Consider the following 45,436-nt stretch of genomic DNA (forward strand, 5'->3'; position numbering starts at 1 on the left):
GACGCCATCGCCGCACAGGTGCAGGCGCTGTACGCACAGCGCGATGCGCTGCCGGAACATGGCCGGGCAGCACGCCGCCATGCACAGCGGGAGTTCGGCCTGCAGACATTCGCCGACGCCACGCTGGCCAGCTACCACGCCGCCCTGGCCAGCCCCTGAGCCAGGTTGCCCGAACGCTCAATCAGTGATGCCGGGCCCCTGCAGGCGGCGCTCGTGCTCGAGTTCCGCCGCCGACGGCCGGCAGGTGCCGGCGACCGCGTCGGCAGGCACCAGCCACCAGCGGCGACGATTGGAAATGCCCGCCATTTCGGCCTGCGCACGATCAATGCAGGCCTGCATCGCATCCTCGTTCACCAGCAGCCAGCGGTGCTGCGGAACCAGCCGCTGCCAGCGCACGGCTGCCTGCAGCTGTTGATGCCAACGCGCTTCGAATCCAAAGGTGGCCGCAGGACGATCGGCCATCAGCAGGTTCTGCTCTTTCCATGCCACCAGTCCCAGCTCGGCCTGCGGGCCGATGCGTGCGCTGACCTCGCGCATCAGGCCACGGGCCGAGCTGGAATCGTTCAACACCGGATAACCGACCAGGCTGTACAGCACCCAGACCCCGGCAAGGGTAGCGACCAGGGCAACGTGCCGACGCCGGCGCCCGCACACCCACAGGCTCAAGGCCGACCAGACCGCCATCGCCAGCGCCGTCCAGGCCAGCGCATCGGTGGCACCGGGAAGCAACCCGCGGCCATGGGTAAGGCGCACTTCGAAATCCGGATCACCCAGCAGCGCCAGCGCACCGACCAGGCCCAGCGCCAGTGCCAGCAACGCGGTGAATGCGCCCAGCACACGCTGCACATCGCGCCGCCTCAGCAGCCCCGGCAGCAACGGCGCCAACGCCAGGCAGAACATCGGCAATGCCGGCAGGATGTAGACGTCGCGCTTGCCGTGCGGGATGGAGAAGAACAGCACGACCAGCAGCCACCAGGCCAACGGCAGCAGGTAGCGCGCATCGCGCCGGCGCAGCCGCCGGAACCAGGCCGGAAGCGCCCACGGCAGCAGCAGGAACGCGGGGATCCACATCGACGGCATGATCGCCAGGAAGTACCACCACGGCTGGTGATGGTCCCAGGACTGCGTATAGCGCCGTGCGGTCTGCCGGAACAGGATGTCGTCCATGTAGGCGCGGTACGGCTCCGAGCCGGTGGCCAGGCCGGCCAGCAGCATCGGCGCCAGCCACAACGACACCGCCAGCAGGAAGGCCAGCGGTGCCAGCCAGAAGCGCAGGTCACGCACGTGCAGGCTCACCTGCGGCCAATGCAGCATGGATGCGACTGCGGCCGGCACGATCATCATCAGCGCCAGCACGCCTACGCCCTTGGTGATCACCCCGATGCCGGCGAAGAACCAGCCCATCCACCACCATCGCCAGGCCGGGCCCAGCAGCAGATGGCGCAGCAGGCCGTAGTTGGCCAGGGTGATGAACAGCACCACCAGCGGATCGATCTGCGCCTTCTTCGCCTGGAAGGTGAAGTGCAGCGCGAACAGCAGTGCCCAACCCGCGTACAGCCCCACCTGCCGCGTCCACAGGCGGCGGCCGAGATCGACCACGCACCACAGCGTGCCCAGCGCGGCCAGCAGCGAGGGCAGCAGGAACGCCATCCGCCAGTGGCCGACCAGGCTGTACAGCGCGGCCTGCCACCACATCAGCATCGGCGGCTTGTCCGAATAGAGTTCGGGGCCGCGATGCGGGAACAACCAGTAACCACTGTCGACCATCTGCTTGGCCACCAGCGCGAAACGTGGCTCATCCGATGGCCACGGATCACGGAGGCCCAGGCCGGCCCCCAGCACCAGCAGGGCCATCACCACCAACAACCACGTCTGGCGCGACGCGTGGGTTTTCAGCATGGGACTCGAAACGGCAGCGGGGGTCAGGCTGCTTTTAACAGACGCGCGTAGAAGAAACCGTCAGCATCGTTTTCACCCGGCAGCCGCTGGCGTGCCACCCCTTCGCAATCGACGCCGAACGCGTCGCCCAGTGGCTGCGCCACGGCATCCGGATGCCACTTCAGGAACGCGCGCACCTGATCGATGTTCTCGGCGCGCAGGATCGAACAGGTGGCATACAGCAGCACGCCACCCGGGCGCAGCATCGACCAGCAGGCTTCCAGCAGGCGCGCCTGCACGCCAACCAGTGCATCGATATCTTCAGCGCGACGGTGGAACATCACATCCGGCTGGCGGCGGATCACGCCAGTCGCCGAGCACGGCGCATCCAGCAGGATCGCGTCGAACGGCACGCCATCCCACCAGGCACCGGGATCACTGGCATCGGCAGCCAGGGTCTGCGCATGTTCGCCCACGCCGGTGCGGGTGTAGGTATCGCGTGCGCGGGCCAGACGGCGCGCGTCGATATCCAGCGCCAGCAGGCGCAGGCTGGGGTCGCGCTCCAGCAGGTGCGCCGACTTGCCGCCGGGTGCCGCGCAGGCGTCCAGCACGCGGGCACCGGCCACCGGGGCCAGCGCATCGGCCGCACACTGCGCCGACAGGTCCTGCACCGAGATCGCGCCCTCGGCGAAGCCGGGCAGCTGATTCACGGCAACCGGAGAGGCCAGCCGCAACGCGTCGGCGCTGAGCGGACTGGCTTCCGCGGCGATGCCGGCTTCGGCCAGCGCTGCCAGTGCCTTGTCACGGCCGCCCTGCTGGCGGTTGGCGCGCAACCACAGTGGCGCCGGTTGCAGGCTGGCGCTGAAGATCGCGTCGGCCTGCGCCGGCCAATCGCGTTCCACCGCATCGGCCAGCCATTCCGGGAAGGCATCGCGCGCGGGCTGTTCCGGGAAACCTTCGCGCTGCGCGCGGCGCAGGATCGCATTGACCAGGCCTGCCTGGCGCTCACGGCCCAGTGCACGCGCGGCATCGACCGTGGCCGACAGCGCCGCGTGCGCCGGCAGCTCGAGCACGTCCAGCTGGGCGAACCCGACCATCAGCAGCGTGCGCAGGTCGGCATCACGCGCCGACAGCGGCTTCTGCATCCACGACTGCAGCGCCGCGTCATAGGTGCTGCGACGACGCAGGACGGCAAAACACAGGGCTTCCAGCAGCGCGCGGTCGCGGCTGTCGGCCAGCTTCGGCAGCGCCCAGGCCAGCTCGGCCTTCAGCGAACGGCCACGGGTGAACACCTGTGCCAGCACACGTGCGGCCAGCATGCGCGTGGCCGCGCCCGGCGCCGCCTTGGCGACGGAGAAATCGTTCTGCTTCGACACCGCTTATGCCCCCACGCGCAGATCGCGGCGGGCGTTGAGGTAGTCGGCCGCAGTAATCGCCTTGCCACCTTCCCGCTGCAGCACTCGCAGGCGCAGCGCGCCCTGGCCACAGGCGATGTCGATGCCATCGCGGCTGGCGGCCAGTACGGTGCCCGGTGCCTGGCCGTGGTCCGCCTCCAGCGCCACCGCACCATGGATGCGCACGCGTTCACCGGCCAGCGTCGCCTCGGCGATCGGCCACGGATTGAACGCGCGCACGGTACGCGCCAGCGCGCCGGCGTCCTGCGCCCAATCCAGCTTCGCTTCGGCCTTGTCCAGCTTGTGCGCGTAGGTCACGCCCTGCTCCGGCTGCGGCCGCGCGATCGGCTTGATGCCGGCACGCAGCAGGCCCAGGCCATCGGACAGCACCTGTGCGCCCAGCTCGGCCAGCTTGTCATGCAGCTGGCCACCGGTATCGGTGGCCGCGATCGGCAGTTCCTGGTGCAGCAGCACCGGGCCGGTGTCCAGGCCGGCCTCCATCTGCATCAGGCAGACGCCGGTCTTGGCGTCGCCGGCCTGGATCGCGCGCTGGATCGGCGCGGCACCGCGCCAGCGCGGCAGCAGCGAGGCATGCACGTTCCAGCAGCCGTGGGTCGGAATGGCCAGCACCGCCTTGGGCAGGATCAGGCCGTAGGCCACTACCACCATCAGATCCGGCTGCAGGTCGCGCAGCTGCTGCTGGGCGGCCGCGTCCTTCAGCGACTCCGGCTGGTAGACCGGAATGCCACGGGCCACGGCTTCCAGCTTGACCGGCGACGGCGCCAGGCCACGGCCACGGCCGGCCGGACGATCAGGCTGGGTGTAGACGGCCACGACCTCATGATGGCGCGCAGCCGCGCGCAGCGATGACACCGCGAATTCCGGCGTACCGGCAAAGACAATCCTCATGGCTACCCCACTTGCAGGATGGATTCGTGCAGGAAAGAAAACGGCGCCGTCGGCCGGCGCCGTACAGCCCGCGCGTGCCGCGCAGGCGCGGGCCACCCGAAGGGTGGCCCGGATTGGCGATCACGCCACGTGCTTGCGCTGCTTGGCCAGCTTCTTGCGCACCATCTCGCGCTTGAGCGGCGACAGATAGTCGATGAACAGCTTGCCGTCCAGGTGATCCATCTCATGCTGGATGCAGGTGGCCAGCACTTCGCCGGCTTCCATCTGCTGTTCCTGGCCGTTGCGGTCCAGGTACTTCACGGTGATGGTATCGGCACGGGTGACGTCAGCGAAGATGCCCGGAACCGACAGGCAGCCTTCCTGGTACACCCGGCCCCCGTCCTTGGCGACGATTTCCGGGTTGATGAACACATGCGGTTCATTCTTTTCTTCGCTGACGTCGATGACCATGAAGCGCTTGTGCACGTCCACCTGGGTGGCGGCCAGGCCGATGCCCGGGGCGTCGTACATGGTCAGGAACATGTTGTCGATCAGTTCCTGGAAGGCCGGCGTGGTGACTTCGGCGGCTTCGATCAACGCAGCCTTGGTACGCAGGCGCGGATCGGGGAACTCGAGAATGGGGAGAAGGGCCATGGCTGTTTCCGGATAGGGGGCCGGCACGCCGGCATACGTCGCAGATTCTAGCTCCAACGCTTGCCTTGCGCCCCGGTTTCTGGACTATAGTGCGCGAACCTGTTGGGGAATCAGGGCTTCACACCTATGTTGCTTCGTTTTCGTACGGTCGTCGCCGCGGCGATGCTGACCGTGGCTGCCTATGCTACCGCCGTGGAAGTGAATGGCGGGCACCCGGACACCTATGTGGTCCGAAAAGGGGATACGTTGTGGGATATCGCCGCACGTTTCCTGCAGAAGCCGTGGCTGTGGCCGGAGATCTGGCAGGCCAATCCGCAGATCGCCAATCCGCACCTGATCTATCCCGGTGACGTGCTCAGCCTGGCCTATCTGGACCGGGTGACCGTCGCTGCCAAGCCCGGCCCGCGCCAGGAAGCCCCGATCGATGCCATTCCGCTGGCCCAGGTCGAGCCGTTCCTGAAGCAGCTGAGCGTGGTCGACAGCATCGAGCAGCTGCCCTACGTGGCCGGCCTGGAGGAAGAACGCCTGCGCGTCACCAGCGGCAGCGCGGTGTACGTGCGCCTGGCCGACGCCCAGCTGGGGCAGCGCTGGGCCGTGGTCCGCCCGACCGTGCGCTACGCCCAGCCCAAGCCGACCGAGGACCTGACCGCCAACGGCGACGTCACCCCGGGCAGCGGCAACCTGTGGCGGGCCTACAACGCCCCCAACCACCGCCGCGGCGTGCTCGGCTATGAGCTGGCCCAGGTCGCCACCGGCACCATCACCCATGTCGCCGGCGGCAAGGTCGAGGCGTCCACCCTGGTGCTGGACAAGAACGAGGGCGGCCGCGAGGTGCGTGCCGGCGACCGCCTGGTCCCGGTCGAGGCCAAGCCGTACGACCTGCAGTTCATTCCCCATGTCCCGGCCGCCGGTGTGGAGGGCGTCGACGTGCGCGTGCTGGCCGTCACCGACATGTTCACCGCCGCCGGCCCGCGCGATGTGATCGCGATCTCGGCAGGCCGCGCGCAGGGCGTGGACAACGGCACCGTGTTCTCGTTGTGGCGCCCAGGCCGCCACGTGGCGCACCGCATGAAGTACCCGACCTCGTCGCGCATGGACGATTCGCTCAGCACCGGCGCAGGCCGGGTCTCGCTGCCGGACGAATACGCCGCGCACGCCATGGTGTTCCGGACCTTCGACAACGTCAGCTACGCGCTGGTGATGCAGGGCGTGAAGCCGGTGCGCGTGGGGTTCAACGCACTGCACCCGGATGCGCGGTAGAGTCGACTGTTAGTCGACTGCTCTTCACCGCCCCCCGAAAGCGCCCGCGCTGCGCGCGGTAGTCGACTGACAGTCGACTCTACAGGGGCGGTCTCCGGCAAAGTCTGACAGCCACATGCGAAGGCGCCCTAGGGCGCCTTTGTTGTATGCGCTCGATAGTGGGGGGATGACCAACCCAACTGACGAGGCGCTGCTGCGCCTGTTGATGGCAGGCGGCGCGCTGGCACCACGTCGGGCCCTGCTGGAGGCCGCAGGCAATGCGGAAATCGCGATCGCGCAGGGCACCGCGAACTGGCGCGCCCACGGCTGCACGCCAGAGCAGTGCGCCGCACTGGAACGCCCGGACGCCCGTGCCTCGGCCGTGGCACGGCGCTGGCTGGAAGACGACAACCAGCACCTGCTGGCCTTCACCGATCCGGCATTCCCCCCGGCCCTGCTGGATGTTCCCAACCCACCCCTTGCGCTGTTCATCGCCGGTGACCCCAGCCTGGCCTGGCGCCCGTCGGTGGCGCTGGTCGGCAGCCGCTCGCCAACGCCGGGCGGACGCGCGCTGGCAGCCCGCTTTGCCGGCTGTTTCGTCGAAGCCGGACTGACGGTGACCAGCGGCCTGGCGGCGGGCATCGACGCCGCCGCCCACCAGGCGACACTCGACGCCGGTGGTTGCACCGTGGCGGTCATCGGCACCGGCCCGGACCGGGCCTACCCGGACAGCCACGCCCGCCTGCAGGCCCGGATCGCTACCGAAGGCGCGGTGCTCAGCGAGTACCTGCCAGGCACGCCGGCACGCCCCGGCCACTTTCCCGCCCGCAACCGGCTGGTGGCCGGGCTGGCACTGGCGACGGTGGTGGTCGAGGCCGCCCAGCGCTCCGGCGCCCTGATCACCGCACGCCTGGCCGCCGAGGCCGGCCGCGAGGTCTGCGCCCTGCCCGGCTCGGTGCTCAATCCACGCGCGGCGGGCTGCCATCGGCTGATCCGTGAGGGTGCTGCATTGGTCGAGCGCCCGGAGGAGGTCCTGGAACTGCTGGCCCCCGCCCTCCGCCAGCAGCTGCCGGGCTTGCAATCACGGTTGGCCACCCCCACTGAACAGGCACCGCCGGTACTCCTGCCGGCGCGCTGGGCCGACGACCCTGACTACCAGTGCTTGTGGCGGGCCCTGGACCACAACCCAAGCGGTATGGATTCACTGATCACGCGCTGTGGATTGACGGCGCCCCAGGTGTCCTCCATGCTGCTGGCCATGGAACTGGCGGGAATCGTGGTGTGCGTACACGGCCGCTACTGTCGAACTCCCTAGTTTCTTCACCTCCACAGCGTCGCGCGACGCAGGCCGAGGGGCAATGAAAGAGAGCATCCTGGACGTACTGCTGTACCTGTTTGAACACTATTTCAGCGAAGATGCGGACCTGATCCGTGACCGCGATTCGCTCCAGAACGGCCTGATCCAGGCCGGTTTCAGCCCAACCGAGATCAACAAGGCATTCGACTGGCTCGATGCCCTGGCCGCGCAGCGGCCGAGCGTGGCCCAGGCGCGGGTCGATGGCCCCGTGCGCGTCTACCACGGCCCCGAGCTGGACAAGCTGGACGTGGAATGCCGTGGTTTCCTGCTGTACCTGGAACAGCACGGCATCCTCGACGCCGACCAGCGCGAGCTGGTGCTGGACCGGGCGATGGCCCTGGACCAGGACGAACTGGACCTGGACGACCTGAAATGGGTCGTACTGATGGTGCTGTTCAACCAGCCCGGCTCCGAGGCGGCGTATGCCTGGATGGAGACGCAGATGTTCATGGACGAGCCAGAACCCCTGCACTGACCGTACACTTGGGGGCATAGCGCATTCAGGAGCGTCCCCGTGAGCGAGTGGTTCCATGCAGAAGGCAACCGGCAGCAGGGTCCGCTGCCGGCGGAACAGTTGGTCGAGTTGTTCCGCAACAACCAGATCTCCCTGGACACCCTGGTCTGGCGCGACGGCCTGCCGCAATGGCAGCCGTTGCGCACCGTGGTCGACGAACTCGGCCTGATCGTGCCGGCGCTGGACGCTGCCACGCCACCCGTGGAACCCGAGCCCGAACCGGAACCGGTGGCACCGCCTCCGCCGCAGCCGCCGGTACTGCCGCCGTCCACCCCCTACACCACCAGTGCATCGGCCACCGCCCTGCCGGCGCCGAAGAAGAAGCTGTCCGGCTGTGCCCTGACCGCCATCATCGGCGGCGGCCTGCTGTTGGTGCTGGTACCGATCGTGGCCATCCTGGCCGCCATCGCGCTGCCTGCCTACAACGACTACACCGTGCGCGCCAAGGTCGCCGGCGCAGTGACCGCATTGCAGCCGTTGAAGGACCAGGTGCAGCATTTCGCCGATGACGAAGGCCGTTGCCCCGGTGCCAACGACGCCGGCTTCCCGGCCCCGGGTGACTTCGCCCATGCAGGGCTGTCGGCGGTGAACATCGGTCGCTTCAACAATGGCCACTGTGGCATCGAAGCCACCCTGGCGCTGCCCGGCAAGAGCCTCGATGGCGACCTGCTGTGGCTGGAATACGATCGCGACAGCGGCCGCTGGGAATGCAGTGGCGAAAGCAACGACAAGTACCTGCCGCCGTCGTGCCGCGGCTGAGCCACGCGCACGCCAGCACCTCCAAGGATGATTCAACAGGGAACATGCAATGACTGAGTGGTACTACGCCGAAGGACAGCAACGCCAGGGCCCGCTGCCGGTCCAGGAGATCCGCCAGCGCTTCCAGCGTGGCCAGCTCAACCTGGACACCCTGGTCTGGCGCGAGGGCATGGCCCAGTGGGCTGCACTGCGCCAGGTGGTCGACGAGCTCGGCCTGCAGACGCTGGCCGATGCCAGCACGGCCACCAGCAGCGGCGGCTTCGACCTGCGTGGCGACTATGCCGCCATCGACAACGGCAGCGCCCCCCTGCCCGGCACCGGCGCACTCAGCAGCTCGCCCTACAGCGCTCCAGCCGCCGCCGGCGGCGGTGGCCACGCACAGCCGGTGGTTGGCGGTGAAGTGGTCTACGCGGGCTTCTGGAAGCGCGTGGCGGCCTACATGATCGACTACTTCGTGCTGGTCATCCCCGGCAGCATCATCGGTGCGATCCTCGGTGCGATCCTCGGCGCCAGCATGGGCGCGGTGGGCAGTGGCGAATCGGCCATCGAGATCGTGGCGCAGCTGGCCAGTGCCCTGATCAACCTCTGCATCGGCATGGCCTACTACACCTGGTTCCACGCCTCGCAGGGCGGCGCCACGCTGGGCAAGATGGCGGTCGGCATCAAGGTCGTGCGCGGCAACGGCGAGCGCCTGACCAAGGCGCGCGCATTTGGCCGCTACTGGGCCATGCTGCTGAGCAGCTTCACCCTCGGCATCGGTTTCCTGATGGCGGCCTTCACCGAGCGCAAGCAGGGCCTGCACGACATGATCTGCGACACCCTGGTGGTCGACCGCTGGGCCTACACCGACCAGCCGCAGCTGCAGCGCCGCGAGCTGGGCACGGTGACCGTGCTGGTGCTCGTGCTGACCGGCCTGCTGTCGCTGGCGGGCCTGGTCCTGCTGGTGTTCGCGGTCGGCTTCATCGCCAAGATGGCCTCATGAACGGCCATCCTCACGCCTGGCTGCTTGACATGGGCTGGCCGGGCGTGATTCCTCTAATAAGGTGAAACCTGAACGCCCGGCACATTACCGGGCGTTCAGTTTATGGATTTGCCCGTGGCCGCTTCACTAATGCGGCCGTTTGCTCCACCCTAGCGGCCCCTCTCCCCCGGTCCGCCCACAGACCTTTCCTGACATGCCCAAGCACCTGCTCATCGTCGAATCGCCGGCCAAGGCCAAGACGATCAACAAATACCTCGGCAAGGACTACACGGTCCTGGCCTCGTATGGGCACGTGCGCGACCTGATCCCGAAGGAAGGCGCGGTCGACCCGGACAACGGGTTCGCCATGCACTACGACGTGATCGACAAGAACGAAAAGCATGTCGATGCGATTGCCAAGGCCGCCAAGAGCGCCGACGACATCCTGCTGGCGACCGACCCGGATCGCGAGGGTGAGGCGATCAGCTGGCACATCGCCGAGATCCTGAAGGAACGCGGGCTGGTCAAGGACAAGCCGATGCAGCGCGTGGTGTTCACCGAGATCACCCCGCGCGCCATCAAGGAAGCGATCAGCCAGCCGCGCGCGATCGCCAGCGACCTGGTCGATGCCCAGCAGGCGCGCCGCGCGCTGGACTACCTGGTCGGCTTCAACCTGTCGCCGGTGCTGTGGCGCAAGGTCCAGCGCGGCCTGTCCGCCGGCCGCGTGCAGAGCCCGGCGCTGCGCATGATCGTCGAGCGCGAGGAAGAGATCGAAGCCTTCATCGCCCGCGAATACTGGTCGATCGCCGCCGAGTGCGCGCACCCGTCGCAGCACTTCAATGCCAAGCTGATCAAGCTGGACGGGCAGAAGTTCGAGCAGTTCACCGTCACCGACGGTGACACCGCCGAAGCCGCACGCCTGCGCATCCAGCAGGCCGCGCAGGGCTCGCTGCATGTCACCGATGTGGCCAGCAAGGAGCGCAAGCGCCGCCCGGCGCCGCCGTTCACCACCTCCACCCTGCAGCAGGAAGCCTCACGCAAGCTCGGCTTCACCACCCGCAAGACCATGCAGGTGGCGCAGAAGCTGTATGAAGGCGTGGCGATTGGCGACGAAGGCACCGTCGGCCTGATCTCGTACATGCGTACCGACTCGGTGAACCTGTCGCAGGACGCGCTGGCCGAGATCCGCGATGTGATCGCCCGCGACTACGGCATCGCCTCGCTGCCGGACCAGCCGAACACCTACCAGACCAAGTCCAAGAACGCCCAGGAAGCGCACGAAGCGGTGCGCCCGACCTCGGCGCTGCGCACGCCGGCCCAGGTCGCACGCTTCCTCACCGACGACGAGCGCCGCCTGTACGAACTGATCTGGAAGCGCGCCGTCGCCTGCCAGATGATCCCGGCCACGCTCAATACCGCCAGCGTCGACCTGTCGGCCGGCAGCGAGCACGTGTTCCGTGCCAGCGGTACCACCGTGGTGGTGCCCGGCTTCCTGGCCGTGTACGAAGAAGGCAAGGACAACAAGAGCGCCGAGGACGAGGACGAAGGCCGCAAGCTGCCGGCGATGAAGCCTGGCGACCGCGTGCCGCTGGAACGCATCCAGGCCGAACAGCATTTCACCCAGCCGCCGCCGCGCTACACCGAAGCGGCGCTGGTGAAGGCGCTGGAAGAGTACGGCATCGGCCGTCCCTCGACCTACGCTTCGATCATCCAGACCCTGCTGTTCCGCAAGTACGTGGAAATGGAAGGCCGCAGCTTCCGCCCGTCCGACGTCGGCCGCGCAGTGTCCAAGTTCCTGTCCAGCCACTTCACCCGGTACGTGGACTACGACTTCACCGCCAAGCTCGAAGACGAGCTCGACGCCGTCTCGCGTGGCGAAGAAGAGTGGATCCCGCTGATGGCCCGCTTCTGGGAGCCGTTCAAGGAGCTGGTGGAAGACAAGAAGGAATCGGTCGACCGTGCCGAGGCCAGTGGCGCGCGCGAGCTCGGCACCGACCCGAAGACCGGCAAGCCGGTCAGTGTGCGCCTGGGCCGCTTCGGGCCGTACGCCGCCATCGGCAGCACCGCCGAAGATGCCGAAGAAAAGCCCAAGTTCGCCTCGCTGCGCCCCGGCCAGTCGATGCACACCATCTCCCTGGAAGACGCGCTGGAGCTGTTCCTGATGCCGCGCGCGCTGGGTGAGGACAAGGGCGAGCCGGTCAGCGTCGGCATCGGCCGCTTCGGCCCGTTTGCCAAGCGCGGCAGCACCTATGCCTCGCTGAAGAAGGAAGACGACCCGTACACCATCGACCTGGCCCGCGCCGTGTTCCTGATCGAAGAGAAGGAAGAGATCGCGCGCAACCGGATCATCAAGGAATTCGAGGGCAGCGACATCCAGGTGCTGAACGGCCGTTTCGGCCCGTACATCAGCGACGGCAAGATGAACGGCAAGATCCCCAAGGATCGCGAGCCGGCATCGCTGACCCTGGCCGAAGTGCAGCAGCTGATGGAAGAAACCGGCAAGCCGGTGCGCAAGGGCTTTGGCGCCAAGAAGGCCGCCGCGAAGAAGGCCCCGGCCAAGAAAGCAGCGGTGAAGAAGGAAGCGGCACCAAAGAAGGCCGCTGCAAAGAAAGCGCCTGCCAAGAAGGCCCCGGCCAAGAAAGCAGTAAAGAAGGCCGCCGCCAAGAAGGCCCCGGCGAAGAAGGCCGCTGCAAAGAAGTAGATCCATGCCATGCGTGGATGAGGGGCAAGGTGTGCGGACCAGCGGTCCGCACCTACCGTCCGCGCCGACCACCCCTTCTGCACGCAGCCGGGGGATAATGAAGGCCCACGCCGGGCCGGTCGCCGCCATGAAAGAACTCACCCTGGACTCTGCTGTCGCCACGCTCCGCGCGGGCGGCGTGATCGCCTACCCGACCGAAGCGGTCTGGGGCCTGGGCTGTGATCCCTCGCACGAAGCTGCGGTGCACATGGTGCTGCGGCTGAAGCAGCGCCCGATCGAAAAAGGCATGATCCTGGTCGCGGCCGAGCTGGCGCAGCTGGAAGGCTGGGTGCGCCTGCAGGCGCTGCCCGACGCCCGCCAGCGCGCAGTACTGGCCAGCTGGCCCGGCGCCAACACCTGGATCCTGCCCGCCGGCCCGCGCGCGCAGCCCTGGGTCACCGGCGAACACAGCGGGATTGCGGTGCGCATCAGCGCACACCCGCTGGTGGCCGAACTCTGCCGCGCCTGGGGTGGCCCGCTGGTCTCCACCAGCGCCAATCTGGCCGGCGAACCACCGGCGCGCAGCCGCGAAGAGCTGGATCCCCGCCTGCTGCGCCTGCTTGACGGCATCCTTGACGGACAGACCGGTGGCCTGGCCCAACCCACCCCCATACGCGACGCGCTCAGCGGCAACGTGCTGCGCTCCTGAGCTGCCGATTGCACTGCCGCGGACAATCACGCACGCTGCCGCCATGAGCCTGCTCCGCGCCACCTTCAGCCTGTGCCTGCTGCTGCCGTGGACGTCGTCCGCCGCCGGGGCCGAGGACGTGCGGGTGTACCGCTGCGTTGCCAGCAACGGCGCCGTTGCCCTGCAGGACACGCCCTGCAACAGCGGCCGCCAGCAGGTACGCGACCTGCAGCGCCCGCGCGATCCCGCTCCACGGGTGGTACGCAGTGATGCCACGCCTCCGCCGCCCAGCGAACCCCCGGTCATCCGCGAGCGCGAAGTCCGCCACGTCTACATCCAGCCGCCGCAACCGATGTACGAATGCGTGAGCGAGGATGGACGCCGCTATACCAGCGACAACAACGAAGGCAATCCGCGCTGGGTGCCGCTGTGGACCAGTGTCTGGCTGCCACACGGCCATCGGGGCCCGGCCTACCCGGGTCCGCGCCCGGCCATCGGCACGCCGATCGGCGAAGGCGCGGGTTATCGCCCTCCCTCGATCGGCATGGGCGTGCAGGTCCCGGCCGGCAGCGTGCTGGTTCGCGACAGCTGCCATGCGTTGCCGCCGCAGGAAGTCTGCGCGCGACTGAGTGACCGCCGCTGGGAGCTGGATCGCCGTTACAACAGCGCACTGCAGAGTGAACGCACCGCCATCAGCAACGAACAGCGCGGCATCGATGCGCGCCTGTCGCGCGATTGCGAACGCTGAGCGCAGCAGGCCGTCGCAGCCTGTACGCTGTGCGCATGAACCGAGTGATCTGGCTGCTTCTGGTGCTGCTGCCTGGAAGCGCGTTGGCCGAAGAGGGCGTGATCTACCGCTGTACCTCCAGCAGCAGTGACGTCCCTACCCTGCAGCGCACGCCGTGCCCCACCGGCAGCAAGCAGCAGGTGCTGCGCATGCCCCACCCGGCCAACTCGCAGCCGGCCGCCGCTGCACCTGTGGCGGCCGAACCTGCACCCGCCCCTGTCGAAACACCCGCGCGGGTGCCGGCCGGAGCGGCCGTTGCCCCTGCGGCCCCAGCGAAACCACGACGCGCGGATGAAGGACGCACGATCATGGAAGCAGGCATGGTCGAACACGAAGGAGACGACCAGATCCTCGACAGCGCGACGCTGCGTCGCGATGCCGAGGCCCGCGCCGCCGCAGGTGATGGTCCACCGAAGCCGCCACTTCCTCCGATCTTCCAGTGCACCGACAGCCAGGGCCGCGGCTACCTGTACGAGTACGAGGCCGCGCCCGGCCGCTGCGAGCTGATGACGGTACAGGGCCTTGGCGGAGTGACGCCGGTGAACGCCGCCAGCTGTGAAGTGGTGCGCGACCACTGCGAAGCGCTTCCCGAAGCGCAGCGCTGCGGTGGTTGGCAGCAGCGCTTCCGCGATGCCCGCGGCCGTGAGCGCTTCGCCGCGCCGGAGAACCGCGATACCGCGCGCGGTGAACGCAAGCGGCTGCAGGACGTGCTCGAAGCCAGCAACTGCCCGGTACCGGGGTGACAGCGGCGGCATGGCCGCACCTGCCCATGGGGTGGATCTGTTGTAGAGCCGAGCCAGGCTCGGCTGCCGTTGGCGGAGTGCAGCCGAGCAAGGGCTCGGCTCTACAGCAGAGCGATCAGAACCCGTAGCGCAGGAATCCACCATCCACCGCGATGCACTCGCCGGTGACATAGCTGGCCGCCGGCAGGCACAGGAAGCCCACGGCTGCAGCCACTTCCTCCGGCTCGCCGATGCGGCGCATGGGCGTGCGATTGATGACTTCCTCGTAGTAGTCCGGGTCCGCCAACGGCCCGGACGTGCGCCGCGTGCGGATGTACCACGGCGCCACCGCGTTGACCCGGATGCCATCCTCGGCCCACTCGACGGCCAGGTTGCGGGTCATCTGGTGCATCGCCGCCTTGGTCATGCCGTAGACCACGCCGCTGCGCACATGGGTCAGGCCGGACACGCTGCCGACGTTGACGATGGACGACGACGCGTGGCGGGCCAGCAACGGATGCGCGTAGCGCGACAGCTCGAATGCCGAGAACAGGTTGGTCTCGAAGATCTTCCGCCATTCATCCTCGGAATACTCGGTGGCCGCCTTGGTGACGTTGCCGCCGGCGTTGTTGACCAGGATGTGCAGGCCATCGCTGTGGTCCTCCACCCAGTCCAGGATCTGGCGGCGGTCCTCGTCGTCGGAGACATCGGCAGCCAGTGCATGCACCTGCATCTGCGGATACACGTCCAGCAGTTCGTCACGCGCCGTCTCCAGCATGTCGATATCACGGCCGACGATCATCAGATCGGCGCCGAAGCCGGCCAGTTCATGCGCGATGGCAAGGCCGATGCCGGCGCTGGCGCCGGTGATCAGGGCGGTCTGGCCGTCCAGGCGCCACCGTTGCTGGGTCATGTGCTCTCCGGGGCCGCGCCCGCTGTGTTTCGATGCGGCAAGGATACGCGCTCACGGCCGCCCCCTGCCGAGGATGCGACACTGCCCGCACGCCCATCACGGAGTGCCGCCATGCGCATCCTGATCCTGTCCACGTCCCTGCTGGCCACCGTGCTGCTGTCCGCTTGCCAGCGCCCGCCCACGCCGAATCCGGAGAAGCCGCCGGAACCGCAGGCCATGGCCCGTGCGATCCAGCAGCCACTGGACCGCGCCAAGCGCGTGCAGAAAACCGTCGATGACGCCGCTGCGAGCGAGCGCAAGGCCGAGGCTGACGCCACGCAGTAACCCCGCGAACGAAAACGCCCGGCCAAGGCCGGGCGTTTCCAGTAGATCCACGCCATGCGTGGATGGCTTCCGGTCAGAACCCGCAGAAGCAGTACGCCAGCGCCTTCACCGGCGTGCCGTTGCCCTTCTCGCGGGCCGCGTTCTCGACAAAGCGCAGCTGCGTATCCACTTCCGGCATCGTGCGCGCCAGCACCATCCGTGCCATGCCCGAGTCGGACAGCATCCAGGCACCGGCACGGCTGCCGGCGAAACCGCTGACGAACTGCGCGAACGGCGTTGCCGCCTTCTCGATGTAGCGCACGCGATAGGCATCGGCCTTGCCCAGCTTGGCGCGGCTGGCGGCATCGGCCACGGCATCCTTCAAGCCACCGAAGGCATCGACCAGGCCTCGTTCCTTTGCCTGCGCACCGCTCCACACGCGGCCACGGGCCACTTCGTCGACGGCCTCGACCGGCTTCTTGCGGGCGTCGGCGACGCGACCGGTGAAGTCGGCGTAACCCTTGTTGATCACCGACTGGATGACCTGGCCCACAGCCGGCTCCATCGGGCGGGTGACATCGAACGCACCGGCGAAACGGGTGGTGCCGACACCATCGGTGTGCACGCCGATCTTGTCCAGCGCGCGGCTGAAGTTCGGCACCATGCCGAAGATGCCGATCGAACCGGTGATGGTCGACGGATCGGCATAGATGCGATCGGCGTTCATGCTGATCCAGTAGCCACCGGAGGCGGCCAGGTCGCCCATCGACACCACCACCGGCTTGCCGGCGGCCTGCAGGGCCACCACTTCACGGCGGATCTGCTCGGAGGCGAACACTTCACCACCCGGCGAATTGACACGCAGCACCACGGACTTCACGTTCTCATCGTCACGCGCGGCACGCAGCAGCGCCGAGGTCGATTCGCCACCGATTCGGCCGGCCGGGAGATCGCCGCCGCTGATTTCGCCGGCGGCCACCACCACCGCCACCTGCGGACGGTTGTCGACCGGGTTGCGGCGCGCATCGAGCTGGCCCAGGTAGGTGCCGAAGTCGACGTTGCGGAAACCACCGTCGGCATCGTCGTCGGCCACGCCGCGCTCGATCATCAGATCCTCGAATTCCTCGCGGGTCTTCAGTGAAGTCACCAGCTTCTGCTGCAGGGCGAACTTGGCCAGGTCACCACCGGCAGCGGCGATGCCTTCCGGCAGCGTGTCGATGCCGGCGGCCAGCTGTGCCGGGTCCAGGCGACGGGCCTTGGCGATGTCGCCCAGGTAGCGCTGCCACACGTCGTTCATCCAGAACAGGTCGGCTTCCTTGGAGGCCGGCGACGCAGCATCGAGCACGTACGGCTCGGCCGCGGACTTGTACTCGCCCACCTTGAACAGGTGCACGTCCACGCCGAGCTTGTCCTGCAGGCCGGAGCGGAAATACTGCCGGTAGCGGCCCAGGCCCTCGAGCACCACCGACCCCATCGGATCCAGGTAGACCTCGTCGGCCTGCGCGGCCAGCAGGTACTGCGACTGGCCCATGCTCTCGCTGTAAGCCACCAGCTGCTTGCCGGAGGCGCGCAGGTCCTGCAGTGCGGCGGCGACTTCACGCAGCGAGGCGAAGCCCGACGGCTGCAGCTTGTCCAGCTCCAGCACCACGCGTTCGATCTTCTTGTCTTCCTTGGCCGACTCGATCACCCGCAGCAGGTCGCGCAGCTGGATCTCTTCGGCACCGTTGTCGCCCACCGCCTTGGCCAGCGCACGGCTGACCGGATCAGCGCTGAACTGCTCGACCAGGCGGCCTTCCGGCGCGATCACCAGGGTGGTGCGGTCCTGCAGCGATTTGCTGGCACCGGCGCCCATGCCGGCAGCGATGACGAACATCACCAGCAGCAGGAACAGCAGGCCGAAGAACACCAGGTTGAGGATCAACCGGCGGGTGAAGTTCATGACGTCCCACAGCCCGATGAAGAAACTGGCGACGGGGTTGCGACGCGCCGGGGGCAGCGGGGGCACGGGTTGATTCATGGAACGCTCCGGATGGCTTCTTGCCGTGGTGCCAGCATAGCCGGTGCCGCGTGATGCGGCATCGGACACAAGTCAGGGGATCGCCCGCCACGGGTCATCGCGGCGGGCGGGGCGGATCAGGACAGTACGGACTGGCCGATGCGCAGGCTGCTGCGCCGCAGGCGCCAGCCCATCAGGATGGCGGCGGCGGTCAGTCCGACGATCAGGCCGATCCACATGCCCTGCGGGCCCATGCCCAGCCCCAGGCCGAGCCCGGCGCCGAGCGGCATGCCCAGGCCCCAGTACGCGAACATGGCGATGAACATCGGCACGCGGGTGTCCTTCAGGCCGCGCAGTGCGCCGGCGGACAGTACCTGGATGCCATCCGGGAACTGGAAGGTGGCCGCGTACAGCAGCAGGGTGGAGGCCAGGCCGGCCACCGCCAGGTCGTTGGTGTAGACACCGACGATGGCATCGTGGCCGAACAGCAGCACCGCCGCCGACAACGTCTGCGTGCCCATGATGATCGCGTAGCCAGCCCACGCCGCACGGCGCACGCCGAAGCCATCGCCACGGCCGACTGCATGGCCGACCCGCACGGTGGTGGCTTCGGCCACGCCCATCGGGATCATGAAGCACAGCTGCGCCACGTTGATCGCGATCTGGTGCGCGGCCGCTTCATTGGCACCAAGGCGGCCGATCAGCAGCGCGGTGACGATGAACAGGCCGCCCTCCATCAGCACGGTGATGCCGATCGGCAGGCCGGTGCGCAGCAGATCCCAGATCGCCTTCCAGCGCGGCCCTTCGAAGTGCGAGAACAGCTGCAGGTGGGCGAAGCGCTTGGTGAACCACAGGTAGGTGGCGAAGGCGATCGCCTGCAGCCACATCATCACCGCCGAGGCGATGCCCAGGCCCTCGGCACCCATTTCCGGGAAGCCCAGCTTGCCGTTGGCCAGCACGTAGCCCATCGGTGCCAGCACCAGCAGGCCGCCGAAGCCGAGCAGCATGGTCGGCAACGTCCAGTGCATGCCCTCGCTCAGATAGCGCATGCAGAAATACAGGGTCAGCGCCGGGCCGCCCCAACGCACCGCATGCAGGAACGCGGTGGCGCCCGGCACGATGTCCGGCGCGATGCCGAAGGCCGGCAGCAGCGGCGGCACCACGGTGAGGAAGGTGAACATGATCAGGCCCAGGCCCAACGCCAGCCACAGTGCCTGGCGGAACAGCGGGCCGATCTCGCGCTCGCGGCCGGCGCCATGCAGCTGCGACACCGAGGCCGTGAGCGAGATCAGGGTGCCGATCGGGATCAGCATCGGCAGCCACAACAGCGCCGTGCCGATGGTCACCGCGGCCAGGGTCGCGGTGGCGTGGTGGCCGGCAATGACGTTGTCGACGAAGGAGATCAGACCGGTGGATACATGCCCGAGCACAAGCGGCAGGGCGAGCAGACCGGTGGCGCCGACTTCCTTGCTGAAGCGCGGCGTGGAGGTTGCAGTAGACATAAGGTGCTTGACGCGAACTGCGGTTGCGCGCGAAGGGCACAGGCACCGGGTTGCGGCCGGTCATCTTACGCGTGCAGCGCGCGCATTCCCATGACATGGCGTGAATGCTGGGTTCCGGCAGGCCCCAGCATCACGCGTTGCGATCGCGTTACGAACAGGAAAGGGGACGGAGGGGATTAAGTCGTTTCCAGCCCGACTGTGCCGAATACGACTTAATCCCCTCCGTCCCCTTTGTTTACTGACCCGCCTGGCGCTTGAGCCAGGTGTCGCGCTCGGCGGCCGGCACCGCGAGGAACGCGCTGCGAACCGTGTCGCGCTCCTGCGGCGGCGTGCGCTGCGCGACCAGGGTGAGCTGGGCCAGCTGCGCCGGGCTGAGCTGGCGCAGCACGGCCAGCGCGGCCTCGCGCTGTTGCGGCGGCACGAACCCGAACAGGCCGTGCAGCTTGGGGAACTCCAGGCCCAGCTGCGGGCCCAACCGCCAGCCATCGCGGAACGCCTGGTCCTGCGCCTGGAACTGCTGGCGCAGGCGCTGCTGCTGGTCGGCTGGCAGTGCATTGAATCGCGCAGCGGCCTGACGGATCCGCTCGCGCTCGCCCTCCGGCAGGGCGCGCCAGGCCGCGTAATCGGCCCGACGCTGGCGCTGCTGCGGGGCGTCAAGCTGGGCGAACGCGGCGGGTGTCGTGCTTGTGGTGGCCGGGGCCGTAGCCGCCGGTGAACTGCCCGGCACTGGCGGCGGCAGCGGCACGTTCAAGGTCTGCGGCGCGGCGGACAGCGACAACGGCAGGGTCAGCAGCAGGCTGGCGAGCAGGGTCTTATTCATCGGCGGCAGCGGTTTCCAGCGTGGCACTGGCCGGCTCGGGCCGGCTCGGCCTGGATTGTGATTCGTCCACCGGCAGCGGGCCGCCAGCAGCGGTCCACGCATACAGATCAGCATCGGCCACCAGCGGATAGTCGCGGTCGGCCAGCATGGTGGCGTCGTCCGTAGCCTGCACAGGGGTCGCGTCCGGCGTGGCGTTGACCTTGCTTGGCGGCAGTGCTTCCACCGTGACGGGGCCCGCCTCACCGACCACGCCTTCCGGCAGCGGTGCGTCGCTGCCAGACGAATGGCCCTGCCAATAGCGCCAGCCCAGCGCGGCTGCCAACAGCACAACCACGGTCACCAGCAGGATCAATGGACCGCGCCAGCGCGGCTTTGCGTTCGAACGGCGGCGCCTGCCATTGGCAGCCGTGCGATCTTCACGCTGCGGCGCACGCCAGCCGGAGGTCGGGGCTTCATTGTTGGCCGCCGGCGCGGCCGGCTGCTGCAGCTGCTGCAGGCGTTTGGCGGGCAGGTCGCGGATGCGCAACTGCACCTGTTCGGCCAGCTGGCGCCAGGCCGAGGCATCGGGTTGGCCGTGCGCATCACGCGGGCAGGCCTCGGCCAGCAGGTGCTGGTAGCCGGCTTCATCCTGGTCAAGCACGCGCATGGCGATACCTTCATCCAGGCTGCCGCCCACCCGCAGCAACAGCGCCAGGCGCGGCAACGGTCCCATCTCGCCCAGCGCGGCCAGCGGCGGTTCCCACTGGCCGCCCACCGGCTCGCGCAGCGCCTGGCGCTGGCCCAGCAGGGTCCAGAAGCGGGTCGGCCACTGCGCCATCGGCAGGTCACTGGCGACCGCGGCAAAGGCACGCATCACCGCCACCAGGGTCTGCTCGGCACGCGCGGCATCGCCGCACTGCAGCTCAGCCACCACCAGGGCGCGGCGCTCGACGCCACGCAGGAACGCCGACAGCGCGCCGGCCGCGGTCGAGGAAACAGGGGCGGGCACAGCCGTCATCGGTCACTCCAAAGGTCTGGGGGAATGATAGCGGCAGGCAATCGACGCCCGTAGGACTTGCGCCCACGGATACTTCGTGCTGCAGGTTGTGCACAGCACCACGCTCCCGGCGCGGGAAACTGCGGCATGCAGCTGAATTCACTCTGTTTCAGCAATGTTTCACACTTAAGTCCTTGATTTTGAATTCTTTTTGAGTATGGCGATTTTTTGACCAACCCAAGCGTGAGCTCGTCGCCATCGGCCTCCTGCGTTCCCGTCGACCGGTAACGCACAACGTTATCCACAGAACATGTGGATAAGCCTGAATCTCCAATGGACACCGATATTTAGGTGACATTTATGATTCAACGGGCGCCGCTCCGCCGTCTCCCACCCCGCCATCCGCGCGCGCATGGCCCGGTACACTCGCCCGATGCTTTCACCGATTCCGACCCTGCAGGTCGCCCTGCCCGTCCCCCTGCCCCGCCTGTTCGACTACCTGTCGCCGGAGGGCGATGGCCCCACGGTTGCGGTCGGCTGCCGCCTGAAGGTGCCGTTCGGCAACCGCGAGCTGGTCGGGGTGGTGGTGGGGCACGGCCAGACCGACGACGGCCAGGGACTGCGCCAGGCGTTGGCCTGGTGCGACCCGCAGCCGCTGCTGCAGGGGGAGCTGTGGCAGAGCCTGCAATGGCTGGCGCGTTACACCCACGCACCGCTGGGCGAAGTCCTCAGCACCGCCCTGCCCGGCCCACTGCGCCATGGCGACACCCTGCCTGACACCCATCACTGGGGCTGGCAGCTGACCCCCGAAGGCCATGCCCAGCGCGGGAAGCTGCGCGCCGGCAGCCGCCCGCGACAGTTGGCAGAACTGCTGGCCGAAGCCGTCGTGGACGAGGACGTGCTGGGCGAACGCATGGAGGACTGGCGGACCGCCGCGCGCAGCCTGGCCAAGCGTGCGCTGGCCGAGCGCGTGGCGATGACGGTGGCACCGCAGCATGCGCAGCCACTGCCCGGCCCCACGCTCAACCCGGACCAGGCCGAGGCCGTGGCCGCGATCAACGCTGCCGAAGGCTTCCAACCCTTCCTGCTGGATGGCGTGACCGGCAGCGGCAAGACCGAGGTCTACCTGCAGGCCATCATCCACTGCCTGGCACAGGGCAGGCAGGCGCTGGTGCTGGTGCCGGAAATCGGCCTGACCCCGCAGACCCTGGCACGCTTCCGCGGCCGCCTCGGCATCGCCGTGCATGCACTGCATTCGGGGTTGAACGACAACGAGCGCGCGCGCGTCTGGGCTGCGGCTTCGCGTGGCGAGGCACGGGTCATCGTCGGCACCCGCTCGGCGGTGTTCACGCCATTGCCGCAGGCCGGGCTGCTGATCATCGACGAGGAACACGACGGCAGCTACAAGCAGCAGGACGGCATCCGCTATCACGCGCGCGATTTCGCTCTGGTGCGCGCCAAGGCGCTGGGCATTCCGGTGCTGCTCGGCAGTGCCACCCCTTCGCTGGAAACGCTGCACAACGCCTATGCCGGGCGCTACACCCACCTGCGCCTGAAGCAGCGTGCCGGTGATGCGCGGCCACCGCGCGTGCGCATCCTCGATGTGCGCAAGCGGCCGCTCCACGATGGCCTCTCGGCTGATGTGCTGGCCGGCATCGGCGAGCATCTGCAGCGCGGCCAGCAGGTGCTGGTGTTCAAGAACCGCCGTGGCTACGCGCCGGTACTGCTGTGCCACGACTGCGGCTGGACCGCGCCGTGCAACCGCTGCGATGCACCGATGACCGTGCATGGCGGCGGCCGTCGCCTGCAGTGCCATCACTGCGGCGCGCGGCAACCGGCGCCGCTGGCATGCCCGGCCTGCGGCAGCCTGGCGCTGCAGCCGCAGGGCATCGGTACCGAACGCCTGGAAGAGCATCTCACCGCGGCCTTCGCCGACGTCCCTGTGGTGCGCATCGACCGCGGTACCACGTCGCGACGTGACGCGCTGGAACAGCAGCTGGCGAAGCTGGGCGACCAGCCCGGCATCCTGGTCGGCACGCAGATCCTGGCCAAGGGCCACGACCTGCCGAAGCTGACCCTGGTAGTGGTGGTCGGCATCGACGAGGGCCTGTTCTCGGCCGATTTCCGCGCCAGCGAGAAGCTGGCGCAGCAGCTGATCCAGGTGGCGGGCCGTGCGGGCCGTGCACGTGATCCCGGCGAAGTCTGGCTGCAGACCCATCACCCCGGGCACCCGTTGCTGGAAACCCTGGTGAGTGGTGGCTACCACCCGTTCGCGCAGGCCGAGTTGAACCAGCGACAGGCCGCCGGATTCCCGCCGTTCGCGCATCTGGCGCTGATGCGCGCCGAGGCGCAGCAGGTGGAGCATGCCAATGCATTCCTGCTGGCAGCGCGGCAGCTGCTGGGCGAGCAGAACGTGGTGGAGGCGTATGGGCCGATGCCGGCGCCGATGCCGCGGCGGGCCGGTTACCAGCGCACGCAACTGCTGCTGTCTGCCGTGCAGCGGCCGCCATTGCACGGCGTGCTCGGGCAACTGGTTCCGCAGCTGTATGCGCTGCCGGAAGCACGCAAAGTGCGCTGGTCGCTGGATGTGGATCCGACGGATCTGTATTGATCCCCAACGCACGGTAGCGCCGGGCCGTGCCCGGCAGGCCTTCGTACGTCGCGTTCGCCGGGCATGGCCCAGCGCTACCCGCGGGGTCACCGCTATCCGGAACGCCAGCGCTTACGTCAGCGGCGACATCACGCCGCGCTGGTAGGCCGGCCGCTCGCGCAGGCGCGCATACCAGTCGGCCAGGTGCGGCAGTTCCGGGCGCTGGATCGGCAGTTCGAACCAGGCATAGATCAGCGAGCCCAGCGGGATGTCACCCATCGCGAATTTCTCACCCGACAGCCACGGCTGTTTGGCCAGCGTGGCATCGGCCATCGCCAGGTAGTCACCGGCACGCACGATGGCGGCATTGATGCGCGATTCGTCACGGTCGGCCGGGGCGGTGCGCATGATGCCCCAGATCAGGTCGGTGTACAGCGGCGCCATGCGCGAGGTGCTCCAGTCCATCCATTTCTCGGCCTGGGCACGCTCCATCGGGTCTTCGGCGTACAGCGTGCCCAATGCGTAGCGTGCGCTCAGGTAGCGCACGATGGCGTTCGATTCCCACAGCGGCAGGCCGTGGTCTTCGATCACCGGCACCAGGCTGTTGGGATTCATCGCCTGGTACTCCGGCGTCTGCGTGCCGCCGTGGCTGCCACCAACTTCGATGGATTCATACGGCAGGCCGATCTCCTCGGCGCACCACAGCACCTTGCGGACGTTACTGGAATTGCGGCGGCCCCAGATCTTCAACATGCGGGTTTTTCCTTGCTGGCAATGCGAGCGGCAACGATACGCCTGATCGGGTGGGGTGTGTGCGTGCCGGATGCGGGATCTTGCATCCGGCGTTGCCGGCCAGCGGCCGGCACTACCGGTTCTTCTTCGGCAGCGCGCGCACGTAGGATGACTTGCCGTCCTTCTTCAGCTCGAACAGCCCGATCGCTGCCAGCAGATCACTGAGCTTGCCGTAACCGTAGTTGCGCGGATCGAACGAAGCCTGGTTGCCGATCTGGCTGCCAACCGGCCCCAGATGCGACCAGCCATCCTCGCCCTCGGCCGAGGAGACCGCGCGGCGCAGCATCTTCACCAGCCGGGTGTCGCTGCGCATCTCCGCACCGCTCTTGCGCGGCCGCGCATCGTCGTTGGCCACCGGCTCGTTCGAGGCCTGTTCGCTGGAGGCCTGTTCGGTATCCGGCACGCTGGCGTGGGTCTGGCCCAGCGCTTCCAGGTAGGTGAACTTCGAGCACGCGTTGACGAATGGCTCGGGCGTCTTCTTCTCGCCGAAGCCATACACCTTCACGCCGTCGGTGAGCAGGCGCATCACCATCGGAGTGAAGTCGGCATCACTGGAGACGATGGCGAAACCATCGAGGTTGCGCGCGTACAGCAGATCCATGGCGTCGATCACCATCGCCATGTCCGAGGCATTCTTGCCCTTGCTGTAGGCGAACTGCTGGATCGGGCGGATCGCGTACTCGTGCAGCACCGCCTCCCAGCCCTTCAACCGCGGACTCTTCCAGTTGCCATAGGCGCGGCGCACGTTGGCCACACCGTAGCGGGCGACTTCGGCCAGGACCTCGTCGATCTTCGAGGCCGGCGCGTTGTCGGCGTCGATCAACAGGGCGATGCGCTTTTCCGGTTCGCTCATGGGCTCCTCACGGGCCGTTGCCTGAACCCGAGTATCGCCGATCCACGCGGGCGCTGACGTGACAGGGGGCCATCATGCGAAGATGCCAGGCGCTTCCCCCAATGCCCCCACTGGAGTGAGTCGATGAGTCGCGAGCGCGTTCCCCACCTGGTTGTTGTCGGCGGCGGTTTTGCCGGTCTCTGGGCCACCCGCGCCCTGGCCCGCGAGCGCATACGCATCACCCTGGTCGACCGCCGCAACCATCACCTCTTCCAGCCGCTGCTGTACCAGGTGGCCACCGCCGGCCTGTCCGCCCCGGATATCGCCGCACCGCTGCGCCACATCCTCGGCCACCAGCGCAATGTGGAAGTCCGCCTCGGCGAAGTGGTGGCCATCGACAAGCAGGCCCGGCAGATCCGCATGGCCGATGGCAGCACGCTGGACTACGACAGCCTGCTGCTGGCCACCGGCGCCACCCACGCCTACTTCGGCAACGACCAATGGGCCGATGATGCGCCCGGGCTGAAGACGCTGGACGATGCCATCGCGCTGCGCCGCAAGCTGCTGCTGGCGTTCGAGCGCGCCGAGGCAGAACCGGACCCGGCGAAGAAGGCCGCATGGTTGAGCTTCGCCGTGGTTGGCGGTGGACCTACCGGCGTCGAACTGGCCGGCACGCTGGCCGAGATCGCGCGCCATACCCTGCGCAACGAGTTCCGCCACATCGACCCGGCCAGCGCAAAGGTGAGGCTGGTCGAGGCCGGTCCGCGCGTACTGTCCTCGTTCCCGGAAGTGCTTTCGCTGAAGGCGCGCCGGCAGCTGGAAAAGCTGGGCGTGGAAGTGCTGACCGGCACTCCGGTGAGCGACATCGACAGCCAGGGCTTCAGGCTCGGCGATCAGTTCGTGCCGGCACGCACGGTGGTGTGGGCCGCCGGTGTGGCCGCTTCACCGCTGGCGCGCACGCTGGAGGTGCCGCTGGACCGCGCCGGGCGCGTGCAGGTGCAACCCGACCTCACCCTCTCTGGCCACCCGGAACTGTTCGTGGCTGGCGATCTGGCCGTATTGAACCAGGCCAACGGCAAGCCGGTGCCTGGCGTGGCGCCCGCGGCCAAGCAGATGGGCAAGTACGTGGCCGAGGTGATCCGCGCGCGCCTGCACGGCAAGCCCGAACCCGGCCCGTTCAAGTACGCAGACTTCGGCAACCTGGCCACGATCGGCCGCATGGCTGCGATCGTGCATCTGGGCCGGCTGCAGCTGTCCGGTGTGCTGGCGTGGTGGTTCTGGCTGGCCGCGCACGTGTTCTTCCTGATCGGCTTCCGCAACCGCATCGTGGTGCTGCTGAACTGGGCCGTGGCGTACTGGAGCTACCAGCGCAGCGCGCGCATCATCTTCGGTGATGACCAGGACGACCGGCGACCGAAGCGGTAGGAGCGCACGCAACGGGGTCGGCTCCCTTTCCGCAGGAAAGGGCTCTGACCCGGTCAACACCCTCCACGCATGGCGTGGATCTACCGGTTCATCGGGCCACCGGACATCCGTCGTTTCGACCAGGTCCGGCAGAAGTCCTCCTTCCTTGCGGTGTCGGCAATCTGCGCGGTACTCCAATGCCGGGTGATCCAGATCGTCAATGCGGTACTGCTGAGCTGCCAGCGCAGCACGCCGCGCTGCGGTTGCCGCCACAGATAGCGCCGGGCAATCCAGAAGGCCTCCCGCTCCACTTCAGGCACCTTCTTCATCGCGTCGTTGTCGAAGAACTGGGCGGTGAAGCGCCAGGGGTTCATCGGCCGATACCCCGCCCGTGGCTCACTGCTGCACGCAGCCACACCACTGAGCGCACGGTCGGCCGGCTTCGGCCGACCGCCTGCTAATACCAGCCCGAGCAGGTACAGCAGTCCAGGCAGCAGCGCGATGCCGGCGACCAGCACGACGACGGAGATCCATGCCTTGCCGGCGGCACGCATCGCTCACTGCGCCTTCGGTTTCGGGTACCACAGCGCGTTGACGATGACCCAGCGCTGGTCGAAGCGCCCCATGTGGAAGTAATCGACGAACCACGGGGTCTCCAGCCGTACCGAGGCCGCGTTGCCGGTCACGTCCAGCACCGTGCAGCGACGATCCCATTGATCCTTCGGGGTCTTCAACGCGCCCTGCTTCGTCAGCAAGACCAGCTCCTCCTTCGACATCCGGCGCAGGCCCAGGCGTTCGTCAGGTGTATCGCCGAGCACAGCGCGCTTGGCCAGGTCCGGATGCAGGGAGCGGGCGACGCGCTGCGGGTCGGCTTCCAGCTGGCCATCGACATAGTCGTGGCAGGTGGCTTCGATGGCCGCGAGGGTGGCCGGGGCGGCGGCGGGGCTTGTGCCTGCGGAAAGAGCGAACAGCAGGGCGATCGTGGACATCCGGGTCTCCAGCTCTGGGCGCGAGGCGATCATCGCACGGGCCGGGTAGCCCATCCACGCGTGGCGTGGATCTACAGGACCGGCGCCTGCAGCCAAGCCAGCTTGCGTTCGCGGGGCTGCTGCTTGAGCTGCCATTCGGCCCGTGACGCGGCGGCCCGGTCCGGGTACTCGCGCACGGCCAGCACGCGCAGCGGTGGCCGGGCCCGGGTGTAGCGCGCGCCCTTGCCGGCCTGGTGGGCGGCGAAACGCGCCTCCACATCGGTGCTGATGCCGGCGTAATAGCTGCCATCGCGGCATTCGAGCAGGTACAGGAACCACGGGCGGAGGGACGGGGCCATGCCTGGATTATGTCGTGCTGCACTGCAGCGGATATACTGGCACCCGAATGCAGGAGAGAGGCGCCGCGCTGGCGCCCGCCGAAGGCGCAGGCTCCCATGATCGCTCAGGCCGGTGGGCTGGAATCCCACCAACCATGCATTCGACTCGCCGAGCTGGAGAGAGGTCACCGGGCACGCCCGGGACGATCCGCCGAAGGGGCACGCGGCCTACGCCGCTGAACTCTCAGGCAAAAGGACAGCGGGAGCGGCACCGGTCATCGTCATCCCGTCATTGCGCAGGCTGTGGCGGTAGTCGCGCATGGCCGGCCCCACCGCGCCCGGAGCCTGTCCCATGCTGCTGTCCATCATCTACCTGATTGCCATTTCCGCCGAGGCCATGACTGGCGCACTGTCCGCAGGCCGCCGCCGCATGGACCTGTTCGGCGTGGTCATGATCGCCTGCGTCACCGCACTCGGTGGCGGTTCGCTGCGCGACATCCTGCTCGGCCACTACCCGCTGGGCTGGGTCAAACATCCCGAGTACCTCGGCTTCACCGTGTGTGCGGCGCTGATCGCCACCTGGGTGGCGCGCTGGATGCACCACTTCCGCCGCACCTTCCTGGTGCTCGACGGCCTGGGCCTGATCGCCTTCACCCTGATCGGCTGCTCGATCGCGCGCGAAGCCGGCCATGCGATGCCGATCGTGCTGATCGCCGGCATGCTGACCGGCGCGTTCGGCGGCGTGCTGCGCGACATCCTCTGCAACGAGGTACCACTCATCTTCCAGAAGGAGCTGTACGCGATCATCGCGCTGCTGACCGGCGCGGCCTACCTGTTGCTGCTGCACTGGGGCGTGGCCGATGCCACCGCAATCCTGTGCTGCCTCGGCGGCGGCTTCGCGCTGCGCCTGCTGGCGATCCACTACCGCTGGGAAATGCCGAAGTTCGTGTACCACGACGAAGTGCATTGAAGTTCGCGTTCTCCACGTCGCCCAGCGCTTGTTGCCGTGTTGCGTTGGGACGCTGTCTCCAGCGCCGCGGCGCCCATCTGGTCCCTCAGTGGCGGACCACGAATCCCCCCGAGCGCCCACTGGACGGCGCCCGCAGCTCTTCATCGAATGCATCCTTGATCGCGTTGATCGCCGCGCCGCGGTCCATCCCGCCACTCACGACCAGAGCATCTGCGACATGCTGGGCGACGTCTGCCAGGATGCGTCCCCACGCATGCTCCTCTCGAATGCCAGGACGATCTCCATACAGGCCAACGTTCAGCGAAGCATGCAATCCCCGTTCGGCAATCCACACGCGGATCATCTCGATGGAATCCTCATCGCGCTGTGCGGCTTCTGGAATGATCAGTTCTTTCATGGCTGCGGCCACCAAACAGGAAGTGGCATTGTGACGTGACCTGGAGCGTACGTGGAGCGGATCTTCTACAAAGCCCCGCGCTTCGCGGGCTCGACGCTACATGAAGGCCCCATCCATCGTTCTCACCACCCCGGCGATGTACCTGGCGCTGTCGCTCATGCGCAGCGCCAGGCGCATCGCCGGTGCAGATGGGCCGGTCTCCAACTCCGACCGGCCCTGATCGCGGCCGCACCCCCGCAGGCGCTGGCCGCCATCCACACAAGTGCCGCACTCAAGCGGCTTCCATCAGGCGGCTTCGGACACCTTCACTTCACGGCGGGCGCGCACGGCCGCGGCCAGCCGCTCCAGCACCGTCACGGTGGTGTCCCAGTCGATGCAGCCATCGGTGATGCTCTGCCCGTAGACCAGCGGTTGGCCTTCCACCAGTTCCTGGCGACCACCAACCAGATGGCTCTCGATCATCACGCCAACGATGCGTTGTTCGCCGTCTTCCAGCTGAACGGCGATGTCGTCGATCACCTTCGGCTGGTTCTCCGGATTCTTCAGGCTGTTGGCATGGCTGGCGTCGATCATCAGGCGCGCTGGCAGCTTGGCCTTGGCCAGCACCTGGCAGGCCTCGGCAACACTGCCTGCGTCGTAGTTCGGCTGCTTGCCGCCGCGCAGGATCACATGGCAATCCGGGTTGCCGGTGGTCGACACGATGGCGGTTCCGCCCTGCTTGGTGACCGACAGGAAGTGATGCGGATTGGACGCCGCACCCACCGCGTCAGCGGCGATCTTCACGTTGCCATCGGTGCCGTTCTTGAAACCGACCGGGCACGACAGCCCCGAGGCCAGCTCGCGATGCACCTGGCTTTCAGTGGTGCGTGCGCCGATCGCGCCCCATGCCACCAGGTCGGCGATGTACTGCGGCGAAATCACGTCGAGGAACTCGACACCGGCCGGCAGGCCCAGCTTGTTGATGTCGCGCAGCAGGCCGCGTGCGATGCGCAGGCCCTTGTCGATCCTGAAGCTGCCGTCCAGGTCCGGATCGTTGATCAGGCCCTTCCAGCCCACCGTGGTGCGCGGCTTCTCGAAGTACACGCGCATGACGATTTCCAGTTCACCGGCCAGCGCGTCGCGCAGCGGCTTCAGGCGCTGGGCGTACTCGATGGCGGCCTTCGGGTCGTGGATCGAGCACGGGCCTACCACCACTGCCAGGCGGTCGTCGCGGCCATGCAGGATCTGGTGCAGGGCCGCGCGCGAGGCGCTGACGGTGTCGGAGGCTTCATCGTCACAGGGCAGCATCGCCAGCAGCTGGGCAGGCGGTGTCAGCGGTTCGATGGTGCGGATACGCAGGTCGTCGGTGTGCGGGGGCATTGCGGGAGATCTCCGGAACGTTGGGGGTCCCCAGCGTGGCTGGCATGAAAAAAGCCGCCAGGTTCGCTGGCGGCTTTCGGGAATGCGTCTGAAGCTTTCTTCAGGGTGAGCGCAATCCTTCCTCCGCCGGTGGCTTCGGAAAGTAATACCAGTAAAAGCTGGTGGGGGCTGCGTTCATGGGATCTATTGATAGCACAGCTTTTGCGCAGTGCAAAATGTTTCATACGCAACTGGGGACGCGGTTCAGCGAGATGCGCGCCAGCCCGGCTTACGCGGCGGTAACCACGCAAAGTCGCTCATTTGCCATGCACTTCCACGTCCAGCAGCAGGCCCTCATGGATGTCGGCCCAGCGTTCCAGCACGCGATCCAGTTCCTGCCGGGCCTCGTCCAGCTGCTCGGGGTTGAGCAGGGAACGCGCGGTGTAGAGGTCGGAAACCAACCGCCGCAGGGCCGATTCCTGGATGGCCACCGACGGCCCCTCCAGCCCCGGCAACTGCAACGCCGGGCAGTCGCCAAGAGGGCCGAACAGCGTGACCTGGAGCGTGCTCTGCATGATCGACTTCCCTGCGGATGGACATGGGCAATGTCCTGTTTACCGCGTCCGGGTGACAGGCGCATGTGCCACCCATGCCGAGGACCGGGATCTGCCGGCGTCTGCCGCCCCGCTACAAGGCGGCCAGGTCGGCCAGGTGCTGGGCCATGCTGTCCATCGCGCCTACCGCATGGGTGGTGGTGAAGTACTCATGCCAGCCGGTAGCGGCAATGCCAGCCACCAGCGCATCGACCTCCTCGCGGCTCGCGCAGCGCCAGACCGCATAGAACTGCTCATCGCTGCTGTGCGGTACGTCCTTGGCAATGCGGCCCATCGCCAGCGGCGTGATCCGGGCTGGATCGAACTGCTGCATGCCGGCGCCAATACGGGCGAAGAAGGCATGCCGCTGCTCGGGCGGCAGTGTGGTCCAGGCCGGCGTGGCGGTATAGAGCTCGATGAAGGTGTGCGACATGGTGGTTCTTCCTTGAGGTTGACGGGGTTGCGGGGTTGTCGGCCAGCATCCGGCACTACCGGAGCGAGCGCAGTGCGCGTTTGCGGATGTAGGCGTTGGCGTCGCTGTGGCGCTCGTGCTGCCAACGCGTGCACAGCACGCGCAGCCACTTCGGCTGAGTCTTGCCGGCATCATTGAGCCAGTTGCCGACCGAATCCTGCACGTAGCGTTCCGGGTCGTCAGCCAGTGCTTCCAGCATCGGCAATGCATGTTCAGGGTGCTGCTTGAACAGCGCGATATGTGTGGCCCAGACACCGCGCGGACGCAGTGCTTCGCAGGCGAAGCGGCGCAGGTACGGCGAAGTTTCCTGTGTCCACGGTTGCAGGTACTCAAGCGCCTGCATCGGCGCGGCAACGATGTCCGTGCGTAGCGCCAGCCACGCCCATTCGCGCACACCGAAGTGTGGATCGTCGGCCAGCGTGCGCATCTGCTGCAGCTTCTCTGCCAACGTCGCACGGGCATCGCTGCCGATCAGGTAGCAGGCCCAGCCGCGCACGGTGTCGGAGCTGTGATGCTGCCAAGGCGCAGGCGCGCCCTGCCCCGCCTCACGCAGCAGCTGCGCAGCCAAGGCCATGCGCAGCGTGATGCCCTTGGCTGAGGCATCCTGCATGCGCTGCAGCGCTTCCGGTGCAAGCGTAGGTGCCACCGCCTGCAGCAGCGCAGCGAAATCCACCGCCAGGCATTCAGCCAGATGGCTGGCGGCGACGCTGCCAGTGTTGAGCGCATTCAATCGCTCAGCTGTCAGGGTCCCGCTCATGCCCCACGACCTGTATCGGTGTGCCGCCAGACCTTGTGCAGCAGCTGCGACAACTGCTGCTGTTCTTCCGCGTCCAACCCGCTGAACAAGCCCCCTATCCATTGCGTGTGCTGGTTGAACAGCGTCTCGGCCAGGCACTTCCCCTGTGTGGTCAGCACGATCTGCAGGCGCCTGCCGTCTTCGGCGTCACTGCGCCGCTGCAGCAGCCCTTCGCGCTGCAGGCCATCAATCAGGCCACTGATCGTGGCGCGGGTGACACCTGCGCGCTCGGCCAGTTCATGCGGAGGCAGCGTGCCACCCGCGCCGTGCAGCAGGAAAAGCACGATGAAACGCCCTTCACTGAGCCCGTGCGGCGCCAGGCGCGTGGCGCAGTCGCGGTCGATGGCCGATGACAGCGACAGCAGCTGGAAACACAGGCGCAACTGCGCGACGCCGGTATGGCCGCGTCGTTGCGCTTCATCCAGAAGGGCACTGTGCTTGGCTTCCAGCATGGCTCTCTCCAACATGATTAGGTGCCTAATCATATTGCAAAACAAGGCTCCAACGCCAGTATCAAGGCGATATCAGGAAACCGGCCCCAGCAGCAGGCGTGCGATCAGTCCGCCGCCGTCACGCTGCAGCAGCAGAAGCTCGCCCCCATGCCGTCGTGCGACGTTGGCCGCCACCGCCAGGCCCAGGCCGGTGCCTCCCGTGGCGCGGCTGCGCGAGCTCTCGCTGCGTTGGAAGGGTTGCAGCAGGCGTGCGCGGTCGTCCTCGGCAATGCCGGGGCCGCGGTCCATCACATCCAGCTGCATGCGACTGCCTTCCATGGCGGTGTGCAGATCTACGGCACCGGCGTAGCGGTCTGCGTTGTCGATGAGGTTGTCGATCGCCCGCCGCAGCAGGAGCGCGTCGCCCTGCCACGGCAAGGTGTCCGGTCCCTCGATGGAGATCTCGACACCGCGCAGCAGGGCACTCTGCACGCATTCCTCCAGCAACGCGGCAAGGTCCAGCGGCCGCAACTGCAGTGGTTGCAATTCGCCGCGTGCGTAGTCGAGCACCTGCTCGATCATCGTGTCCATGCGCTCGATGTCGGCCACCATCCGCGCCGCCTGTGGCGGCGGTGCAAACTCCGCGCGCAGACGCAGGCCGGTCAACGGCGTGCGCAGGTCGTGCGCTACCGCGGCCAGCATGCGCGTCATGTCCTGGGCCTGTTCGCGCAGGCGCACGCGCCCGGTGCTGATCGCTGCAGCCAGTATCTGTACTTCGCGTGGGCCCTCGTCCGGCAATGGTGTTTCAGCCTGCAGATCCACACGCGCGCTGGCTTCGGCCAACCGTCGCAACGGGCGCCCCAAGCGGATAGATGCCCACGCCGCCAACGGCGCCAGCAGCACGGCACCGCCCAGCAGCGCCAGCACGACCTGCCGGCGCCACGCCGCCAGATCGCTGTGGTCACTACCCACCACCTGCCATCGGCCATCGGCCTGGCGCATGCCCAGTTCAAACGGCGGCCATTGCATCGCGGTCAGCAGCGCGGCCTGCGCCTTCAGTACGCCGGCCCGCGCCGTGGCATCCAGCACCGCGCCGTCTTCAATGATCTGCACATCGGGCGCCTTGCCTTGTCCACTCCATACCAGCCGAACATCCTCCACCGGCAAGCCCAGCTGCTGCGCCGCCAGCTGCGTAAGCCAGTCGCTGGCGTTGCCCTGCGGCGGCGCTGCCTGCGTCGCCAGATGCAGGCCCAGCGACGCCGGCGCCTGTTCCCCTCGCAGCACCTGCACGGCCTGGTCCAACTGCATCGGTGGCGGCGCGGGCCGAGGCATCCAGCCAACCACGGCCACGCTGACCAGTGTCGCCAGCAGCAGGCTGGCCAGGGCCAGCATCGTGATCCAACGCGCGGTCGGCCACCGGCTGCTCACAGCAGCTGTACCTCGGCGTCGAAGCGATAGCCTTCGCCACGCGATGTCTGCACCAGCGATTCCGCACCGGGTGAAGCCTGCCCGAGCTTGCGGCGCAGGCGGCTGATCGCCAGGTCGACCGCGCGGTCGACGCTGTCACTGGGCTCGCCACGGCTCAGCTGCAGCAGCTGCTCGCGCCCCAGCACCCGCCCGGGGCGTTCGGCCAGCGCCAGCAACAAGCTGAATTCACCACGGCTGAGCACCAGCTCGTTGCCATCCGGGGCCAGCAGGCGACGTTGTTCCGGCAGCAACCGCCAACCAGAAAAGCGCAGTTCACTGGCGACCTGCGCGCGCAGCTTGTCCTGCCGGCGCAGCAGCGCACGTACCCGCGCCAGCAGCTCGCGCGGATCGAACGGTTTGGCCAGATAGTCGTCCGCGCCCATCTCCAGGCCGATCACCCTGTCCGGTGCGCTGCCCATCGCCGACAACATCAGGATCGGGATCGCCCGCGCCTGCAATCGGCGGCAGACCGAAAGTCCATCCTCGCCGGGCATCATCCAGTCAAGCACGATCAGGTCCGGACGTTCGACCTGCAGCAGCACATCCAGCGCCGCTGCGTCGGCAGCCACTCGCACCTGGTAGCCGTGCAGCAGCAGGCAATCGGCGATGGCATCACGGATGCTGGCGTCGTCATCGACAACGATGACACGGGCGGGAGTCGTCATGCGGGCAGTATCAGGCAGGTCTGTATCAGGACGGTATCAACGCCGATATTCCCGCGATACGCCGCTGCGCGCCAATGGTCACCCATGATCACTGCGGAGACTTCCCTTGCGCCTCATCCCATTCTTCCTGCTTGCTGCCCCGCTGCCTGCGCTGGCGTCCGATCCCCCCGAACACATCCTGCCGATGTGGATGCAGGGCGGTCATCCGGCCGTGGCCGTGTCGCTGGACGGGCGTGCCGAACCGCTGCGCTTCGTGGTCGACAGCGCGGCAGGCGCCACTCTGGTCGATGACCGCGTCGTGCGACGCTATGGTCTGGAGGATGCGGATGCAGAGGTATCACAGGCCCAAGGGGCCAGTGCAGCGTCCGCGCGGCTGCAGCGCATACGCAGCACGTCCTGGCAGCTGGGCAGTTGGCAGCTGCAGGCCCAAGCCATGAAGGTCGATCTGTCGTCGTTGCCGAAGGAGGATGATCCGGCCATTGACGGCTTGATCGGCAACGATCTGACCGGACGCTGGGACACCCGTTGGGATTTCGGCCGCAATCAACTGGCGCTGTGGACACCCGGTGGATTGAACCTGGAAGGACCGGGTTGCCAGCCCAATGCGCTGCCCGGCCGCACTGACGGCCTGCGCCAGTTCGGCTTCATCACGCTTGCACTGGGCGCGCCTGCGGTGGACGCCATCGCCGTGGTCGACACCGGTGCCGCGCAGACCGTCCTCAACGCCGAAGCAGCCCGCGCACTGGGGCTGCGCACCGACGGCAGCGACGCGCGGGTGCGGGTGCGTGAAAAGGGCACCGAAGGCCTGGGCGGCGGAAAGCAGGCAACCTGGCTGTACACCCTGCCCGGCATGACCGGCAGCGGCTGGCAGCACCCGTCGATGGAGGTCCGCATCAGCGAACTGCCAGTGTTCAAGGCGATCGGCCTGGAGGGTCGGCCGGCGCTGATCCTTGGTGCGGATGCAATGCGTGGCGGCCAGGTGGACATCGGTGCCGGCGCGGCCCGGATCTGCCTGCGCCGGCCGCAGGCCAGCTGACATCTGGCAATGACGCCAGCGGCAGCCTGGCGTAGCATCACCGTGCGCCCCACCAGGAGTTCCACGCATGCGCCGTGTTGCCCTGTTGTTGCTGACGCTTTTTCCGCTGGCCGTGCTGGCCGCACCGCCACCCGTGCCCTCGCCCACTCGCATCGATGCCGAAGCACAGCGGCTGATGCAGGCGGCCCACGCGCGCGGCATGGCGCTGGCGGTGATCGATGGCGGCAAGGTGGTGCATGTGGCCGCCTACGGTGAACGCAACGCCGCAGGCGAACCGCTGCGCACCGACACCGTGATGTACGCTGCGTCACTGACCAAGATGGCTTTCGGCCATCTGGTCGCACAGTTGGCGCAGGACGCGCGGATCGATCTGGATGCGAGCATCGCTACCGCCCTGGACAAACCGCTGCCGGACTATCCACCGGAACCGAAGAAGTACGCCGACTACAGCGTGCTGGCCGGCGATGCCCGCTGGCGCCAGCTCACCCCACGCCTGCTGCTCAACCATTCCAGTGGCTTTGCCAACTTCGGCTTCCTGGAGCCCGATGGGCGCCTGAAGTTCCACTTTGATCCGGGTAGTCGATATGGGTATTCCGGAGAGGGACTGATCCTGCTGCAGTTCGTGATCGAACGCGGGCGGCTGGGCGAGGATGTGGGCGCGTTGATGCAGCAGCGGGTGTTCGACCGCTTCGGCATGACCCGCACCAGCATGATGTGGCGTGCGGATTTCGCCGCCAACCTGGCCGATGGCTGGACGGCAGAAGGTGTGGCCGAACCGCACGATGAGCGCAGCCGCGTGCGTGCGGCTGGTTCAATGGATACCACCATCGCCGACATGGCCCGTTTCGCCGCTGGCTACGTGCGCGGCGATGGATTATCAGCGGCGATGCGCAGGGAGCTGGTGCGGCCGCAGCTGCAGATCACCAGCGCCAGCCAGTTCCCCACCCTGCAGCCGGAGCTGCCGAAGGCGCAGCAGCGCAAGGACCTGGCGGCTGGCCTGGGCGTGGTGACGTTTCTCGGCCCGCAGGGCGCAGGCTTCTACAAGGGCGGCCACGACGATGCGGTGGGCAATACGCTGGTATGCATGGAGCAGCACCAGCGCTGCGTGGTGATCCTGGGCAACGATGTGCGGGCAGAGGCGGCCTTCCCGGCCCTGGTGGCGTTCGTGCTGGGCGACACCGGCGTGCCGTGGCAGTGGGAGTACGGCGCGGCGAAAGCGTTTGTCAGATGATCGAAGCGTTACCGTTGCACACAGGTCCCGCAGTCGTGCAGCATGCAGACACGGACGCAATGCAGGAGACAGGATGAATCGCCCAGAGATCGATGCCATTGCCGAAGCGGTGTTGCAGCCGGATGCACGGCGTCTGCGCATCGCTGCACGCCATCGCCAGGCTGAACATCGGCAGCGACGTCAGCGGGTGGCAGCCGGCGCCAGTCTGATCGGGATGGCGGGGGGCCTGCTGCTTGCGCCGATCACGGGGCTGCCGTGGGTACAGGGGATGATTGCTGGCGGCGCGCTGTCCCTGCTGGCGGCCCACCTGTGGCTGCAGCGGCGCGAGGGCCGCGGGTAGACTTACACCTGGGAGCGGCATCCACGCATGGCGTGGATCTACTTTGATTCCGACCGGCCACAAAAAAAACCCCGCCTTCCGGCGGGGTTTTTCATTGCGGGGTGACAGCGGGGACTTAGAAGTCCATGCCGCCCATGCCACCCATGCCGCCCATGCCACCGGCGCCACCCATGGCCGGCTCGTCCTTCTTCGGAGCTTCGGCAACCATGGCTTCGGTCGTGATCATCAGGCCAGCGATCGAGGCTGCGTTCTGCAGCGCCGAACGGGTCACCTTGGTCGGGTCCAGGATGCCGAACTGCAGCATGTCGCCGAACTCGCCGGTGGCGGCGTTGTAGCCGAAGCTGCCGGTGCCTTCCTTGACCTTGTTGATGATGACCGACGGCTCGTCACCGGCGTTGGCAACGATCTCGCGCAGCGGGGCTTCCATCGCACGCAGGGCGATCTGGATGCCGTGGTTCTGGTCTTCGTTGGCGCCCTTCAGGCCGGCCAGTGCGGTGACCGCACGGACCAGGGCAACACCGCCGCCCGGGACCACGCCTTCTTCAACGGCTGCACGGGTAGCGTGCAGGGCGTCGTCGACGCGATCCTTCTTTTCCTTCATTTCGATTTCGGTCGAAGCACCGACCTTGATCACGGCAACGCCGCCGGCCAGCTTGGCCACGCGTTCCTGCAGCTTCTCGCGGTCGTAATCCGAGGAGGTGTCCTGGATCTGGGTCTTGATCTGCGCCACGCGTGCATCAACGTTGGCCTTGTCGCCGACGCCATCGATGATGGTGGTGTTTTCCTTGGAGACCTGCACCTTCTTGGCGCGGCCCAGGTCCTTGATGGTGGCCTTTTCCAGCGACAGGCCAACTTCTTCGGAGATCACGGTGCCGCCGGTAAGCACGGCCATGTCTTCCAGCATCGCCTTGCGACGGTCGCCGAAGCCCGGAGCCTTGACGGCCACGACCTTGACGATGCCACGGATGGTGTTGACCACCAGGGTCGCCAGCGCTTCGCCTTCGACTTCTTCGGCAACGATCAGCAGCGGCTTGCCGGCCTTGGCGACGCCTTCCAGCACCGGCAGCAGGTCACGGACGTTGGAGATCTTCTTGTCGTGCAGCAGGATGAACGGGTCATCCAGGTCAGCAGTCTGCGACTGCTGGTTGTTGATGAAGTACGGGGACAGGTAGCCGCGGTCGAACTGCATGCCCTTGACCACGTCCAGCTCGTTGTCCAGGCCCGAGCCTTCTTCAACGGTGATCACGCCTTCCTTGCCGACTTCCTTCATCGCGTCAGCGATGATCTGGCCGATCGACTCGTCCGAGTTGGCCGAGATGGTGCCGACCTGGGCAATCGCCTTGTCGTCGGCGGTCGGCTTGGAGATGGTCTTCAGCTCGGCAACGGCGGCCACGACGGCCTTGTCGATACCGCGCTTGAGGTCCATCGGGTTCATGCCGGCGGCAACAGCCTTGGCACCTTCGCGGATCAGGGCCTGGGCCAGCACGGTGGCGGTGGTGGTGCCGTCGCCGGCGTCGTCGTTGGTGCGCGAAGCAACTTCCTTCACCATCTGCGCGCCCATGTTCTCGAACTTGTCAGCCAGTTCGATTTCCTTGGCGACGGAGACGCCGTCCTTGGTGATGGTCGGCGCGCCGAAGCTCTTTTCCAGCACGACGTTGCGGCCCTTCGGGCCCAGGGTGGCCTTGACGGCATTGGCGAGAACGTTGACGCCGCGCACCATGCGCGAACGGGCGTCTTCACCGAAACGAATATCCTTGGCAGCCATTGCGATTACCTCGATGTTTGCGCCGGGCCGGGCCCGGCGACGAAAAGGGATGTCTTACAGAAAAGCAGGTCGCGCCGAGGCTCAGCCGATGATGGCGAGCACGTCGTCTTCGCGCAGGACCTTGTACTCGACGCCTTCGCTCTTGTACGAGCTGCCGGCGTACTGGCCGTAGATGACCTTGTCGCCAACCTTCAGCGACGGCGCGCGCACGTTGCCGTTGTCCAGCGGCTTGCCCGGGCCGACGGCCACAACTTCACCCTTGGTGGACTTTTCCTTGGCCGAGTCGGGGATGACGATGCCACCGGCGGAGATTTCGTCGGCTTCGATCGGCTTGACCACAACGCGGTCGTGCAGCGGCTTGATGCTCATGAGAGACCTCTTAAGTTATTGATTGGTCTGAAAAAGTCCGGCGATGTTAGCAGTCACACCAGGCGAGTGCCAGCAACGCGCGTGAAAAAGCCCGACAAGTCGGGAGCACGACAGAGATGGAGACCTCCACAGGCCTTTCAAGGGCCGATCCCGAAATTTTTCTCCGGACCCGCAAACCTCCTTCCCTGCGTGGACGCCTGTATAGGGATGCAACGCGGCAAGCCAAGGGGGGAAACGGGTGACATTTGGTGACCAATGTCCCACTGTCAGATATCTGACGTTCATTTACGACAAAGTGTCACTGGATCGGCCTTAGGCTCGGCCGCGCATTCCCAATCACAAGGAGTTGTCGATGCGATTGCTGTCCCCGCTTGCCGCCGCCTGCCTGCTGGCGCTGGCCGCCGCGCCGGCTCAGGCCGAGGTCTTCATCAATGAACTGCACTATGACGACAGCACCGCCGCCGGTGACGTCGGCGAAGCGATCGAGGTCGTAGCCACCGCCGGTGAGGATCTGTCCGGCTACCGCCTCTACCTCTACAACGGCAGCAATCCTTCGGCCGCCACGGTCTACGCCAACAACCCGGTTCCGGCCGGCACCGCCGCCGGTTGCGGCAGCGCCACCCTGGCCGTGGTCAGCTACCCGACCAACGGCCTCCAGAACGGCCCGAACGACGGCATCGCCCTGGTCGATGCCAGCGGCAAGGTGGTCCAGTTCCTCAGCTACGAGGGCGCCATCACCGCCTCCGGTGGCCCTGCCGCCGGCATGACCAGCCAGAACATCCCGGTGGCCGAGACCAACAGCACCGCGCCGGGCACCTCGCTGCAGCTGACCGGCAGCGGCAGCCAGTACGCCCACTTCACCTGGGCCGAATCGGCCGGGCAGACGTTTGGCAGCTGCAACAACGGCCAGACCTTCAGCGGCGGCGGCACCCCGGGCCCGAACACGCCGCCATCGGTCTCCACCACCACCCCGGCACAGGGCAGCAGCACCTTCCCGGCCGCGGCCGATCTGGAAGTGGTGTTCAGCGAAACCGTGAACCTGGCCAGTGGCGCCTTCGCGCTGAGCTGCGGCACCTCCGGCAGCGTGCCGCTGACCTTCCCGGCCAGCGGCCGCAGCGTGAAACTGTCCACCAACACCGCGCTGGTGGCCGGTGAAGCCTGCCGCTTCGATATCCGCGCCGCGCGCATCACCGACCTGCAGGGCGCGCATCCGGCGGCCGACAGCCGCATCGCGTTCACCGTGGCCAGCACCGGCGGCAACCCCGACCCGGGCAATCCGGGTGTACCGGCCGGCTATTACTCAAAGGTCAACACCAGCAGCCCCAGCCAGCTGCGCTGCTCGCTGCACGCCACCATCAAGGGCCATACCGCCTATCCGTACAGCGGCTCGGGCACCAGCACCTGGACCATCCTGGAAATCGCCGACGAGGATCCGAACAATTCCGGCAGGATCCTGGATGCGTATCGCAACCGCAGCTACGCCAAGGTGACCGACCGCGCCGGCAGCGGCAGTGGCCTGAAGTACAACCGCGAGCACACCTGGCCGAACTCGCTGGGCTTTGCCACCACCACCGGTGACAAGGGCCTGCCGTACGCGCCGTATACCGACACCCACATGCTGTACCTGACCGACGCGCAGTGGAACGCCGACCGTGGCAACAAGCCGTTCGGCAAGTGCGACGCCAACTGCGGCGAGCGCGCCACCGAGGCCAACAACGGCCAGGGCGGCGGCAGCGGCGGTTACCCGGGCAACTCCAACTGGGTACGCACGCCGGACGGCAACACCGGCACCTTCGAGGTGTGGGGCAAGCGCAAGGGCGACATGGCGCGTGCGGTGCTGTACATGGCCATCCGCTACGAGGGCGGCAAGGATGCGGCGACCGGCCAGTCCGAGCCGGACCTGGAGCTGACCGACGACCGCAGCAAGATCGTCAAGACCAGCAGTTCGCCGGCCTACATGGGCCTGCTGTCCACGCTGATCGACTGGCACCTGTCCGACCCGCCGGATGATGCCGAACGTGCACGCAATGACGTGATCTACAGCTTCCAGGGCAACCGCAATCCGTTCATCGACCACCCCGAGTGGGCGACCCCGGGCCTGTTCACCTCGGCCAAGCCGGCAACCTGCCAGCTGGCCAACTGACCGCGCAACGCAGCGGTCCATCGCCGCCGCCGGGCCCTGACCCGGCGGCGGCCCTATACTCGACGGTCATGTCGACCGTCGATCCCGTCCTGCTGCTGTTGACCACCTGCCCGGACCGGGCCAGTGCCGAGCGCATCGCGCACGCGCTGGTCGGCGAGCGCCTGGCCGCGTGCGTGACCCGCCTCGATGGCGCGCAGTCGACCTACCGCTGGCAGGGCGAGGTGACCACCGACGCCGAGCTGCAACTGCTGGTGAAGACCACCGCAAGCCGCGTCGATGACGCGATTGCCCGGATCGTCGAACTGCATCCGTATGAACTCCCGGAGTGCATCGCGGTCGAAACCCGGGCCGGCCTGCCGGCGTATCTGGACTGGATCCGGGCACAGACCCGGGAGGACACTGATTGAAGACTCTGTTTGCGCGTGGCGCCGCCTTGTGCGCCCTGATGTGGCTCTCGCTGCCCGCCTTCGCCCTGGATGAGAAGGACCTGCTGCCGGTGGACCAGGCGTTCGCGCTGACCGCCACCGCCCCCGAGCGCGGCCAGGTGCAACTGCAGTTCAAGATCGCACCCGGCTACTACCTGTATCGCCACCGCACCAGCGTCAAGGCTGATCCGGCGTTCAACGCCGGCGCGCTGCAGATGCCCAAGGGCGACAAGCACCACGACGATTTCTTCGGCGAAGTCGAAACCTATCGCGAGCGCCTGCAGGCCACCCTGCCTGGCACGCCGACCGACGCCGCCGGCACCATCAGCCTGGAAGTGCGTTACCAGGGCTGCGCCGATGCCGGTGTGTGCTACCCGCCGCAGAAGCGCGTGGTGCAGGTCACCCTGCCCGGTAGCGGCGCACAGGCCGCGGCGCCGGCCACGCGTACCGGCGCCGCCAGCCCGTTCAACAACCCGCTGGCCGGTGCCGGCAACAGCGGCGGCCTGCGCCTGCCGGGTGCCGCCAGCAACAGCCAGGCGCTGCCGCTTCCTTCGGAGCAGGCGTTCGGCTTCGACGCCATCGCCAGTGACGGCAACACCCTGCTGCTGCGCTTCAGCCCGGCGCCGGGCTACTACCTGTATCGCGACCGCACTTCGGTGAAGCTGGACGGCAGCACCGGCGTGCTGGCCGACAAGCTGCGCTGGCCGGCCGCACAGTCGCATCGCGACGAGCATTTCGGCGATGTCTCGGTCTACTTCAACCAGGTGGAAGTGCCGCTGCCGCTGCGCCGCGCCGTCGCCGATGCGGTCGACAGCACCCTGGTGGTGACGTTCCAGGGCTGCCAGACCGATGGCATCTGCTACCCGCCGATGACCCGCCGGGTGAAGCTGTCGATCCCGGCCGGCAAGATCAACGCCAGCACCGATCAGTCGCCGCCGCGCAACGAGGTGATCAGTCCGCTGCCTACCGCCAGCGGCGCACCACGCGAAGCCGCCAACGGCGCCCCGTTGCGCCTGCTGCCGACGGTGCCCAATACGGATGCCAGCACCCCGGCCGTTGCAGGCGCCGAAAACGGCAATGAGTTCGCTGCCGATGCGCGCGGTGACAACGCCCTGCGCACGCGCCCACCGGCGACCACGCCGAATCCGGACCGTTCGTTCGTTTGGGTGCTGCTGCTGGCCCTGGCCGGTGGCCTGGTACTGAACCTGATGCCCTGCGTGCTGCCGATCCTCTCGCTGAAGGTGCTGAGCCTGGCGCAGAGTGGCGAAAGCCCGCAGCGCGCGCGCAGCCACGCCCTCTGGTACACGTTGGGCGTACTGGTCGCGTTCGCGGTGATCGGCGCGTTGATGGTCGGCCTGCGCGCGATCGGCAACGCCGTCGGCATCGGCTTCCAGCTGCAGCACCCGGGCGTGGTCGCGGTGCTGGCCTACATCATGTTCGCGGTGGGCCTGAGCCTGTCCGGCGTGTTCACCCTCGGCGGCGGCATCGGCAACCTCGGCCAGTCGCTGGCCAGCCGCAGTGGCCCGGCCGGTGATTTCTTCACCGGTGCGTTGGCCTGCGTGGTCGGCAGTGCCTGCGTCGGCCCGTTCATGGGCGGCGCGATTGCCTACGCGTTCATTGCCCCGCCGCTGAAGGCGATGACCGTGTTCCTGTTCCTCGGCCTGGGCCTGGCGCTGCCGTTCCTGCTGATCGGCTTCGTGCCGGCACTGGCGCGCCGCCTGCCCAAGCCGGGCCCGTGGATGGAGACGCTCAAGCACGTGCTGGCCTTCCCGATGTACGCCACCGCGCTGTGGCTGCTGTGGGTGCTGGGCAAGCAGCGTGGCGTGGACGGCATGGCGCTGGTGCTGGGTGGCCTGCTGCTGCTGGCCTTCGGCCTGTGGCTATTCGAGCGCAACCGCTGGACTGGTTCGCGTGCAGTGACCCTGCTCGGCGTGCTGCTGGCGATCGGTGCACTGGTTCCCGCCTGGGGCGTGACCCAGCTGGCACCGCCGGCACGCGCCGCACAGGCCGCCAGCGACAACGTGGTCGAGTACTCGCCGCAGTTGCTGGACCGCCTGCGCGCCGACAACCGCGTGGTGTTCGTGAACATGACCGCCGACTGGTGCGTGAGCTGCAAGGCCAACGAGCGCGCCGTGCTGTCGCGGCCGGAGTTCAAGGAACTGCTCAAGCGCACCAACGCGGTGTACATGCGCGGGGACTACACCAACGTCGATCCGCAGATCACCACGTTCCTGGAAGAGCACAAGGCCGTGGGCGTGCCGCTGTACGTCGTGTACGGCCCGGGCGCACCGCCGACCGTGCTGCCGACCCTGCTGACCCAGGCGGTGGTCGAGGAAGCGCTGCTGCGCACCGCACGATGAAGTGGCAACGGCCAGCGCTGCTGTGGACAGCGGTGCTGGCCGCCGGCCTTGGACTGTGGGCCGGGCATCGATTGGCTCCTGCGCCGGCTGCGCCTGAGGCCATGCCAGCGGCGCCCGCCGTTGCGGCTGCGGCACCCGCCTTGCAGGTTGGCGACAGCCTGCCCGCATTGTCGCTGCCCGATCTTGATGGCCGGCCGCTGGACCTGCGCCAGCACGCTGCCGGTCGCCCGCTGTTGATCAATGTCTGGGCCAGCTGGTGCGCGCCCTGCGTTGAAGAAATGCCCGAACTGGCGCGTTTCGCACATGTCCAGGGCGAGCACGGTGTGCAGGTGCTGGGACTGGCGCTGGATACGCCGGAGGACGTGCGCCGTTTCCTGCAGCGGGTACCGGTGGATTACCCGATCGTGATCGAGACCCCGGGGCCGCGCGATGCCAGCGTGCAGCTGGGCAATACACAGGGCCTGCTTCCCTACAGCGTGCTGTTCGATGCACAAGGGCGGCTGGTGAAGGCAAAGCTGGGACCATTCGCCCACGGCGAGATCGACAGCTGGGTGAAGTGAGGGGGGTTTTTGCAGGGCTTGCAGCCCTGCACCCGGCTCAATGCAACGCCAACAGCCAAAGCGGGCGTTCCGCGGGTTGGCGGGGCGATGTCGGAGTGCGGGGACGCTGCAAGTACGTCCCTG

At 67.6% G+C, this 45,436-nt stretch carries 45 protein-coding genes and 2 riboswitches (1 of these 47 only partly in view); of the genes, 21 read left to right on the forward strand and 24 right to left on the reverse strand.

All coding sequences use genetic code 11. From position 1 onward, the window contains the following. Positions 1-159, forward strand: partial view of a glycosyltransferase family 4 protein gene (locus tag G5A07_RS07020; RefSeq protein WP_191863087.1) — the end only. It extends 963 nt beyond the left edge of the window; the window shows 159 of its 1,122 coding nt (coding positions 964-1,122); the start codon falls outside the window, past its left edge; the stop codon is at positions 157-159. 18 nt (positions 160-177) lie between these two features. On the opposite strand, the gene G5A07_RS07025 is transcribed toward G5A07_RS07020, so the two are convergent. The 4 genes from G5A07_RS07025 to def all read right to left on the reverse strand — a co-directional run bounded on the left by G5A07_RS07025 (position 178) and on the right by def (position 4,814). After that, positions 178-1,899, reverse strand: coding sequence for a glycosyltransferase family 39 protein (locus G5A07_RS07025; RefSeq protein ID WP_191863088.1), 1,722 nt, complete (start codon positions 1,897-1,899; stop codon positions 178-180). Positions 1,900-1,922: 23 nt separating this feature from the next. After that, positions 1,923-3,254, reverse strand: coding sequence for a 16S rRNA (cytosine(967)-C(5))-methyltransferase RsmB (rsmB, locus tag G5A07_RS07030; protein WP_010481181.1), 1,332 nt, complete (start codon positions 3,252-3,254; stop codon positions 1,923-1,925). 3 nt (positions 3,255-3,257) lie between these two features. Next, positions 3,258-4,181: a methionyl-tRNA formyltransferase gene (gene fmt / locus G5A07_RS07035; protein WP_010481179.1), complete on the reverse strand. Its 924-nt coding sequence runs from the start codon at positions 4,179-4,181 to the stop codon at positions 3,258-3,260. A gap of 120 nt (positions 4,182-4,301) precedes the next feature. Continuing rightward, on the reverse strand, positions 4,302-4,814 hold the full coding sequence (gene def / locus G5A07_RS07040) for a peptide deformylase (RefSeq protein ID WP_010481177.1): 513 nt from the start codon (positions 4,812-4,814) through the stop codon (positions 4,302-4,304). Between the two features lie 126 nt (positions 4,815-4,940). Between def and G5A07_RS07045 the strand changes: the two genes are divergently transcribed. The 9 genes from G5A07_RS07045 to G5A07_RS07085 all read left to right on the forward strand — a co-directional run bounded on the left by G5A07_RS07045 (position 4,941) and on the right by G5A07_RS07085 (position 14,542). After that, positions 4,941-6,074, forward strand: a complete 1,134-nt coding sequence (locus G5A07_RS07045; protein ID WP_049452925.1) for a LysM peptidoglycan-binding domain-containing protein — start codon at positions 4,941-4,943, stop codon at positions 6,072-6,074. 166 nt (positions 6,075-6,240) lie between these two features. Then, entirely contained in the window at positions 6,241-7,368 is a 1,128-nt protein-coding gene (gene dprA / locus G5A07_RS07050; RefSeq protein WP_191863089.1) for a DNA-processing protein DprA, read from the forward strand. 43 nt (positions 7,369-7,411) lie between these two features. After that, complete coding sequence (locus tag G5A07_RS07055; protein WP_005411195.1) at positions 7,412-7,885, forward strand: DUF494 family protein; 474 nt, start codon at positions 7,412-7,414, stop codon at positions 7,883-7,885. Positions 7,886-7,924: 39 nt separating this feature from the next. Further along, entirely contained in the window at positions 7,925-8,683 is a 759-nt protein-coding gene (locus G5A07_RS22585) for a pilin (RefSeq protein ID WP_019338922.1), read from the forward strand. 49 nt (positions 8,684-8,732) lie between these two features. Then, positions 8,733-9,665 carry an RDD family protein gene (locus G5A07_RS07065; RefSeq protein ID WP_019338923.1) on the forward strand — a complete coding sequence of 311 codons (933 nt, stop codon included), beginning with the start codon at positions 8,733-8,735 and terminating at the stop codon, positions 9,663-9,665. A 193-nt stretch (positions 9,666-9,858) separates the two neighbouring features. Continuing rightward, the gene (locus G5A07_RS07070; protein WP_191863090.1) at positions 9,859-12,345 is read left to right on the forward strand and encodes a DNA topoisomerase I; all 2,487 of its coding nucleotides are present in this window, start codon (positions 9,859-9,861) and stop codon (positions 12,343-12,345) included. 97 nt (positions 12,346-12,442) lie between these two features. Then, on the forward strand, positions 12,443-13,033 hold the full coding sequence (locus G5A07_RS07075; RefSeq protein ID WP_019338925.1) for a Sua5/YciO/YrdC/YwlC family protein: 591 nt from the start codon (positions 12,443-12,445) through the stop codon (positions 13,031-13,033). A gap of 43 nt (positions 13,034-13,076) precedes the next feature. Then, on the forward strand, positions 13,077-13,760 hold the full coding sequence (locus G5A07_RS07080) for a DUF4124 domain-containing protein (protein WP_019338926.1): 684 nt from the start codon (positions 13,077-13,079) through the stop codon (positions 13,758-13,760). Positions 13,761-13,795: 35 nt separating this feature from the next. Next, positions 13,796-14,542, forward strand: coding sequence for a hypothetical protein (locus G5A07_RS07085; RefSeq protein ID WP_029379731.1), 747 nt, complete (start codon positions 13,796-13,798; stop codon positions 14,540-14,542). Between the two features lie 115 nt (positions 14,543-14,657). Here the strand turns inward: G5A07_RS07085 and G5A07_RS07090 are convergent, their stop codons facing one another. Continuing rightward, the gene (locus G5A07_RS07090) at positions 14,658-15,434 is read right to left on the reverse strand and encodes an SDR family oxidoreductase (RefSeq protein WP_010481164.1); all 777 of its coding nucleotides are present in this window, start codon (positions 15,432-15,434) and stop codon (positions 14,658-14,660) included. Positions 15,435-15,545: 111 nt separating this feature from the next. Between G5A07_RS07090 and G5A07_RS07095 the strand changes: the two genes are divergently transcribed. Next, positions 15,546-15,758, forward strand: coding sequence for a hypothetical protein (locus G5A07_RS07095; RefSeq protein ID WP_010481162.1), 213 nt, complete (start codon positions 15,546-15,548; stop codon positions 15,756-15,758). A gap of 73 nt (positions 15,759-15,831) precedes the next feature. On the opposite strand, the gene sppA is transcribed toward G5A07_RS07095, so the two are convergent. From sppA to G5A07_RS07115, 4 genes are all read right to left on the reverse strand, one after another. Continuing rightward, positions 15,832-17,754 (reverse strand): signal peptide peptidase SppA, encoded by a 1,923-nt coding sequence (gene sppA, locus G5A07_RS07100; RefSeq protein WP_191863091.1) that lies wholly within the window; start codon positions 17,752-17,754, stop codon positions 15,832-15,834. 116 nt (positions 17,755-17,870) lie between these two features. Next, on the reverse strand, positions 17,871-19,235 hold the full coding sequence (locus tag G5A07_RS07105) for an MATE family efflux transporter (protein ID WP_010481157.1): 1,365 nt from the start codon (positions 19,233-19,235) through the stop codon (positions 17,871-17,873). A 235-nt stretch (positions 19,236-19,470) separates the two neighbouring features. After that, entirely contained in the window at positions 19,471-20,055 is a 585-nt protein-coding gene (locus tag G5A07_RS07110; RefSeq protein WP_019338930.1) for a DUF3106 domain-containing protein, read from the reverse strand. Then, a complete protein-coding gene (locus G5A07_RS07115) occupies positions 20,048-21,052 on the reverse strand; it encodes a hypothetical protein (RefSeq protein ID WP_191863092.1) in 1,005 nt (334 codons plus the stop codon). The genes G5A07_RS07110 and G5A07_RS07115 overlap by 8 nt, the downstream gene beginning before the upstream one ends. Positions 21,053-21,464: 412 nt before the next feature. On the opposite strand from G5A07_RS07115, the gene G5A07_RS07120 reads away from it, so the two are divergent. Continuing rightward, positions 21,465-23,642, forward strand: a complete 2,178-nt coding sequence (locus G5A07_RS07120) for a primosomal protein N' (RefSeq protein ID WP_049480210.1) — start codon at positions 21,465-21,467, stop codon at positions 23,640-23,642. A 111-nt stretch (positions 23,643-23,753) separates the two neighbouring features. Here G5A07_RS07120 and G5A07_RS07125 read toward each other — a convergent pair whose 3' ends face one another. Both G5A07_RS07125 and G5A07_RS07130 read right to left on the reverse strand, forming a co-directional pair. Then, a complete protein-coding gene (locus tag G5A07_RS07125; RefSeq protein WP_010481150.1) occupies positions 23,754-24,374 on the reverse strand; it encodes a glutathione S-transferase in 621 nt (206 codons plus the stop codon). Positions 24,375-24,486: 112 nt separating this feature from the next. Then, positions 24,487-25,266, reverse strand: coding sequence for an NYN domain-containing protein (locus G5A07_RS07130; RefSeq protein WP_010481148.1), 780 nt, complete (start codon positions 25,264-25,266; stop codon positions 24,487-24,489). Between the two features lie 123 nt (positions 25,267-25,389). On the opposite strand from G5A07_RS07130, the gene G5A07_RS07135 reads away from it, so the two are divergent. Beyond that, positions 25,390-26,670 carry an NAD(P)/FAD-dependent oxidoreductase gene (locus G5A07_RS07135; RefSeq protein ID WP_049452933.1) on the forward strand — a complete coding sequence of 427 codons (1,281 nt, stop codon included), beginning with the start codon at positions 25,390-25,392 and terminating at the stop codon, positions 26,668-26,670. Between the two features lie 80 nt (positions 26,671-26,750). Here G5A07_RS07135 and G5A07_RS07140 read toward each other — a convergent pair whose 3' ends face one another. The 3 genes from G5A07_RS07140 to G5A07_RS07150 all read right to left on the reverse strand — a co-directional run bounded on the left by G5A07_RS07140 (position 26,751) and on the right by G5A07_RS07150 (position 27,976). Then, positions 26,751-27,203 carry a hypothetical protein gene (locus G5A07_RS07140; protein WP_049452935.1) on the reverse strand — a complete coding sequence of 151 codons (453 nt, stop codon included), beginning with the start codon at positions 27,201-27,203 and terminating at the stop codon, positions 26,751-26,753. A 3-nt stretch (positions 27,204-27,206) separates the two neighbouring features. Further along, positions 27,207-27,638: a nuclear transport factor 2 family protein gene (locus G5A07_RS07145; protein WP_049453026.1), complete on the reverse strand. Its 432-nt coding sequence runs from the start codon at positions 27,636-27,638 to the stop codon at positions 27,207-27,209. Positions 27,639-27,709: 71 nt separating this feature from the next. Next, positions 27,710-27,976 (reverse strand): GIY-YIG nuclease family protein, encoded by a 267-nt coding sequence (locus G5A07_RS07150; protein WP_049452937.1) that lies wholly within the window; start codon positions 27,974-27,976, stop codon positions 27,710-27,712. A gap of 40 nt (positions 27,977-28,016) precedes the next feature. Next, positions 28,017-28,106: riboswitch (glycine riboswitch) on the forward strand. 13 nt (positions 28,107-28,119) lie between these two features. Further along, positions 28,120-28,223: riboswitch (glycine riboswitch) on the forward strand. A gap of 84 nt (positions 28,224-28,307) precedes the next feature. On the opposite strand from G5A07_RS07150, the gene G5A07_RS07155 reads away from it, so the two are divergent. Next, positions 28,308-28,925 (forward strand): trimeric intracellular cation channel family protein, encoded by a 618-nt coding sequence (locus G5A07_RS07155; RefSeq protein ID WP_005411215.1) that lies wholly within the window; start codon positions 28,308-28,310, stop codon positions 28,923-28,925. An 85-nt stretch (positions 28,926-29,010) separates the two neighbouring features. On the opposite strand, the gene G5A07_RS07160 is transcribed toward G5A07_RS07155, so the two are convergent. The 8 genes from G5A07_RS07160 to G5A07_RS07195 form a co-directional block, all read right to left on the reverse strand. Then, a complete protein-coding gene (locus G5A07_RS07160) occupies positions 29,011-29,322 on the reverse strand; it encodes a DUF5076 domain-containing protein (RefSeq protein WP_010481144.1) in 312 nt (103 codons plus the stop codon). A 285-nt stretch (positions 29,323-29,607) separates the two neighbouring features. Continuing rightward, positions 29,608-30,681, reverse strand: a complete 1,074-nt coding sequence (locus tag G5A07_RS07165; RefSeq protein ID WP_053443579.1) for a 3-deoxy-7-phosphoheptulonate synthase — start codon at positions 30,679-30,681, stop codon at positions 29,608-29,610. Between the two features lie 296 nt (positions 30,682-30,977). After that, complete coding sequence (locus tag G5A07_RS07170; RefSeq protein WP_059035572.1) at positions 30,978-31,235, reverse strand: hypothetical protein; 258 nt, start codon at positions 31,233-31,235, stop codon at positions 30,978-30,980. Between the two features lie 112 nt (positions 31,236-31,347). After that, a complete protein-coding gene (locus G5A07_RS07175) occupies positions 31,348-31,686 on the reverse strand; it encodes a DUF6616 family protein (RefSeq protein ID WP_059035574.1) in 339 nt (112 codons plus the stop codon). 55 nt (positions 31,687-31,741) lie between these two features. Next, on the reverse strand, positions 31,742-32,482 hold the full coding sequence (locus tag G5A07_RS07180; protein ID WP_191863093.1) for a DNA alkylation repair protein: 741 nt from the start codon (positions 32,480-32,482) through the stop codon (positions 31,742-31,744). Continuing rightward, a complete protein-coding gene (locus G5A07_RS07185) occupies positions 32,479-32,973 on the reverse strand; it encodes a MarR family transcriptional regulator (protein ID WP_049452939.1) in 495 nt (164 codons plus the stop codon). The genes G5A07_RS07180 and G5A07_RS07185 overlap by 4 nt, the downstream gene beginning before the upstream one ends. A 72-nt stretch (positions 32,974-33,045) precedes the next feature. Next, positions 33,046-34,344: an ATP-binding protein gene (locus tag G5A07_RS07190; protein ID WP_191863101.1), complete on the reverse strand. Its 1,299-nt coding sequence runs from the start codon at positions 34,342-34,344 to the stop codon at positions 33,046-33,048. Positions 34,345-34,376: 32 nt separating this feature from the next. After that, positions 34,377-35,084: a response regulator transcription factor gene (locus G5A07_RS07195; protein WP_010481131.1), complete on the reverse strand. Its 708-nt coding sequence runs from the start codon at positions 35,082-35,084 to the stop codon at positions 34,377-34,379. 106 nt (positions 35,085-35,190) lie between these two features. Between G5A07_RS07195 and G5A07_RS07200 the strand changes: the two genes are divergently transcribed. The 3 genes from G5A07_RS07200 (at position 35,191) to G5A07_RS07210 (ending at position 37,691) form a co-directional block, all read left to right on the forward strand. Continuing rightward, entirely contained in the window at positions 35,191-36,120 is a 930-nt protein-coding gene (locus tag G5A07_RS07200) for a pepsin/retropepsin-like aspartic protease family protein (protein WP_191863094.1), read from the forward strand. A gap of 67 nt (positions 36,121-36,187) precedes the next feature. After that, positions 36,188-37,351: a serine hydrolase domain-containing protein gene (locus G5A07_RS07205; protein ID WP_191863095.1), complete on the forward strand. Its 1,164-nt coding sequence runs from the start codon at positions 36,188-36,190 to the stop codon at positions 37,349-37,351. Positions 37,352-37,424: 73 nt separating this feature from the next. Continuing rightward, complete coding sequence (locus G5A07_RS07210; RefSeq protein WP_043397487.1) at positions 37,425-37,691, forward strand: hypothetical protein; 267 nt, start codon at positions 37,425-37,427, stop codon at positions 37,689-37,691. Between the two features lie 115 nt (positions 37,692-37,806). Here the strand turns inward: G5A07_RS07210 and groL are convergent, their stop codons facing one another. Both groL and G5A07_RS07220 read right to left on the reverse strand, forming a co-directional pair. Further along, positions 37,807-39,456, reverse strand: coding sequence for a chaperonin GroEL (gene groL, locus G5A07_RS07215; protein ID WP_191863096.1), 1,650 nt, complete (start codon positions 39,454-39,456; stop codon positions 37,807-37,809). Between the two features lie 81 nt (positions 39,457-39,537). Further along, entirely contained in the window at positions 39,538-39,825 is a 288-nt protein-coding gene (locus G5A07_RS07220; protein WP_019338944.1) for a co-chaperone GroES, read from the reverse strand. A gap of 352 nt (positions 39,826-40,177) precedes the next feature. Here G5A07_RS07220 and G5A07_RS07225 point away from each other — a divergent pair, with 352 nt between their 5' ends. The 4 genes from G5A07_RS07225 to G5A07_RS07240 all read left to right on the forward strand — a co-directional run bounded on the left by G5A07_RS07225 (position 40,178) and on the right by G5A07_RS07240 (position 45,313). Beyond that, the gene (locus G5A07_RS07225; RefSeq protein WP_191863097.1) at positions 40,178-41,968 is read left to right on the forward strand and encodes an endonuclease; all 1,791 of its coding nucleotides are present in this window, start codon (positions 40,178-40,180) and stop codon (positions 41,966-41,968) included. 68 nt (positions 41,969-42,036) lie between these two features. Next, positions 42,037-42,375, forward strand: coding sequence for a divalent-cation tolerance protein CutA (gene cutA, locus G5A07_RS07230; RefSeq protein ID WP_010481118.1), 339 nt, complete (start codon positions 42,037-42,039; stop codon positions 42,373-42,375). Next, positions 42,372-44,753, forward strand: a complete 2,382-nt coding sequence (locus G5A07_RS07235; RefSeq protein ID WP_191863098.1) for a protein-disulfide reductase DsbD domain-containing protein — start codon at positions 42,372-42,374, stop codon at positions 44,751-44,753. The genes cutA and G5A07_RS07235 overlap by 4 nt, the downstream gene beginning before the upstream one ends. Continuing rightward, positions 44,750-45,313 (forward strand): TlpA disulfide reductase family protein, encoded by a 564-nt coding sequence (locus tag G5A07_RS07240; RefSeq protein ID WP_100446841.1) that lies wholly within the window; start codon positions 44,750-44,752, stop codon positions 45,311-45,313. Before G5A07_RS07235 ends, G5A07_RS07240 begins: the two co-directional genes overlap by 4 nt. The last annotated feature ends 123 nt before the right edge of the window (positions 45,314-45,436 follow it).

This window comes from Stenotrophomonas sp. AS012628, from assembly GCF_010608305.1.
Lineage (GTDB): Bacteria > Pseudomonadota > Gammaproteobacteria > Xanthomonadales > Xanthomonadaceae > Stenotrophomonas > Stenotrophomonas geniculata.

Bases quoted from the DNA above. Each gene is read 5' to 3' on its own strand.
- G5A07_RS07025 (WP_191863088.1), bottom strand. From the start codon at position 1,899: ATGCTGAAAACCCACGCGTCGCGCCAGACGTGGTTGTTGGTGGTGATG.
- fmt (WP_010481179.1), bottom strand. From the start codon at position 4,181: ATGAGGATTGTCTTTGCCGGTACGCCGGAATTCGCGGTGTCATCGCTG.
- def (WP_010481177.1), bottom strand. From the start codon at position 4,814: ATGGCCCTTCTCCCCATTCTCGAGTTCCCCGATCCGCGCCTGCGTACC.
- G5A07_RS07045 (WP_049452925.1), top strand. From the start codon at position 4,941: ATGTTGCTTCGTTTTCGTACGGTCGTCGCCGCGGCGATGCTGACCGTG.
- dprA (WP_191863089.1), top strand. From the start codon at position 6,241: ATGACCAACCCAACTGACGAGGCGCTGCTGCGCCTGTTGATGGCAGGC.
- G5A07_RS07055 (WP_005411195.1), top strand. From the start codon at position 7,412: ATGAAAGAGAGCATCCTGGACGTACTGCTGTACCTGTTTGAACACTAT.
- G5A07_RS07065 (WP_019338923.1), top strand. From the start codon at position 8,733: ATGACTGAGTGGTACTACGCCGAAGGACAGCAACGCCAGGGCCCGCTG.
- G5A07_RS07070 (WP_191863090.1), top strand. From the start codon at position 9,859: ATGCCCAAGCACCTGCTCATCGTCGAATCGCCGGCCAAGGCCAAGACG.
- G5A07_RS07075 (WP_019338925.1), top strand. From the start codon at position 12,443: ATGAAGGCCCACGCCGGGCCGGTCGCCGCCATGAAAGAACTCACCCTG.
- G5A07_RS07080 (WP_019338926.1), top strand. From the start codon at position 13,077: ATGAGCCTGCTCCGCGCCACCTTCAGCCTGTGCCTGCTGCTGCCGTGG.
- G5A07_RS07085 (WP_029379731.1), top strand. From the start codon at position 13,796: ATGAACCGAGTGATCTGGCTGCTTCTGGTGCTGCTGCCTGGAAGCGCG.
- G5A07_RS07090 (WP_010481164.1), bottom strand. From the start codon at position 15,434: ATGACCCAGCAACGGTGGCGCCTGGACGGCCAGACCGCCCTGATCACC.
- G5A07_RS07095 (WP_010481162.1), top strand. From the start codon at position 15,546: ATGCGCATCCTGATCCTGTCCACGTCCCTGCTGGCCACCGTGCTGCTG.
- sppA (WP_191863091.1), bottom strand. From the start codon at position 17,754: ATGAATCAACCCGTGCCCCCGCTGCCCCCGGCGCGTCGCAACCCCGTC.
- G5A07_RS07105 (WP_010481157.1), bottom strand. From the start codon at position 19,235: ATGTCTACTGCAACCTCCACGCCGCGCTTCAGCAAGGAAGTCGGCGCC.
- G5A07_RS07110 (WP_019338930.1), bottom strand. From the start codon at position 20,055: ATGAATAAGACCCTGCTCGCCAGCCTGCTGCTGACCCTGCCGTTGTCG.
- G5A07_RS07115 (WP_191863092.1), bottom strand. From the start codon at position 21,052: ATGACGGCTGTGCCCGCCCCTGTTTCCTCGACCGCGGCCGGCGCGCTG.
- G5A07_RS07120 (WP_049480210.1), top strand. From the start codon at position 21,465: ATGCTTTCACCGATTCCGACCCTGCAGGTCGCCCTGCCCGTCCCCCTG.
- G5A07_RS07125 (WP_010481150.1), bottom strand. From the start codon at position 24,374: ATGTTGAAGATCTGGGGCCGCCGCAATTCCAGTAACGTCCGCAAGGTG.
- G5A07_RS07130 (WP_010481148.1), bottom strand. From the start codon at position 25,266: ATGAGCGAACCGGAAAAGCGCATCGCCCTGTTGATCGACGCCGACAAC.
- G5A07_RS07135 (WP_049452933.1), top strand. From the start codon at position 25,390: ATGAGTCGCGAGCGCGTTCCCCACCTGGTTGTTGTCGGCGGCGGTTTT.
- G5A07_RS07140 (WP_049452935.1), bottom strand. From the start codon at position 27,203: ATGCGTGCCGCCGGCAAGGCATGGATCTCCGTCGTCGTGCTGGTCGCC.
- G5A07_RS07145 (WP_049453026.1), bottom strand. From the start codon at position 27,638: ATGTCCACGATCGCCCTGCTGTTCGCTCTTTCCGCAGGCACAAGCCCC.
- G5A07_RS07150 (WP_049452937.1), bottom strand. From the start codon at position 27,976: ATGGCCCCGTCCCTCCGCCCGTGGTTCCTGTACCTGCTCGAATGCCGC.
- G5A07_RS07155 (WP_005411215.1), top strand. From the start codon at position 28,308: ATGCTGCTGTCCATCATCTACCTGATTGCCATTTCCGCCGAGGCCATG.
- G5A07_RS07160 (WP_010481144.1), bottom strand. From the start codon at position 29,322: ATGAAAGAACTGATCATTCCAGAAGCCGCACAGCGCGATGAGGATTCC.
- G5A07_RS07165 (WP_053443579.1), bottom strand. From the start codon at position 30,681: ATGCCCCCGCACACCGACGACCTGCGTATCCGCACCATCGAACCGCTG.
- G5A07_RS07170 (WP_059035572.1), bottom strand. From the start codon at position 31,235: ATGCAGAGCACGCTCCAGGTCACGCTGTTCGGCCCTCTTGGCGACTGC.
- G5A07_RS07175 (WP_059035574.1), bottom strand. From the start codon at position 31,686: ATGTCGCACACCTTCATCGAGCTCTATACCGCCACGCCGGCCTGGACC.
- G5A07_RS07180 (WP_191863093.1), bottom strand. From the start codon at position 32,482: ATGAGCGGGACCCTGACAGCTGAGCGATTGAATGCGCTCAACACTGGC.
- G5A07_RS07185 (WP_049452939.1), bottom strand. From the start codon at position 32,973: ATGCTGGAAGCCAAGCACAGTGCCCTTCTGGATGAAGCGCAACGACGC.
- G5A07_RS07190 (WP_191863101.1), bottom strand. From the start codon at position 34,344: ATGCTGGCCCTGGCCAGCCTGCTGCTGGCGACACTGGTCAGCGTGGCC.
- G5A07_RS07195 (WP_010481131.1), bottom strand. From the start codon at position 35,084: ATGACGACTCCCGCCCGTGTCATCGTTGTCGATGACGACGCCAGCATC.
- G5A07_RS07205 (WP_191863095.1), top strand. From the start codon at position 36,188: ATGCGCCGTGTTGCCCTGTTGTTGCTGACGCTTTTTCCGCTGGCCGTG.
- G5A07_RS07210 (WP_043397487.1), top strand. From the start codon at position 37,425: ATGAATCGCCCAGAGATCGATGCCATTGCCGAAGCGGTGTTGCAGCCG.
- groL (WP_191863096.1), bottom strand. From the start codon at position 39,456: ATGGCTGCCAAGGATATTCGTTTCGGTGAAGACGCCCGTTCGCGCATG.
- G5A07_RS07220 (WP_019338944.1), bottom strand. From the start codon at position 39,825: ATGAGCATCAAGCCGCTGCACGACCGCGTTGTGGTCAAGCCGATCGAA.
- G5A07_RS07225 (WP_191863097.1), top strand. From the start codon at position 40,178: ATGCGATTGCTGTCCCCGCTTGCCGCCGCCTGCCTGCTGGCGCTGGCC.
- cutA (WP_010481118.1), top strand. From the start codon at position 42,037: ATGTCGACCGTCGATCCCGTCCTGCTGCTGTTGACCACCTGCCCGGAC.
- G5A07_RS07240 (WP_100446841.1), top strand. From the start codon at position 44,750: ATGAAGTGGCAACGGCCAGCGCTGCTGTGGACAGCGGTGCTGGCCGCC.